This window comes from Bacillus sp. AM 13(2015), assembly GCF_001518755.1.
GTDB classification, from domain to species: domain Bacteria; phylum Bacillota; class Bacilli; order Bacillales; family Bacillaceae; genus Bacillus; species Bacillus safensis.
This window is the reverse complement of the sequence record NZ_LKCP01000032.1, coordinates 57,672-108,937: the sequence shown is the minus strand read 5'-3', so window position 1 is coordinate 108,937 and position 51,266 is coordinate 57,672. Positions and strand designations below refer to the sequence as shown.

Genomic DNA, 51,266 nt, shown 5'->3' with positions numbered 1-51,266 from the left:
AACCCCTTCTTCTTAGAAGAAGGGGTTTAATCGCTTCCTCTTATCTTCCAAGCAAAAAAGCTGCTTGCTGGATTTAGCACCTTGGTACATCACATGAAGTGATGCATACCGGTTGCTGAGGTTTCAAAGGGCCAGTCCCTCCACCTCTCACGATAAGAATGTGTTGTCTGTCTGTTCTAATTCTTAATACTGTAACCCATTAAATCTCATTTTTCAAGGGGAAATGTCATGATTAATTAAAATTTTCTGTATTTTATAACAGAATCGATGTTATACGGTTTGATTGCATGTTAGCATATAGGAACAACGCTGTTTTTCGTGTTACAATGAATGGAAACGTTTCACTTTATGATGAATTTGGTTAGCTGGAGGAATGGATTATGGTGAAGAAAACAGGAATCATTCAAGAAGAAACCTTACAGTCAAAAGAACTTGGGGCGGACATGACTATTTTGATCTATTTGCCAGTCAATTACTCCCCCCTTTATACATATCATGTCATCATTGCCCAGGATGGTCATGATTATTTCCGCCTAGGCAAAATAGGCAGACAGGCAGAAGAATTGATGCAGAACAAAGAAATGGAACGCTCGATTATCATTGGTGTCCCTTATGAAAATGTTACGGAGAGACGGAACACGTATCATCCAGACGGCACAAAGTTTGAAGCGTATAAACGCTTTTTAGCTAATGAACTGGTTCCTTATATTGATGAACACTATCCAACCTATCAAATTGGATCAGGACGTACGTTAATTGGTGATTCACTGGGTGCGACGATTTCCCTCATGACAGCCATTGATTATCCTTCTTTATTTGGCGGGCTGATTTTGCAGTCCCCTTATGTTGACGAGTCGGTTCTAGAAGCCGTCAAACAGTCGACAGCCCTTTCTCATTATGCGATTATCCATCAAATTGGGCTGGAGGAAACCGCTGTGAAAACAACAGATGGCCAGGTGCTTGATTTTGTTCAGCCGAATGATGATTTAAAGGCCCTTCTTGAACAATCTGGAGCGGATTATTTATTTGAGACATTCGAAGGGGATCATAAATGGACGTATTGGCAGCCGCTCATTGCGCCTTCGTTAAAAAGAATGCTCCCATATTCGTTAATCAACTGAATTTTGTTATAATAAATAATAATAAATACTTTCTTATTCAGGAGGGAACATGATGAAATACGGAGTTGTTATATTTCCATCAAAAAAATTGCAAGATATTGCGAACTCTTACCGGAAGCGTTATGATCCGAACTATGCACTCATACCGCCTCATTTAACATTAAGAACACCTTTTGAATTAACGGATCTAGAAGCGGCTGAGGTCGTCTCAACGTTAAGAGATTATGCAAAAAATGCTTCTCCTATTACGTTACGTATTAAAAAATTCAGTTCATTCGCTCCTGTAAACAACGTCATTTATATGAAAGTAGAACCGAACGAGGACATCATGGCGCTCAATGAAAGATTGTACGCAGAGCCACTGGCTGGTACACCTGAATATGCCTTTGTTCCGCATGTGACAGTGGCTCAAAAACTATCAGATGATGAGCATTCAGACGTACTTGGTACATTAAAGCTGAGAAAGATTGACCATGAAGAAACAGTGGATCGCTTCCACCTTTTATATCAATTAGAAAACGGATCTTGGACCGTCTATGAAACATTTATTTTAGGAGAAGAGGGTTAAAGACATTTGAAAACAGTCATCGCAACAGAACAAACACAACGAGAAGATGCATATTACGTTCGAAAAGAAGTATTCGTCAAAGAACAAGAAGTTCCAGTAGAGATCGAAATAGATGAACTAGAGGACAAAGCCACCCATTTTGTCATTTACAATGATGACAAAAAGCCTCAGGCGGCCGCTAGACTGCGGATCATTGAGGGATCAAAGGCAAAGCTAGAAAGAATTTGTGTGTTAAAAGAGGCGCGCTCCTTCGGCCTTGGCCTCAAGCTATTAGAGGCGCTAGAAACAGAAGCAATTGCTAATGGAGCAAAAGAAGCGGTGATGCATGCCCAAGTCCATGCGCTTCCTTTCTACGAAAAGAAAGGCTACAAAGCGGTTTCTGAACCGTTTGAAGAAGCTGGAATCACCCATGTCAAAATGACAAAAACACTGTCTGTTTGACCAAAAGAAAAGCCAGAGCATTCAAGATGCCCTGGCTTTTTTCTTTTTCATTATCGTTCGCCAATGGAAGAAAGCGCAATCATTTATATATACGTATTGATATGAACGCCTTTTCCTTCCTCCATAAACATATCTCGTACAAAGCGTTCCCGCTTTTTTTGCTGTACTTTCGTTTCCGCTTCTGTCACTAAGTCCTCTTTTTTCTCCAGCTCTCTGTAAATCTTGTCATGAAAGGTGCGAGTAACCTTTGTTACTTTCGCGTAGTCTTCTTTATCCTGAGGAGCTGGACGATTGATATATTGAAAATACAGATCCGGCTGAATCGGGGCTATATATCCCATCAAGAACGCCTCCTTTGCTTCTCTCTTACTCTACTATTCCCTAATTATGACTGTTTGAAACACGCCTCATTTGATATGATTAGATGTGTTTCATTTTAAGATTGATTGACTATTGGAGGACTAGCTTTGAAATGCGCACGACGACATGATCGAACGATCTCATTACATACGTATTCGAGAGAACATTATCAATTCCTCCATGACGAGGGAAAAAAAGGACAATTATTCTGCCCATATTGCGGACAACCGGCCTTTTTTAGATTAAATATACATGATGAACCTGCCTTTATTCATAAGCACATGTCTCAGCAAGAGATTTGTGAACAAGCTGAAGAACAAGCAGATCATAATCAAACGGCTGAACAGGAGGAAAAGGCTTCCTATAAAGAACTTGGCGGCTTCCGTTTTCCAACCGGCAAACAGATCATCTCGCAAACTAGCGAATCATATGACTGGCAGGAACCAAAGTCGATTCAATTTAGCGACGCCTTACATTTAGAAGAAAATGAACAAGTTCATACGATCGACCTCTTCCCGCATATCACCTTTAGCACACCGCAGCTTCAAGCTGTCACACATTTAGATGGTCCGATGCTTGTGCTGGCTGGTGCCGGCAGCGGGAAAACAAGAGTCCTGACGGCTAGAGCGGCTTATCTCATGTCCCATCATCATATTCCTGCTCACCATATTTTACTCGTAACTTTTACTACAAAAGCGAGCAGTGAGATGAAAGAAAGACTGCGCAAGCAATACCAGCTTCATCCTTCACAAGCCAGCCAAGTGGTGACAGGCACCTTCCACAGTCTTTTTTATAAAATGCTGCTTCACGATGACGCAAATAAATGGAACGGCCAGCATCTGATAAAGTTTGACTGGCAAAAGGAGCAATACATTCGAAAAGCCATAATGAATGAAGGACTTGATGAGAAAGACTACCCTACTGATCAAGTGCTGCAATCCATCGGCTATTGGAAAAATGCCTTTTTACCAGGTGAACTTCCTGATTTGAAGGATGAAAAGGAAAAACACATGTGGACGATCTATCAATCATATGAACAACAAAAACGAGATCATCAGCAATTTGACTTTGATGATATGGCGATTGCCTGCTTACATATGCTGACAGAACAGCCTGAACTGTTAAAACGGTATCAAGAACGATTCCAGTATATTTTAGTTGATGAATTTCAGGATATTAATCCAGTGCAATATCGCTTGATTCAACTTTTAGCCGGAGAATCAGAGCAGTTATTTTGTGTAGGCGACGATGATCAAGCCATTTACGCATTTAGGGGTAGCAATCCTGCTTTCATCCTTGAGTTCAAACAGGATTATCCTTCGGCTCAGATCGTCCATTTACATGCGAATTACCGCTCTCATCATACAATTGTCGCAAGTGCAGATGCGATTATTAAGAAAAATCAGCATCGTTATGAGAAGACGTTAAAAGCCGTTCGGGCGGAGAAAATTCCGCCGACGCTCTTTTATCCATATGATGAAGAAGAGGAAGCGACGATGATTGTCGCAGATATTCAGGAGAAAATTAAAAACGGCGCAAAGCCGAATGACTTCTGCGTGCTGTTTCGTACGAATACAGGCGGCCGTGCGATTTATGAACGGCTGCATCAATCGGCCATTCCGTATGAAACGGATGCTGGCGTCAAAGCCTTCTACAGCAGACGAATTGTTCGGGTACTCCTCGCCTTTCTTTCCTTAAGTCAGGATGCAGATGATGTGACCGCCATGAAACAGCTGCTGCCGGTTTTCTTTTTAAAGCAGCAAACGCTGAATACACTAAAGGCACTGACCATCACAGAGGATTGTTCAATGGTAGATGCGCTCGGTAAGCTGACAGATATACAGCCGTTTCAACGGAAAAAGCTGCAATCAATCGTTCCTTTGTTCCGAACGTTACGAACATTAAAGCCATCGGACGCGGTGACATTTATTGAACAAAAGATGGGACTCGGTGATTACTTAAAAAAACGGGTGAACGATACGAATGTACTTGAAAAAGGGACAGATGATGTACGTGATGTGAAAACAGCTGCCAAACGCTTTGAAACGATTGAAGCCTTTCTCGCACATGCCGAACATATGAAATCTGCCGAAAAGGAAAAAACAGATGAACCCGGTGTTCAGCTCATGACGATCCACCGTGCAAAGGGACTTGAATTCCAGACAGTATACATCACTTGTGTGGTCGACGGAGCACTGCCTCATGATTTCTCACTGGATGAACTCAGAAACGGTGATGAAGAAGCGCTGGAAGAAGAGCGCCGTTTATTATACGTGGCCATGACAAGAGCTGAACAATCTCTTTATCTGTCTGTTCCTTCATTTAGACGAGGCAAAACGGCTCATCGTTCTCGCTTTTTGTATCCTCTTCTAAAGAAAAACCGTGAATTATTTACGCAAAAACAACAGGCCCCCCTTTAAACGGAGAGCCTGTTGTTTATTTTTTGTTATTCATCATTTTAGCGATTGTATTGAAATCAAGCTTTTCTTTTCCACTTGTAATCGATTGAACGATTTTGTCTTCCATTTCTTTAGGTACACGTTTGTTCGCAAGCTGCGCTACTTTTTTAATGACACCTCGAACGGTATTCTCATCTTTAAAGTTGGCATTTTGCAAAGAACCTGCAAGTTTAAACACATCATTCATATTCACACCGGTTTTGTTTTCTACGCTTTTAAAGAATTTATTATCCATTCATTTGCCTCCTCTTTGTGGAGTAATCACCTTACTATATGAAAATAGGCGGGATATGTGCCTATCCTAAAACCTTGTTTGACCAAAGAGAAAGGAAAGCAAAAGGCTTCCCCCTTGCTTCCCTCACCTTCTTACTTTTTAGTAGTTAAAGAAAGAAGCACCAACGATGATTAGAAGGATGAAAAGCACGACAACAAGAACAAATGTTGATCCATATCCGCCGCCGTAGCCACCACCGTAGCCGCCGCAAGAACCGCCACCGTAACCGTAACTCATATTTAAGCACCTCCTCTTCTCCCTTACAAAGTATGAAAAATGCAAGAAATGGTTTGGACGATCACATAAAAAAGTGCGGAATTTTTATTTCTGCTGTTTAAAGACGTAATCTGCCTCTGTATGACGCATCATGAATGTTTCTGTTTCTTTTGCAAAAGCCTCCATCTTCACGCCAAATGCTTTTAAGTGCTCCTCAAGATCATGCGCTTTATCCGCTAGATCCATTTCAGCCTTTTCGTGCGCTTGTTCTTTCCCATCATGGGGTTTAGTGAACAAGGAACCGATTAATTGTTCGAATGCATCCATTCTGGTCACCCCTTCTCTCTTACATATGCACCACTCAAAAAAAGGGCAACAAAAAAACCGGATAAATCCGGCTTTTGTTTTTCTCTTCTATTATTGAGGTTTCTTTTTGTTTCCACAGCCGCAGCCTGTTTTCTTGATTTTTTTCGTATATACAGATTGTTGATTTGACTGCGCTGGATAACCTTGAAGCATATGTGACGGCGTTTCAGTTGGTTTCATCGCAACCCTTCCTTTCCTATTCCTTGATAGTATATGCATTTATTGAAAGCGTGTCTGATCAGAATGCCTGTTTATTTCACAAGCTTCGAGACGACCGCTTCAATGATGCCTGCTGCTGCGGCAATCGCTAATAGTAAATTAAGCCACATGCTGATGACAGGAAAAAGTATGTATATCAGAAGTAAGGCAGCAGTGCACCACATGCCAGTACACCAATAACAGCTTAACAGTTCTCCAACCCAGGACCGCAGCCCTTCACCTTTAATGATGATATATGTTTCGACTTCACCTTGTTCATTTACCTCTTCCTGTTCTTCATGAAATAGACGGCGGAAAGGGGCAGTAATGGTATCAAACACAATCAGTCTCGTCAGTCTAAAGGATGCGAGGGCAAACACGACAAATGACAAAGCACCGCTCAGAAGCCTCCACCTCCTTCTTTCTTCTTTTTCCGTCCTTTCTTTATATATGCAAGAAAAAAGACTGTCATGATGAATCGAGTGGAAATAAAATTGGGTTGTACTTTTTCACACTTTCCGATTCCAACTTGAGTCGTTGCTGCATTAAATAATGTATAGATAAGAAAGGAGTGAAAGTATTGTCTATTGAAGAAAGTGCTGAAATATTATATACACAACTGTTAAACGAATTAATCAGCAATTATGATGATTTCATTGAGATCAAAGATTCGGAAAATGTCACAATTCATAAAACAGATGTAACAGCTGCACTCTCCCTTCAAGCGACCGTAACGACAATCATTACTCTTTTAATCCAAATTCTTGTACCAGACGATGAAGTGGCTGCTGACATCACAGATCAGCTTTTAGCTGTGCAACAAGTGGAAGTCCAAAAGAAAACTGTGATTCAAATCATCAACTGCTATAACATTACAATTACATTATCAGATGCATCCATTATGAACTCCGTCCAAATTCTCACTCAAACATTGAATGTGCTCTTAGTTGAAGCCGGCATTCTTTGACCCTTTCTTTTTCTAACATGACGTATGAAAGAGGTGAAATCATCGTGGCTGAAGAGAACGAAAAAAAGGAATTTCAAATCAATACGGATATTGATCCATTAACAAGTCTTCTTGTCAGTGATGTGTTAAACAAAAACAATATCACTGATGATCAGAAAGCAAAAATTTCAGATGATCAAAGAAGAATGATTTTGAAATTAGTCGAGGACTTACAAAAGAAAGCAAATGATTTCGTAGAACAGCAGCAGGAGAAAAAAAGGCAGGCTGAGGCAGCAAAACAGCCAGAAGAAGTAGTGCCTGAACCAAAAGTACGTCCAAATCGAAATTCACTTCGAAATCGTATTCAGCAGCGTCGTAATGCTCAGCGTAATAACGATTAAATAAAAATGGGTTGCCTGCTAGGGTAAATGCCCGAGACAAAACAACGCATTCCAGCATTTAATAAAGTAAACGGAAGGAGGAATAGAAATGGATTCTAAACCATATTCTTGGGTCGCTCTAGATCGTAACTGTTCACACCACGGACACCACAGATACCACGAACACCACGACGATTGCAACTATGAAAGAAAAGCACTTTGTGACGATTATTATGATGACGAAGATGTCTTACAAGATTTGGATCAAGTAAGCTTCACAAAGCAGACATCTGAAGAGGTCATTATCGTTAGGGACTCTTGTGACATTAACGTATCTTCTGTCGATGCACAGGTTGCAGCATCTATCCAAGTAGCGATTCAAACAGCGATCATCACCATTACAAACATCTCAATCGCAGACGGTGATTTGGCAGACCGCGTCACGCAGGATCTCTTACAAGCTGCTACTCACAAACAAACAAACCGCCAAAAACTTGTCATCGAAAATTCAAGAAACGTTACAGTATCTACAATCGATGCGGACATCTCTATCGCAATCCAAACACTTACACAAACTCTTGTTGCGACAATCGTTGCAATCGGCATCCTCTAATGTCCAAAAGCAGAGCGAAAAGCTCTGCTTTTCCTTTTATAAAAATACAACAAATATAAATGGTCATTTACCCACACCAACTAGAGGGCGCATACATATGTTGTTAAGGACTAAAGTCAAATACCTTGTTAAAGGAGCTGAAATCCATGAGCTGCGGAAAACACCATGGCCGACATGATGAAAACTGTGTATGCGATGCGGTTGATAAGATTTTAGCAGAGCAGGAAGCTGTAGAAGATAAATGTCCTACGAGCTGCTACAGTAATTTATTAAGCCCAACAGTTTCTGGAAAAGATACGATTCCGTTTTTACTTTTTGATAAAAAGGGCGGGTTGTTCTCTACTTTCGGAAATATTGGAGGATTCGTTGACGATTGCCAATGCTTCGAATCTATTTTCTTCCGGGTTGAAAAATTACACGACTGCTGTGCTACGTTATCTGTATTAAGACCTGTTGATGTACACGGACATACGCTAAGCGTGTGTCACCCTTGTGACCCTGACTTCTTTGGTCTAGAAAAAACGGACTTTTGTATTGAGGTTGATTTAAACTGCTTCTGCGCAATCCAATGCTTAAACCCAGAGCTTGTCGACAGAGTCATGCCATCGAAAGATAAAAAGCATCATCACCACGGCTAAATCAACAGGCCGATCATCTAACTTGTCATGAGTCAAAGCATCCCCTTCCTTACGAATGACAGCCAATTATGCGGAGCAGTCGGCATAAGTAGCGGCCGCTTCCGCATTGGTTAAAAGTAGATGCACGAACCGGCAAAAATAGCTTGTAGATGATAACAGTGCTCAAACACTCAAACAAATTTCCTAGTATAGGAGGGTTGAATATGAGCCGCAAACATTCATGGAACTGTGTAGCAGAGGCTGTTGAAAACATTCACGACTTACAAAATGCCGTCGAAGAAGATTGCCCGACCAGCTGTTACAGCAATCTCCTTTCTCCATCACATTCTTTAGGTGACACTGTCCCATTTGTTCTCTTTACATCCAAATCAAAACCATTCGTCGCATTCGGAAATGTCGGAGAAGTAGATCCAGGCCCTTGCTTCAGCACTGCATTTTTCAGAGTCGAACACATCTCTGATCACTGCGCAACTCTCAGCTTGCTTATCGCATTTGACAAAGACCGTCATATTTTAGATTTTACAGATAAAGATTCCTTATGTGATGTGTTCCGATTAGAAAAATCAAAATATTGCATTGAAGTAGACCTTGACTGCTTCTGCGCAATCGAATGCCTAAATCCAAGACTCATCAACCGTAACTGCTAACAAAAAAAGTCCCTATATGGGACTTTTTTTCTTTGTTAAAAACCAAGCGGGTGGATGGAAGAAATCTCAGCAATCGCTAATTCGACTGGATTTCCCCCGCCTGCTGTACGAATGATCACAGTATCATCTTTTCGATCCATGATGATTCCTCTATATGTTTTACCATCAGCTTCAATCAGACAAAGAGCCCTTGGCATATTATGAGGCAGTCTTGTGAGAAAATCGACTTTTTCATCAATACTCATCTGACTTAAAGGCTTTTTCACTCGTTTTCTTCTTGGTTCTTCTTTTGTTTCATGAAAGACACCTTCTGGCTGGTTTCCTTCTTCTTGCTGAGGCTCTTGCTTTTGTATGAGCTCTGGTTCTTGTATGTTCTCTTGTTCCTGTGCAAGCTCAGCCTCTTGTGCGATATCTTGTTCTTTTGTAAATTCGGCTTCTTGTTTTATATCTCGATCTTGCTGGTGTGCAGGTGGCTCGGCTTCTTTTTTCTGCTCTATTTCTTGAATCGCAGGCTCCTGCTGCGTGCTTTCTTCGATCTCGCCTTTTGCATTATGATCACTTTCTGGCTGTTTTTCTGATTTTTTTCGCTTTCTCACAATATTTTGCATGGCCGGCTTTGATTCTTGATAGCTCGGCTGAACAATATACATCAGCGGCTTTTGATTCTCATCACCTTTATTTGACATACTAATCCCTCCCGAATGATTCATTCCTTATATATATGAACGGAGGCCTCAAATCAGAAGAAAAATAAAAAAACAGCATACCTTTCATCGGTATGCTGCAAGTCATGTATTCGTTTAGCGGGCAATGATATGGAAGCCAGAATCAACATGCAGATTCTCACCTGTCATGCCGCGAGATAGATCACTGAATAAGAATAGAGCTGTATCGCCAACTTCTTCAGGAGTTGTTGTACGGCGAAGTGGTGCACGCTCTTCAATATCCTTCAGAATGGTATTAAAGCCGCTGATGCCTTTTGCAGATAACGTACGAATTGGACCAGCAGAAATACTGTTCACGCGGATGCCTTCTGCGCCTAAATCAGCTGCTAAATATTTCACACTTGCTTCAAGTGATGCTTTCGCTACACCCATTACGTTGTAGTTAGATACAACACGTTCTCCGCCTAGGTATGTAAGCGTCACAATGCTTCCACCCTCTGTCATTAATGGACGTGCTGCTTTTGCTACAGCAGTTAATGAGTATGAACTAATGTTGTGCGCCAAAAGGAAACCTTCACGATTCGTGTTCAAGTATTCGCCAACAAGCTCTTCCTTATTTGCAAATGCAATGGCATGCGCAACGCCATGAATGACTTGTACTTTTTCTTTAATTTCAGCAAAACATTTCTCGATTTCTTCATCACTTGTCACATCACACGGAAGAATAATTGAATCATCACGCTCAAGTGTGCTTGCAAGCTCTTTTACCGATTCAGCAAGACGATCTCCAACATAAGTAAAAATCAAACGAGCTCCAGCTTCATGAAGTGAACGGGCAATTCCCCAAGCGATGCTTCGTTTATTGGCAACACCCATCACCACGATATTACGGCCTTCTAAAGAAAAGTTCATATGTAATAAAGCCTCCTATTTTTTCAAGACATAGTATTAGTACCTGATCATAATATTATCACAGATCATAAGAGAATGACAATTTCCTCTGAAAGAAAGTTTCATTTTCGCAAAAAAACCGCCCTCACAAGGAAGGCGGTTCGATTCCCTTAACGTTTGATTCTGTTTTGCTGATAAGCAAAATGGTTCGTAGGCCCGTGTCCAGATCCAATTCGTAAAGGGAATTTGATCGCTTCATGGACAAAGGTTTCTGCTGTTTCAAAGGCTTCCTTTATCGAATAACCTTTCGCAATTTCAGCTGTTAATGCTGCTGCAAACGTGCAGCCTGTGCCATGTGTATGTGGTGTATCAATATGTTCATTTGTGATTTCAATAAAGCCTTTTCCATCATACAGCAGGTCTGTAATCATCCCATCAGATGGACCATGGCCGCCTTTGATCACGACATGTTTCGTACCGAGCTCATAAAGGCGCTCTGCTGCCAGATAGCGATCCTCTTTCGTCTGAATACGTAAACCTGACAGTACTTCTGCCTCAGGAAGATTCGGCGTTACAGCATAGCTCACAGGCAGCAAGTGTGTTTTCATCGCAGCGACCGCATCTTCATTTAATAAAGAGGCTCCCCCTTTTGCGATCATGACTGGATCTACAATCAGCTTCATATCATATTGAACCGTTTTTTCAGCTACGATCTTGATCATGTCTGCACTCCACAGCATCCCTGTTTTGACGGCATCTGGCAGTAAATCTTCTGCCACTGCATCTATTTGACGCTCTAACGCCTCAATTGAAAGCGGATATATCCCATGAACACCTAGTGTGTTTTGCGCAGTAATCGCTGTGATTGCAGACATTCCATACACACCGAGCTCCTGAAAAGTTTTCAAATCTGCCTGAATGCCTGCTCCGCCGCCAGAATCAGAACCCGCGATTGTGAATGCTTTTTTGATCGTCATTTCTTCACACCTCTCATTAGCCAATCCATTGATGATAAATAGTTCTTGCTTTGGCAATATCATTGGTTCCATGAACAAGCGCTCTGCCATCTTTAAATAAGACAAGCTTAAATTCATCCTTTTGACATGAAAGCAAATATGGATTTTCAAGCACATCCATCCCTGCTTTCTTTAACCGAAGAGCTACTTCATGTAAAGGTGGCGGTGTTTCTGCTGCACTGCGGATTTGTACCGTATTACGGCCGCATAGTACATCTGCCTTCGCACTCTTCTCATATGAAAGAAATGGATACGTCTTAAGTCCACAGCTTGGACATTGCTGCTTCTTTAAAGACGCGACCGACCGAATGTCAGACCGTTCATTTTTCCATAAATCGAAGGATTTTAATATTGGCGTCACTTGATGTCCTGTTAAATATTTAAGTGCATCTGCCACTTGATATGCGGCCACCTGCTGCACAACTGGACTAATGATACCTGCTGTATCACATGTCATGCCTTGTGCAGGTAAATGTTCAAGCAGACAGTGTAAACACGGCGTCTCACCAGGAATCACAGTAAATTGAATACCATAACTGGCTACACAGGCCCCATAAAGGAACGGAATTTGATGTTTGACAGCAGCATCATTTGCAATCATTCTTACCTCAAAATTATCCGCTGCATCGACAATGATCGAAGCCCCGCTGACCAGTTCGTCAATATTGTGAGCAGTCACATCAATCACGATGCCTTTGACGTAAACGTCACTGTTTACTTGCTTGAGTCTTTTTTCAGCCGCCACAGCCTTTGGCAGCCGATCCTTCACGTCTTGCTCCGTGTAAAGCTGCTGGCGCTGAAGGTTGCTCCATTCAATATAATCTCGGTCCAAAATGGTGACAGATCCAACGCCGGCACGAACGAGCATTTCTGCACTAGCCGTTCCAAGTGCCCCCGCTCCAATAATGACCGCCTTTGAGTCATTTAGCCGCTTTTGTCCCTCTGTTCCAATTGGCTGAAAAAGCTCTTGGCGTGAATAACGAGTGCTCAAAATGACGGCATTCCTTCCTGTGGACTGCTCGCTGTCCCATAGTTTTTCAGGGGAATACGTCCTGCCTCATAGCCTAGTCTTCCTGATTCAATCGCCAGTTTCATTGCTTTTGCCATTTTCACAGGATCCTTTGCACCAGAGACAGCGGTATTTAGTAATACTGCGTCAGCTCCAAGCTCCATCGCATAAGCTGCATCCTTCGGAGAACCTACGCCAGCATCAATAATGACCGGCACCTTCGCCTGCTCGATAATAAATGAGAGATTCAGAGGATTTAGTAAGCCTTGGCCTGAACCAATCGGAGAAGCACCTGGCATGATGGCGTGGACACCGAGTTCTTCTAATTTTCTTGCGAGCACCACATCATCAGATGTATATGGCAGCACGATAAATCCTTCTTCGAGCAGCATTTCAGATGCTTTTAATGTTTCAACTGGATCTGGCAAAAGAGACCTTGAACAGCCAATGACTTCTACCTTGATCATGTCACACAGCCCAGAAGCCCTTGCTAAACGGGCAATACGCACTGCCTCTTCTGCTGTACTTGCACCAGCTGTATTCGGAAGCAGCGTATATCTTGATAAATCAAGCTGCTCTAGAAAATTAGGCTGAGATGCTTCGAATATGTTCATCCTTCTGACAGCAAAGGTTAAAATTTCGGCTTCCGATACGTTCACCGCTTCTTTTTGAACCTCAAATGATGGGTACTTCCCTGTTCCGAGTAATAGTCTTGATGTGAATGTTTTTCCGCCAATGTGCAGCATTGGATCATCCTCCTCCTACAAAATGAACGATTTCAATCGTGTCATTTGGTTGAATCACTACTTGTTGAAACGCTTCTTTATCAATGATTTCTTGGTTCTTTTCAAAGATCACCACACGGTTTTCAAGCTGATAGGCTGATAGCAGATCATAGATCGTTCCATTCTCTTGATCGAAGTCAACGATTCTGCCATTCAATTGAATCTTCATACGAATAGTGCCTCCTTTCGTCCAATACGAAATGCGTGAAGCCATTCCTCTTTGACCGGTTTGTCTAATATGAGGTCACGAATGATTTCTCCAGTAATCGGCGCAAGTAAAATGCCATTCCTGTAATGCCCTGCAGCAAAAAGAATACGCTTGTCTTCTGGATGTCTTCCGATATAGGGATGCCGGTCGTTTGTCGCCGGACGAAGGCCTGCCCAGCACTCTTCAATCGGCATCTCTTTAATAGAAGGCATAAGCTGAGACGCCTTTTGAATCACAGCTTCCATGCCGCCAAGCGTTGGAACAGCCTGCCACTCGTTTGGCTTCATCGTTGCACCGATAACAAGCTTTCCACTATCTCGCTGAACGATATAACAATGATCATGATAAATGGTGTGTGCGAGCGCTGGACCGTTATTCCATACAGACACACATTCTCCTTTTACTGGATAAAGAGAATGAGATAATCCGAGCTCTTCAAAAAAACGGCCAGACCATACACCACTTGCAACTGTCAGGTCATCACATGTGAATGTGCCCTTCGTTGTTCTGACAGTTAACACTTCTTTGTCCCGCTTCACTTCGATCACAGGTGTACACTCTTTCACATCTGCTCCGTACCGGACCGCCGCCTGCCACAAAGCCCTGCATACAGCATAAGGCTCCACATGCACATCCTCTTCAATCAAACCTGCTCCCAGCATGTGATCTGTGACTTGAGGCATGCATTTTTTTACGCTGCTTGCATCAAGCCACTTAAACGTAGACAAATGCTGCATCCGGCAAAGGGCCTGCTTCTCTTCTTCAGTAAAGGCGACCTTCATGATGCCGCCTGCTGAAGTCCGAATATCAATGCCTGATTCATGCAAAAGATCGACCTTTAATTTTTCGTATAATGCCTGGCTTGCTCTGCCTGCCTGAAAGAAAATATCCTCATGCCCCTCTCCTTCAGCATGTGCACCGAGCATCCCGGCAGCCGCACTTGTCGTTTGCTTTCCTATCTCATTCGCTTCAAATAAGATCACCTGTTTTCCTGCTTTTGCAAGGTGATAGGCGATTGACATCCCTATGATTCCACCACCAATGATTGCAACGTCATAATGCTTTTTCATAAGGATTCTCCTTTACCTTTTCAGAAAATGCTTGTGCCATCATAAGCGGCTGATGATGAGTAAAAATCCCAGACATGACAGCGATTCCTTTCACATGAGCGTGTTTCAATTCTGGAACTCGTTCTGGGGTCATCCCGCCGATGGCCACCACTGGAATTGTTAGTGCAGAAGTCAGTTCTTTCACAAGCTGTACACCTCTTGCCTGGAGTCCTGGTTTACAAGAGGTGTCATATACGTGCCCAAACATGACATACTCTGCTCCATTTTTCTCTGCTGCTTTCGCTTCTTCTATCGAATGGACGGACACCCCTGCATGAAGGTGAGGGAATTTTCTTCGCAGCTCCTTCGGCGAAAAGCTATGGCCCGGAAGATGCACCCTGTGAATATTGGTTAGCAGCGCCACGTCTACTCGGTCATTGATCACGAGCTTTTCTTTCGGCACACCTTCTAAAAGGAGATTCTTCACGAGATCAACAAGCTCACCTGCTGTTTTAGAACGTTCCCGAATATGAATAAAATCCACTTCAGACGCAATGGCTTTTATTTGTTTGATCAGTTCACCCGCAGGAAGCGAATCATTTGTCACTGCGTGGAGTTCCATTTGCACCAACCCCATCTAAGCATGCTGTTTGCCACAATTCTTTTTGATACGCCATCTCCCAAAAATGATATTCGTAATAGCTTGAAATCACAAAATTTTCTTTCATATTGGCGCGTACATGTTCTGGTGCTTTTTCTGCTAGTTCATCAAAGCGGTTCACCTGTTCGAAAACGAGTTCCTTAAACCAATCGCCTCCATATGTCAAAATCCATTCTTGGTAAATTGGATGGTCAGGTGTTGTTTGTTTTAGCTTTTCACCTACCTCATAATAGAGCCAGTAACACGGTAATAACGCGGCTAAAATCTCTTCAAACCGTCCGCTTTTTACAGATCGATACATATGAGAGGTATACGCATAAGCAGTCGGGGAAGGCTTAAAGTTCTCAATGGCTTCATCAGAAATTTGCAGAAGCTCTGTAAATTTCCTATGCAGCGACAGCTCTGCTTCATACGTGCCCTGGGCATGATACGCCATTCTGCCCGTCGTATGTAAGTCCTCACTAATCGCCGCTCCATATGCCTGCACCTTTGCAAAATGAGTTAAATAATACGAATCCTGCATCACGTAATAGGTGAAACGATCGAGTGAAAGTGTGCCATCCCCAATCCCTTTGACAAAAGGATGCGTAAAGCTTCCATTCCACCATGTTGCTGCAGCCTCTTTACATTCTGTTGAAAACGTCATGTTCCTCTCCTCCTGTTTTTCCATATAAAAAAGCCACTTTCCGCGTGGAAAGTGGCTTGGAATTTGTAAAAAGCATAGTCAAAAACCGCACCACTTCCCTACGCAGGTATGAACCTGTTCAGGTAATGAGGGTCTAAAAGTCGACACTTTTATCTCAGCCCTTTTAAAGGACTCCCCTAGTGGATCAAATATATGATGTTGTACCTCTATCTTAATCAGGAATTGTTCATTGGTCAAGGGTTCATTGTCATTCTAATTGGGCTCTTAGTCCTGCTACATACTCCCGGGAGCCCGATACAAGCACACGGTCGCCGCTTCTAAGTGTCGTATCTCCATGCGGTACTAAGCTGTCTACCCCTCTGAAAATCCGGACAAATACCAAATCACCGGTGAAAGGAAATTCTCTCAGCATGACATTATGATAACGATGATTGTTCATTTGAATTTGATACAAAGAAGAATCCTCATTTGTTAGCAATCGAATCGCATCAGGTGCTTCAATCAAAGCTCTTAGCACTGTTTTAGATGAAAGGAAAGTAGAAAACGTATCAATGCCCGCTTCCTTCAATGTCAGCTCTGCCTCAGCTTTGTTGACACTTGCAATGACTTGTTTTGAACCTTCTTCTTTTGCAAATAAAGCAATTTCCTTATTTTTTGTCTCACTGCCTGTTGCGACGACAAGGACATCCTCTTGGCCGACGCCTGCCTTTCTCAGCGTCTCATCGTCGTATTGTTCAATTGATTCGACTTCAAAGATAGAGTCTGCCAGCAGTACTTCCTTATTTTCTTGAAACACATGCAAAATCCGAATGTCATATTCATCCTGATGCAAATCAAGTGTGACAGGTAAGGTCAGCTGATTTGCACCAATAAAGGTCACACGCTTCTTATGGCTCGCCGCTTGTTCTTTTTTAAAGAGCGCTTTAAACCAAACAGGTGTTAAAATACTCGTTAGCACAGCAACTAAAATCAGCGCTCCAGACATTTTACGATCAATGACACCGAGCCGCTCACCAATCGTCGCAGCTGCAATGACGAGAGATAATGTTGAAGTTAATAAAAAGCCTGAGCCGATGACCTTATTCATGTCATACCATTTTTTCAAATAAAGAATTGGGATGAGTTTACTTATAAGCAACGCAATAAACAGCAGCGGAATCATGATCATGATGGTTGGATCCTTAAACAGTGCCCATATATTCAGATCCACTCCGACCATCACAAAAAAGATCGGGATTAAAAATCCGTAGCCAAATGAGTCCAGCTGCTGAACGAGCTCTTTATTTGGCGAAAGAAGGGACACAAGTACGCCAGCTAAAAACGCCCCAAGAATATTTTCAGCCCCGAGTGATTCAGATAAGGCAACTAAGACTATAATGAGAGTAAAGATTGCCCTTGTCCCAATTTGCACGGTTCCTTTTGACATCGACTGAAAAATTGACTTTGTCTTAAATACGCGGCCAAATAAATAAAGAAGAATGCCTGCAGCAAATAATAAGAGCAGAAGCCACATGTTCCCTGTTCCATCTCCATAAATGGAGGAAAACACAGCAAGTAAAATCATCGTGACCAAATCAGCAATGACAGCTACAAGCAGAATGATTTGACCGATATTCGTCTGCATCAACTTTTCCTCTTTTAAGGTTGGCACCACTACGCCTAATGAGATGGTAGAGATAATGAGCGTCATTAAAAAGGCATTTTGGATAAACCCTGCGAGTACAAACGCATAGGACAGGATAAAAGAAATACAAAATACCCCAAGAAAAATAATGGTGGCTGCTTTAAATGTATTTGGTTCTTTTAAACCATTTGGAAGTTCTCGTGCTTTCTTCTTTGACTCAAAAGAAGAAAAATCTATTTCAAGTCCACTTAAAAACATCAGAAAAATAAAACCGAGCATGGATAATGTATCTAACCACGCATCATGTTCGACAACCAGTTGAAGACCGCTTTTCCCAATGATGAGCCCCATAATGATTTCAGCTACAACGACCGGAATGGTCAGCTTAAATCGGTGCAATAAAATAGGGGTGAAAAAGGCGACAATAATAACGACAACGAGTGATGAAACAGATGTATGCTCCATTGGCTAAAGCCTCCTAACATTCATGTTTAATTTTAAAAGTCTTACGTTAAAGCATTGATTCTAACAATTGCCTAAATGAAATGAAAGCCATTCGTTATATTTTCTAAAATTCAAACTTCTTTATATCCGACGAATGGATGAAAAAAATCAGGAGGAAACCTTATGAAATTCGATATCATTGGCGATATCCACGGCTGCTACGAAGAGCTGCTTACCCTCATACACAAACTAGGATACGAACTCAAACATGGATTACCCGTCCATCCTGATAAGAGAACGCTGGCCCTTGTTGGTGATTTAACAGATCGAGGGCCTCAGTCAGTAGACGTCATGCGATTTGTCATTCATGCCTATTCACACGGTGCAATCCGATATGTACCTGGCAACCATTGCTTTAAGCTTTATCGTTATTTAAAAGGAAATCCCGTCAAATTGCTTCATGGCATCGAAACGACAGTGAACGAAATAAAAAAACTGCCAACTCATGAACAAAACAAATTGTCACATGAATTTAAGCAGTTATTCGAGAAGGCTCCGCTTTATGATGTACTCATTCCTGATGAGCTGATCATTGCACACGCAGCGATGAAGGAAAAGGATATTGGAAAAAAGCCGAATAAACAGATGCGGTCCTATTTATTATTTGGTGCCGTCACAGGAGAAACATGGCCAGATGGACGGCCTGTTCGCAAGGACTGGGCAAAGGAATATCACGGAAAACCGTGGATTGTGTACGGCCATACACCTGTGAAAGAACCTCGATTCGTTGGCAGAACCGTCAATATTGATACAGGCTGCGTATTTGGCAACAAACTGTCTGCCCTCACATACCCTGAGCTTAAAACGGTCTCCGTTCCCTCATCTATGCCTTATGACGATTCAAGATTTCAGCATTTCACATTATAAAAAAACCCGGCCCTGCGATGCAGGTGACCGGGTTTCTCTAATTAAAAAGCAAGGATTTCATATCATCAGGAAGCGGAGCTGAAAATGTCATTTGCTCACCTGTCATCGGATGAGGAAACACAAGGGTTTCACTATGCAGTGCCTGCCTGTCTATCCGCTCGGCCCTTCCGCCATACAGCGTATCTCCGATGAGCGGATGCCCAAGAAATTGCATATGCACACGAATTTGATGTGTTCTCCCGGTTTCAAGCGTGAGAGACACATCCGACATATTCAACTCAGCGATTACCGCTCGCACGGTATAATGCGTCACTGCCTCCTGCCCAGTATCATCAACCATCCGCTCGATGATACTATCCCCTTTTCGGGCAATTTTTGCAGCGATGGTTCCATGTTTTTCTGTGATCATGCCATGTGTAAACGCTCTGTATGTTCGCTTAACCGCTCCACTCTTTTGCGCCTTAGATAAAAGGCTATGGGCAAAGCGATGCTTCGCCACAAGCATAACACCAGATGTATCACGATCAAGACGGTTCACTAAATGAACCGTATGCCGAACAGACTGCTTTGCATAATGGTGCAGTAATCCATTCGCAATACTGTGCTCGGGGTGCTCCCGAGAAGGGATCGAAGGAATATACGGCCTTTTATTCAGCACAAGGACATGCTCGTCCTCAAATATAATATCAAGCGGAATCGGTGCAGGCTTCAGCCCTTCACTCACTTTTTCCTCGGGAAATAAAATAGTGAGCCTGTCCCCTTCATGCAGCTCATATCTCACGGTAACATGCTCTCCATTAATGAGGAGGTCACCGCCATCAAACTTAATATCCGTCAGCATTCTTTTCGAAATACCAAGATCAATTAAATATTCCTTTAAAAACAGCCCTTCTTCTTTGGCTGTCATGGTTTTGTTTAACGTAAAGTATTCCAGCGAGAACAACCTCTTTCTTATTCTCCTTTTCCGATAAAGGAATCTTGCACCCTTTTCCAAAACGGAAACGGTCTAAATCTAGCAAAACGGACATTCTCATCTGCCACCCGGCATTGAATGGATTTGACGTCTTTATGAAGCAGCGTCAAATGATCAATCGTCACCTGAAAATCGACATCATTCCTCGGCTTAATCACACAAGTATGGTGGTCAGGCAAAATAAGCGGTGAACCGACCGTCCGGAACACTCTGTTGTTGATTGAAGCCATTTCTGCCAGCTGAATGGCTCTAATGGAAGGATGAATAATGGCGCCTCCAAGTGCCTTATTATAGGCCGTACTGCCTGATGGAGTAGACAAACAAAGGCCGTCACCTCTGAATGTTTCAAACAGCTGTCCTCTGATTTCAACATCTGCCACAAGTGTCCCTTCCATGCTTTTAATCGTACATTCATTCATTGCTAAATATTTCTCTTCTCTGCCGCCGTCGTTGTATCTGACAATGACCTCTAAGATTGGATATTCCACAATATGATAAGGCGTTTTCGCAATGGCTAAGACGAGCTTTTCAATTTCACTCGGCACCCAGTCAGCATAGAAGCCAAGATGACCTGTATGAACACCGACAAAGGCTGTTTCATTCAGACGGTTGCTGTAGCGGTGAAAGGCATAAAGAAGGGTGCCGTCTCCACCAACCGTAATGACAAGATCCGGTTCCTCTTCATTTAGTTCCATGCCAAAATCCAATAAGTAGGTCTGAATTTTACTTTTGAGCGTGTCAGATACAGAATTCCCTTTTGAAGAAACTGCAAATTTCATGAATTCTTCTCCTTTTTCACCTTGCTGCTATGAGAGGGCAGCATCATATTTGATCAAACTGGCTCAGCTGTCGTTTTTCTTTTTCCTGGAAAATGCCACTTGTGCTTCTTGAATTTCCCCTCTAATTTCGGACATTTCTTCATCGAGACGAGATGCTGCCTCAGATGCTCTTTGAAGGCGCAGCTTGACCTTCTCCGGGATATTCCCGCTATATTTATAATTCAGAGAATGCTCAATGGTCGCCCAAAAGTTCATCGCAAGCGTACGAATTTGGATTTCGACAAGGAGCTGCTTCTCTCCGTTGATCGTTTGCAGCGGATATAACACAACAAGATGGTAAGAGCGGTATCCGCTTTCTTTATGTTCTGCAATATAGTCGCGTTTATCTACAACCACAAAATCTTTACGTGACTGGAGCATTTTTTTCACGACTTGTATATCTTCTACAAACTGGCACATAATGCGAAGCCCAGCAATATCCTGCATCGTTTCAATCTCATGCATCGGGATGTTTTTACGCTTTGCCTTTTCTAATATGCTGGCAACGGGTTTTACTCGGCCTGTGACAAATTCTACTGGTGAATGGTCATCCTCGAATTCATACAGCTTTCGAATGCCTTTTAGTTTCACTTTTAATTCTTCGACTGCTTGTTTATACGGTGCGAGGAATTGATCCCATTGTTTTTTGTCCATGAAACTTCCCCCAATTCCATATACCTAATTATTTCAGAGGAATGTGCTTTTCACTTTCTCTTCCATATCTCCGTAATTGGCATTGTCTTTAATATTGTCGATTAAATAATGTAATTCCTGTTGAAGCTGAATGAGTTCCAGCGAATATTCATCCGATGCCAAATAGACAGGGATGTCACGATTCATTGCTTCTTTTAATGGAGCCCATGTATGTTCCCCTAAAATAAGATACGAAAAGGACTCCTCGGTTTCAAGTATGTAAACGAACGCAAAGTGATCAGAATCAACAAGCATTTGTCCTGATGCTTTTGCTTTTTGGATTTGCTCTTCTGACTGGATTGTCAAAATCAGCCTGTCTTCTTTTAAAGTTGCTTCTGTGATTTCAATTCTGTTTTGCATCATGATCTCCTTTACAACAAAGTACAGCTTTATTTTATCATATCAAGTTCAATATTGATAAACCGAACTATTGGAGAAAATCCTGTTTTTCTCTTTTAAATGATCCTTTCCCACGATTCTTCATTCAATTTGGTCCACGCCTAAAGAAAATAAAGAGAAAAAAACAGTCTTTTACATGGTGAACACACTTCATGTACAATAATCATATTTCCTCTAAATGAAAGGTTGATGTCAAAATGGCACAGGAAATTGAAATAGAACTAAAACAATTATTAATGAAAGAAGAATTTGAACAGCTGAAACAGCATTTTCAATTGAAGGATGCGGATTTCCACACACAAACCAACTATTATTTTGATACACCTCAATTTGATATAAAATCTCAATTGGCTGCATTAAGAATGAGAGAAAAAAACGGTCAATGGGTGCTCACATTAAAGGAACCGCACGAGATAGGCTTGCTTGAAACCCACCAAACGATCGCTCCCCCATCACAACTTAACGATTTTGAGCTGCCAGAAGGTGAAGTTGCGGACAGATTAGCCCACCTGAACATTCAAACTGATCAAATTGTGTACTTTGGTTCACTTGAAACGTCAAGAGCAGAAAAAATGATCCAAGAAGGCTTAATTGTTTTGGATCACAGCCGATATTTAACAGTAGAGGACTATGAACTTGAATTTGAAGTGAGCGACCTGGAAATCGGACAAGCCGCTTTCTCCACATTGCTCCGCAAATTTCATATCCCAGTACGAAACACGAAAAACAAAGTCGTTCGTTTTTATGAAGAAAAAATGAAAACACAGAATAGATGAATTCCTTGAAGGAGGAACATGATGAACGTTAATCAACTTCAATCCTTTATGCAGCTTCAAGCGCTTAAAACGTTACAAACAGATCCAGCACAAACGCAAATGTCTGCGGGTCAAGAATCGAATGCCCAAGCTTCATTTCAGTCGCTGCTGCAAGATTTTTTAGGCGGATCAGAATTATCACGTCTCCCGCTTTCCATCTCTGCTTTTATGGGCACGGACCCATCAACGGCTCCGAACACGCAATATGCGCGTACAAACCCATATTTATCTGCGATTGCCGGCAGTGATCAGCTTGAGGCTCAATCTTTGTATGCAAATGACAATCAATTAAATACAGCGAATGGCATTGGAAATGTCTTAAACAACAGCTACACACCGCCGCTTCAAAAGGCTGTCTCCAGTGGCTCATCATCAAAAGAGATTAATCAAATCGTGTCACAAATGGCTCAAAAGCATGGCGTTCCTGAAAAGCTCATTCACGCAGTCATCAAGCAGGAATCCGGCTATCGCACGAATGCTGTCAGCCATGCAGGTGCGCTTGGTCTCATGCAGCTCATGCCATCTACGGCTAAGTCACTTGGCGTCAACAATGCCTTTGATGCTGCCCAAAACATTGAAGGCGGTACGAAGTATATAAAACAAATGCTTCAGAAATATAACGGAAATATCTCACTCGCCTTAGCTGCCTATAATGCAGGTTCAGGAAATGTAGATAAATACGGGGGCATCCCTCCATTTAAAGAAACACAAAATTATGTAAAGAAAATCACAGCTCAATATTTCGCTTAAACCGAAGAGAATAACCTCTTCGGTTTTTTGTATGTCGCTTTTCCCCCTTTTTTGACTGAATGTGTTATGATATGGTCAATTGATCACGGAACCCGCCACAATCTTTATTTCGAGCAGACCAAAGCTGTTTGTTTGTGGAATTGAGATGAGGTTGTTAAAATAAGTACAAGAATAGAAACAATAAAATAGAACAAACTGAATATCACTTTTGAAATAAATGAAATGCGCAATAGGGTGAGTCATCCTATTAACTACGAGTAAAAGGAGTAGTCAACATGGTACAATCGTTTAACGCACCTTACGAAGCGGTTGGAGAGGAACTTCTATCGCAACTTGTTGATACTTTTTATGAAAATGTAAAGTGTCATCCTTTGCTTCATCCTATTTTCCCGGATGACTTAAAAGAAACAGCAAGAAAACAAAAACAGTTTTTAACGCAATATTTAGGCGGACCACCGCTTTATACAGAGGAGCATGGCCACCCAATGCTGCGGGCGAGACATCTCCCTTTTCCGATTACTGAGGAGCGGGCGGACGCATGGCTTGAATGCATGGAGGATGCAATGGATCAAGTAGGACTAACCGGCGATATTCGTGACTTTTTATTTGAACGGCTTTCTCTGACGGCTCGTCATATGGTCAACCAAACACCTGAAAAGGATGGACGATCTTGAGCTGCAATTCGCACGATCAATATTTCTCACACTGTCACGGACATCCTCAAAAGCCGATTGAAATCTATGTATTCATTGATCCGCTAAGCCCAGACTGCTGGTTATTAGAGCCATCCATTAAAAAATTGAAAATGAAATATGGCCGTTTTTTCACTTTACGAACAGTAACAAGTTCTAGTATTAATGCATTGAATCGGAAAAGAAAGAAACATTTACTGACTGAAGCATGGGGGAAATTTGCCACTAAAACGCAGACCAAAAAAGAACAAATGCTGTCTGAACAAATTGTGACATCACCCTACCTCGCCTCACTCGCATTAAAAGCAGCGGAGCTTCAAGGAAGAAAATGCGGAATGAAATTTTTGCGTCTCATTCAAGAATCGCTTTTTTGCCATCAGCAAGATGTCACAAGTGAGCAGGTGCTGATAGAAAATGCAAAAAGTGCTGGTCTGGACATCGAGGAATTCCAGCGCGACATTCATTCTCAAAGTGCGGTGAAAGCACTGCAATGTGATATGAAAATTGCAGCTGAAATGGACGTATCTGAGCTTCCGACCTTCGCCTTTTTTAATACCGTAAATGGAGATGAAGGATTAAAAATTTCAGGTGCCTACTCTTATGATATATACGAGGAAATTCTTTTTGAAATGATTGGTGAAAAACCAACACCATCTGAACGGCCTCCAATTGAATGGTTTATTGCATACTTTCAATTTGCATCCGCAAAAGAGATAGCCGTTGTTTATGACCTGACGCTTGAAGAAGTTGAACGAGAAATGAAGAAGCTAGCTTTCGCTCAAAAGGTAGAACGTGTACAAGTGCAGCAAGAAATGTTTTGGCGCTATAAAGAGAATGACAACCATACAGATCTTGATGTATATCGCTGTGAAAATGAACATGGGTGCTGACCCATGTTTTTTCTTCACTCCAAAAAGGAACATTTGTTCTATTTATAGACACGAAGAAACCGCGCCGGGATAAGCGCGGTTTCACTATATCTTAACGACAACAAAGGGGATGGGAGAAATTTTTCACGGTCAAACAAAGGGGTAATGTTTGTATGTGATTAATTTCACATCTGTAGTATATCAAATTTTGTCGACTTATGACAACAGATATACTATATGTTCATATTTTTGTCACAAAACATAAGAGGGTTGTCACTTTCATATAGTAAAAGTAACAAAAAAATGGGGGGATCTGCATGCGCAGCACAACTATTGGACTTGTTGCCATTGGCTTATGTTTCTTTTTAAATATATTAGGCTTAATGAAAATGCTTCCTCTTTATTTGACGTCTCCACTCTTATTTGCTGCGATTCTTTTTACGCTTTATCGAATGAATCACCGTAAGACCTTTAGAGGTTTTAAAGGTTGATCATTAAAAAGGATTGGCCTCTACATCTGAAGAGGTCTTTTTTATGAGAAAAAAACTCCTGTCAAAAGATGAGCTGGCACTCACACGTCTGACAGAAGTCTTTTCATTACTCACCTGTTTTGGAGATGAGCTCTTCCATTTCTTTTAGTTTTTCTTCAAACAATTGGCATGCTGCTTCAATTGGTTCTTTAGAAGCCATATCAACACCAGCTTTTTTCAGCACATTGATTGGATAATCAGAGCTTCCTGCTTTAAGGAAATCTGTATAGCGCTCTACCGCTGGTTTTCCTTCTTGTAAGATTTGCTTGCTTAATGCCTGCGCCGCACTATAGCCTGTCGCGTATTGATACACATAATAGTTGTAATAGAAATGAGGAATTCTCGTCCACTCTAATCCAATTTCCTTATCAACCACCATGCCGTCACCAAAATACTTATTGTTCAGGTCATAATAAAGGTTCGTCATAAATTCTGGCGTTAAAGCCTCTCCTTCTTGTGCTTTCACATGAATAAGATGCTCAAACTCAGCAAACATCGTTTGTCTGAATACTGTTCCTCTAAATCCTTCTAACAAGTGGTTTAATACATACAAGCGCTGTTTTTTATCGTCTAAATGATTAAGCAGGTATTCGCCTAGTAACGCTTCATTTGTAGTGGAAGCCACTTCAGCTACAAAGATACTATAGTTTCCATACGGATATGGCTGGTGTTTTCTCGTGTAGTAGCTGTGTACAGAGTGCCCAAATTCATGAGCCAGCGTAAACAAATTATCAATGTTATTCTGCCAGTTCATGAGGATATATGGATTTGTACCATAGCTTCCTGATGAATAAGCACCGCTTCGTTTCCCTTTATTCTCATAAACGTCTACCCAGCGATTTTCGAGTCCTTCTTTTAACACGGACACATATTCTTCTCCTAATGGCGCTAACCCTTTCAGCATATAATCCTTTGCTTCATCGTAGGTGAGCTTCATGCCAGCATCTTTCACAAGTGGTGTATACAAGTCGTAATTGTGCACTTCATCAAGCTTTAATACCTTTTTGCGTAATTCAATATAGCGGTGTAACAACGGTAAATATTGATGAACTGTATCAATTAGATTGTCATACACTTCTTCTGGGATGCTGTTTCGTGATAGTGCTGCTTCTCTTGCCGATTTGTAATTTCGTACTTTTGCATAAAAATTATCCTTTTTAATTGAACCGCTTAGTGTAGAAGCAAGTGTGTTCTTATACTGATCATACGTTTTATACACAGCTTTAAAGGCATTCTTTCTCACTTCACGATCATCACTATTCAAAAATGTGATAAAGTTGCCGTGGGTAATTTTCTTTTCCTCCCCATTCTCATCCTTTACAGAAGGGAACGAAATATCGGCGTTGTTAAACATACTAAAAGTAGTAGATGCAGATGAAAGTGGTTCAGAGGCCTCAGCTAATAAAGCTTCTTGTTCCTCACTTAAAATATGTGGACGCTCTTTATTAATTTCTTCGAGAGCATGAGAATACAGTTTTAATTCTTCTTTTTCCAGAATAAATTGCTGCAATTTATCTTCTTGAATTGATAAAATCTCTGGAACAATATAAGCAGATGTACTAGACAGCTGTGTAAATAGATTCGAGGCTTTATCATTTAACGCCTGAAAGGATGAGTTCGTTGTATCTTCATCGTATTTCATGTGCGCATATGTATAAAGCTTGCCAAGCTTTTCAGAAAGTTGATCCTGAAAGGTTAGGGCTTCATACAGGACATCAGCAGAATGGGCCAGCTTGCCTTTAAATTGTGCCAGCTTCGGAATTTCTTTTTTGACCGCTTCGAATTCCTTGTTCCATGCATCGACGCTTTCAAAAATATCTTCAAGGCGCCATTTGTTTTCTTCTTTTACTTCGCTTCTGTCTGGTAGATGATTGTTTTTGTTTTGTGAAGTCATATGAATCCCCCTTGCATGAGTTGTGTTGAACCAACCTTTCGGAAAGTGAAAGAAATTGGTGTTGTATTTATCTTCTTTGTTTTGAACTATATTTGTCAAATCATATGCAGAAATAAATACCAAACAGACTAAAAAAATGAGAAAAAAGCGTTTCTTTCGATTCAATAGCAGCACCACCTTTTTCTTATCATGATCAAAGTGGTCATGAAACATGCTAATGAAATAAGAAAGCATCTCGTTTTAGCACTTCATCAAGTGTTTGTATTGGCATTTGATTCGACGATACTTCATAATTACCCTCTTTCGTCATATGTAAAAACCCTTGTCTTACAAGCGCCTTTACATATGCAGTGACCACCCCTTTTATTTCTTCTCTTGACACATCACTATATCGGAGTTTCACTTCTTTCATCTGCACACACCGGTTGATTTCTTTCATGAGCTGTTGAATCGTTACTCGCCTGCTTCCCTTTTTCCTCATCATCCAATCATAGAGGCAACCTTGCCAAACATATACGGGACTTGTAAAGATATACGCTTCTTGCACCGGGATAAATAATGCAGTCGGCAAAAAAGGGAATGCCGTTTGATGATGCTCATAAAAAACATCTCTCAAACGTTTGCTTTCATTTGATAAAATGCGAGGAGGACGCTGCCTAAATTGCTGTATACATTTAAGCCATTGTTGGTTTACTTGACACTTGCTTGAGGGCGGAGATAGGAGTGCAGGAATTTTGCTGTATGCGGAAGGTGGTCTGACAGTCATTGCCGCACATATTTTCGTTGGTTGAAACACGAGAAATTGATCAAGATGGATGAACTTATTTTGAAGCGGGCAGAAAAAAATCAACCGCCTTTTCTCTGATTCCCTTAAAATTCCCCAATGAATGGAGGAGAAAGAAAAAAGCTGGGCAGATTTTCGTTTCAAACGATTTGCCCCTATCATCCATATTGGAAAGAGACCTGCTTCACGGAGACCTGCTGTTCTTCTGCGCAGCTCCTGCCGGGAAATATTAGCACATTGAAATTCGATTGCATAGGTTTCATTTCCTATAGAGACGGTCACATCAGGACGCTGATGAACCTTTGACAAATACTTTTCCAGCGCAGGTTTATGTCCAAGCCGCTTCAGCCAATTCATAATGGCTTCCTTTCCCGCCTGATGATAAGCCGTTTCGCCTGAGGCTAACGAACATGCTGTCAGCTGTTTATGCGCAAAATGATAGACACGATGCTCCCCTAGCTTTAATTGCACCTCCTCCCTACATTCAGGACAATAAAATTTGCACGTCGTTCTTACATGCTCCAGCCGGCTTTTCGATAGATGATGTGTAATTCGGATAAGCTTACCGTTATCCATTATTGCTGCATTCATTCAGTTCGCCCCTCGCTCTTTGATGCCCGTATTATAGCTTGTTCGTCTATAAGAAAGCGAAAAGGGAAAATGAATTTTTACCGTGTCAAAAAATGATTTTACCGATCATAACTTCCGTAAAATAAAAAATCCCCCTTATAGAAAAGAGGGAAAATACAATCTTTATAAAAGTGGTGATAATAATCTTGCAGTTGATTCAAACAGTCTGACCCTCAAAGGTCTCTTTGCGAACTCTTCTGACACAATTTCATGTGACTGCTCTAAATCACCTAAGAAATCGTTGACAAGCTTCTCTGTGCTTTTCGTTTTATAGAGGAAGGCATTCACTTCAAAGTTCAAATGAAAGCTTCTCATATCCATGTTTGCCGTTCCAATTGAAGCCAGTTCATTATCCACAATAATAAATTTACTATGCATAAAGCCTTGATCATACTCGTACACCTTCGCCCCTGCATCAAGAAGCTCTGGGAAGTATGAACGAGACGCATGGAACACAATCCGTTTATCTGGATTCTTTGGAGCAATAATCCGGACATCTACTCCGCTCAATGCGGCAATTTTCAATGCGGACAAAATATCATCATCCGGGACAAAATACGGTGAAGCGATCCAGATGGACTTTTTAGCGGAGATGATCATAGAGAAAAAGAGATTTTTAATGACCTCCCACTGCTTGTCAGGCCCGCCAGCAATCATTTGTACGCCTTCTGTTGTACTCTCAAGGTGACTGAAATCTTTGAAATAGTCCACACCTGAGCATCTTTCATTCGTCATATAATACCAATCCTGCATGAAAATCTGCTGGAGGTCACGAACAGCTTCGCCCTTAATCATCAGATGTGTATCACGCCAGAATCCATATTGTCTACTTCTGCCCATGTATTCGTCTCCGATATTAAGCCCGCCGACAAACCCCACTTCTCCATCAATAACAACAATTTTTCTATGATTTCGGAAGTTAATTTTATTATTTAAAAGAGGGAGCCTTACTGGTAAAAATGGAACGATCTGAACGCCAGCCTTTTCTAGGTCAGCAATATATTGACGAGAAAGCTTTAAGCTCCCTACATCGTCATATAAAAAGCGGACAATTACGCCATTTTTCGCTTTTTCAATTAGAATGTCCTTTAATTCTTGGCCAAGGTCATCGTGGCGGAGAATGTAATATTCTAAATGAATGTGATGTGTTGCTTTTTTGATCTCTTCAAAAATATGAGAGAATGTCTCTTCACCATTGGTTAAGACTTTAGAGGACGTGCGATATGTAATAGGAGTATGTCCAAGTCTGTGGGCCAGCTTAAATAAGAGCTGCTGATGATCACCCATATGCGTCATTTTTTCAATTGCTTCTCTATGAATACGTTCATCTTCCTGGATTAACTGCTCATCCAATACCGCTTTCTTTTCAAACAGCCGGCGCTTTTTGATATTGCGTCCAAAGAAAATGTAGAACAAAAAGCCGAATAACGGAAAGCTGCCCAGCAGGACAAGCCATGTAATCGTGTGAGACGGATTCCGGTTCTCCAAGAAAATAACAAATCCGATGAAAATAATCGATAAAGTAAATAGAACACTGACTGAACTTAATACACTTACCGCTAAATCACCGGCAATCAATTGGACGATTAAATAAGCACCTAACGTAATGATTAGAAAAAATAGAACTTTGACTAAATTTCTCATTTCATTTTCTCCTTGCCGATCTCTTTATTTACCTATTCATTCAGATAAAAAAGCCGATTCCTCTATAGAAATCGACTTTTTGTTAGTTACGAGAAGTGCTGTTGAATCGTTTCAAGGGCATTCCCTTCGATAATCAGCTGACCGTATTCTTTCAGTCTGTAGATGCTGACAACTGATTCATGAGCATATTCAAGCAAAATGCTGAGCTTATTCTCCACTTGCTCATCTGACAAATCCTCGTGGAAGTCAACATATAGATAATAACGGTTTTCAAACGAATATAAACTTGTGGTAAAATCCTGCATATTTAATTGAGAAAGTGCAATCAAATCTTCAAAATCATCCATTTTCAACACGAATTGAAGTTGAAGTTTTTTGTCCTTCTCATTATGGTCTTCTTGATCTTGCTCTTCTTTATGAAAATCATCAAGCAGTGCGTCTAAGCTTTCTTCATCTGTTTGATCTTTTTTATCTTCTGGAATCGGCAATTCGAGCTTTTGTCCATCTTTAGAAAGTTGGGCTTTTGTCACGACAATTTCAAGACCTTTGTCAAGTGCCTGTACTTGAATCCAAAGCGGTCCCTCTACTGCAAATTCTTCTTCTTCGTGCACTTCGTCCATTACTTCCCAAAACAGCTCTTCACTGCGCTCACGATTATACCAAATCTCTTCACGGTCAAATCCGCGATCTTCAATATCACCGTAGGAAATATAAAATTTGACTGTATGTTCATTTATTCTTTCGATTTCCATTTTGCCAACCTTCCCTTCTATATAAGATGTTGAAGGGACATACAAGCTCCCAATTAATAGTACTTTACTACACTTTACCCGTTCCGTCTACATGTTAACCGTTTAAAGAATTGAGGTATTGCTTCGTACTGTCTATTTTATGATAAAACATGAATAAAAGAAATAAAAACGCATTTTTTGCAGAGAAAACTTGCAGAAACATATATTTGAATTGTCTTCATATATTGGTTGTACGAGCTCTATTTGGGACATGAGGTGAATTGGATGGAAACAGAGTGGATCGTATCCTTACTGATGATTATTGGCATAGACCTGATTTTAGGCGGAGATAATGCGCTCATCATTGCAATGGCCAGTCGAAATTTATCACATGATAAACGCAATAAAGCCATTTGGATCGGCACACTTTTAGCCGTGCTGATGAGAATTACAATGACTGGTGCCGCCGTTTATTTATTGACTATCCCTTATTTGCAGTTTGTTGGCGGTCTTTTTCTCCTTTATATAGGATACAATCTGTTAATTGAACAAAAGAAGGAATCGATTCGGATTAAGAGCAGCGGCTCCCTTTGGCGTGCGGTGCAAACCATTGTGATTGCCGACCTCTTTATGTCACTTGATAATGTCATCGCAGTTGCAGGTGCGGCAAAAGGCAACATGCTTCTGACCGCTTTTGGCCTCATGATTTCTGTACCGATTATTATTTGGGGAAGCAAGCTGATTCATGCAGCTTTGACCAAATTTCCGTTTCTTTTATACGGAGGAAGTGCGCTATTGGCCTTTACTGGCGGAGAAATGATTGTGCGTGATGTAAAATTGACTGAATTTATGTCACAGCATGCCACGCTTGAATTGTTGCTTCCGTTCTTAACCGTCATAGTGGTCATATTAGCCAGCCTCTTTTACGAACAAACGGCTGAAACCAAATAAAAAAAGCTGCCAAATGATCGGCAGCTTTTCGTGTTTATATTAGTTAGCAAGTCGCTGAGCTTCTCTAAGTTGGAATGTACGAACCGTTCTTGGCAAGAAACGTCTAATTTCATCTTCATTGTACCCAACTTGTAATCTTTTTTCATCCAAGATAATTGGACGACGTAAAAGACCTGGATGCTCATTGATTAGTTTATACAATTGTTGAAGCGGCATTGTCTCAACATTGACATTTAGTTTTTGGAATACTTTTGAACGTGTTGAGATAATTTCGTCTGTACCGTCTTCTGTCATTCGAAGAATTTCTTTGATTTCATCGATTGAAAGAGGCTCAGAAAAAATGTTTCTCTCTTGATATGGGATATTGTGCTCTTCTAACCACGCTCTTGCTTTTCTACATGATGTACAGCTTGGTGATGTGTATAATGTTACCATAAATCTTCACTCCTCAATTTGTAGAATGAATATTGATCTGTATTCTTAAATTAAAATTGTTCTAAATAAGTAATCTTTATAGTGATTATACTATAAAAAAGTAAGTGTGAACAGATTTTCTTGCAATTTTTGTGACAAAAACTAGACAATTTCATTCATTTTGTGGTGCTGCTTGATGTCAGAACATTCTCATTTAGTCGAGATGATCGAAAATATTTTTTTGCTTTCTATTTTCAATGATCTTCAATACATCATCAACATCCTCATACGATTGTCCATACCATTCTTCATCTTTATACGTATGAATTCGTTCATAGGTCTTCCTCATGGCTTCCATGATCTCTTCCTCATGATTTGTAAGAGGCGACCAATAAAGAATTTCCATGCGGTTCACTTCATTTGTTGCAAGTGACCTGCGTTTATAACCGATTGATTCTGCATGCTTGAAGTGCTCTCTTTGGTAAAACTTTAGGCGTTTTGCAGTATCTGCATCATCTTCATCTACAGGCTCGACTTCAAGCAAGATCGGTTTCTTTTTTTCCTTCAGCTTATGGATCAGCTTTGATCCGAGGCCTTCACCTCTTGCATCTTTGGAAACAAATAAATAATCAATAAAGATGAAAGAATCAAATTCGGCGTACATCATCACATGATGAGGTCCTTCCTCCTTATGATAAATATCACTTCTTTCCTTTAATAAAGCTTCCATATGCTCTTTTGACTTCATTTCTTCTATCGGGAAGTATTCACTGAGCTTTTCATACCAATTCATGGATCTGCTCCTTATGCTATAGTTAAGAACCACTTCCTTAGATATTCCCGATTTCCTGCTATTTAAACGCCTGTACTAGTAAGACGCAGCAAAGTCTTCAGTAGTTTCACTTTTTTTCAATTAACGTAAAAAAAGTTTTATAACGAACGATTCATGACGAGTTGAATACAGTCAAACAAGATCAGTGTCATCGTGATTTGCAACATGATGAAATAAAGATATTTTACACGCCGTGCTTCTTGCTTCTGCCCCCTTGTCTTTCGGTTAAGCATATATTCCACTGAAAAAGACACAATCCCAATGAGCACCATAAACAAGAGCATCCACTTTCCTCCGTTTGGTTTCCTGAAAAAAGACGTTGAAAATAGTATGAATACAATGAGAACATGAAGCAATGAATAACGATAGGTTTTCCAATTGGACATTTGATTTCCTCCGGTATCTGCTTGTACTTAACTAAAAATTACCATCATCTTGTTTTTTTGTAAAATAAAAAAAGCACTGCATTAGCAGTGCTTCTCTCTTCTTATGATTGTTTCGCCTGAAGCTCTTTGAATTCTTCCTCTGTGCAGCTCACAAAGTGACCTGGCTTCACTTCACGGAACTCGGTGTTAGTTCCTTTGTGAACAGATGGATCATACTTGATTCGTTTACGGTTACGCTCATAATCAGGATCTGGAAGCGGAATCGCAGACAATAATGATTTTGTGTATGGGTGAAGCGGGTTTTCGTATAATTCATTCGCTGGTGCCAGCTCAACCAATTTTCCGAAATACATCACGCCGATACGATCGCTGATGTATTTTACCATGGACAGGTCATGCGCAATGAATAAATACGTTAAGCCTTTTTCCTCTTGAAGCTCTTTCAATAAGTTGACGACCTGCGCTTGGATCGACACGTCTAATGCAGAGATTGGTTCATCGGCGATGATGAAATCTGGCTCTACTGCTAATGCACGTGCAATTCCGATACGCTGCCTTTGACCACCTGAGAATTCATGCGGATATCTGTTCGCATGCTCTTTGTTCAAGCCAACCGTTTCAAGTAATTGGATCACACGCTCTTTACGCGCCTTTTTTGTTTTCGCAAGACCATGAATATCGATGCCCTCTGCAATGATATCAAGCACTGTCATTCTAGGGTTGAGTGAAGCATATGGATCTTGGAAGATCATCTGCATTTGACGGTTGAATTCAAGCATTTTTTGTCTTGATTTCTTCCCGTGTACATTTTCCCCTTTATAAAGAACTTCACCATCTGTCGCATCATAAAGTCTAATAATCGAACGGCCCGTAGTGGATTTACCACAACCAGACTCACCTACAAGACCAAGCGTTTCACCTTTGTAAATATCAAATGAAACCCCATCTACTGCTTTCACAGTTCCTCTTGCTGTATGGAAATGCTGCTTCAAATTTTTGATTTCTAACAGTTTTTCTGCCATGCTATTCACCCTCTTTTACTAATACAGGTTTTTCGTAGCTACCTTCTAGTTCACGCATTCTCGCCTTTACAGAAGCAGGCGGTTCAACTTTAGGTGCATTCGGATGAAGTAGCCATGATTTCACATAATGCGTATCTGATACTTTGAACATTGGTGGTTCTTGTTCGAAGTCAATTTTCATTGCATAATCGCTGCGGAGTGCAAATGCATCTCCTTTCGGCGGGTTTGTCAGATCTGGCGGTGTTCCTGGAATAGCAGTCAGCTTTCCTTCATCTCCGCCATCAGTGTCAAGGCTCGGCATTGATGCTAAAAGTCCCCATGTATACGGATGCTTTGGATTGTAGAAAATTTCATCAACAGTCCCTGTCTCCACAATCTGTCCTGCATACATAACAGCTACACGATCAGCAACGTTGGCAACAACACCTAGATCATGCGTAATAAAGATAATCGAAGTGTCAACCTTTTTCTGAATTTCTTTCATTAATTCTAAAATTTGTGCTTGAATTGTTACATCAAGTGCAGTCGTCGGCTCATCGGCAATCAACAGCTTTGGATCTGCTGCAAGCGCCATGGCGATGACAACCCTTTGTCTCATCCCGCCACTAAATTCGTGCGGATATTGTTTAATTCTTTTTTCAGGCATTGGAATTCCTACAAGCTCCAATAGTTCAATGGCTCTTTTTTCAGCCGCTTCTTTTGAAATTTGTTCATGCTTGAACAGCACTTCTGTAATTTGCTTCCCGACTTTCATCGTTGGATTCAAAGACGTCATCGGATCTTGGAAGATCATTGAGATATCTTTTCCTCGAATGGTTTGCATTTGTTTCTCGGTTTTCTTGACAATATCTTGGCCATCAAACAGGATCTGTCCGCGCTTGAAATAACCCGGCGGCATCGGAATTAGTCTCATGATCGCTTGTGATGTCACACTTTTACCAGAGCCAGATTCACCTACAATAGCCAGTGTCTCGCCTTTATTTAAGTGGAAGTTCACACCACGAATGGCTTGAACTTCTCCACCATATGTTTTAAATGAGATTGCAAGGTCTTTCACCTCTAGAATACGTTCACGTTCCATCCTAATCACTCCTTATTTACGCAACTTCGGATCTAAAGCGTCTCTTAGTCCGTCTCCAACCACGTTAAAACCAAACATTGTAATACAGATAAATGCGGCTGGGAACCATAATCTCCAAGGGTAGTACGTCATGGCTGGAATGCCGTCAGACGCCATTGTTCCCCAGCTTGCTAATGGCTGAGGTACACCAAGCCCTAAATAGCTTAGGAATGCCTCTGTGAAGATAGCAGAAGGAATCGTTAATGTCATCGTCACAAGAATTGGTCCCATTGAGTTTGGAATTAAGTGTTTAAATAAAAGTCTAGATGTTTTCGCACCTAATGTTTGTGCTGCAAGAACGTATTCTTGACTCTTTAATTGTAAAACCTGTCCCCGAACAATCCGTGCCATGTTAATCCAGCCTACGACTGTCATGGCGAGGATAATTGTTAATAATCCTTTTGGCAGAACAACCATCATTAAGATAACCATTAATAGTGTTGGAATTGCCCATAAAACGTCTGCAATACGCATCATCACTTCATCTGTACGGCCGCCTTTGAACGCAGCAATACTTCCCCAGATAATACCGATGATTACGTCAAGGAGCGCTGCAGCAAGACCGATGAAGATCGAAATTCTTGCCCCGACCCATGTACGGACAAACATGTCACGTCCTAAATCATCTGTACCGAACCAGTGCTCTTTTGAAGGCGGCTGGTCAGCATTCAATAAATCGGTCGTAGAGTAATCATATTTAGAAAAAATCGGAACAAAGATGGCCAGCATCACAATAATAAAAATGATTGTGAGTCCAACCATTGCAAGTTTATTGGCACGGAAGCGAAGCATAGCATCCTTCCATAAAGATAGACTAGGTTTAGAAATTTTTTCAGATTCTGCTGCGTCAGCTGTCGCAGGCACAAATAAATCTTTTCTCATCTCTTCCATGTGTTAGACCCCTTTCTTCGCCTTCGTCAGTTTAATTCTAGGATCGATAATACCGTAGAGAACGTCAACGACTAGAATACTGACTAATAGAATAATACTGTAGAAGACTGTTACACCCATGATGACAGTGTAATCACGGTTTGTAATGCTTGTGACAAAGTGAGAGCCTAAGCCAGGGATACCAAATATCTTCTCAACGACAAAACTACCTGTTAAAACTGAAGCAGCCATTGGTCCCATGTATGTGATAACAGGCAACAATGCGTTTCGGATGGCGTGTTTGATCGTCACAGCTGATTTTGTTAATCCTTTCGCTCTAGCCGTTCTAATGTAGTCACTATTTAGTACTTCAAGCATACTTGACCGTGCAAGTCTAGCGATAAATGCCATTGGCATGAAGGAAAGTGCAATAGAAGGTAGTACGGTGCTGGCCCAAGACTCCCATCCTGCAACTGGGAAGATCGCTATAATGCTTGCCTCAGATGCAAATACATATTGTAGTAGCGCCGCTAAAATGAAACTTGGAACTGAGATTCCAAAGATCGTTAAAATGGCAATCGTATAGTCTTGCCACTTGTTATGATAGAGCGCTGCAAGGACCCCAAACAATACACCAAATGCTAATGCGAGGAGAATTGCCTCAATTCCGAGGGTAAAGGAAACGGGGAATCCAGAACTGATTAAGTCATTTACGGTTTGTCCTTTATATTTAAATGAGGGACCAAAATCTAATTTTGCAACTGAACCTAAGTAGCTTACATATTGAACAAATAAGGGCTTGTCCAATCCGTAGTGCTCGTTTAGGTTTGCTTCAATTTCAGCAGGAAGTTTCTTCTCTCCAGAGAATGGACCACCAGGTGCTGCCTGCATGAGAAAGAAAGTTGCAGTTACAATAACAAACAGTGTGATTAAAATATATATTAATCGCTTACCGATATATTTAAGCAACGGAATTGCACCTCCATGATTTTACAACAATTTCTCTAATCAGCAAGAAAGGTATATGGAGAGACATCCTCCATATACCTTAAGATCCTTGCCGTAGATCTCTTACACTATGACTCTTACTTTTCGAAATGTGCCCATTTGTATTGAACATCACCTAGTCCAGATACAACTACACCTTTTAGTTTAGGATCTTGTACCCAAAGCTGAGTGTAGAAGTAAATTGGTGCTACAGGCATATCGTTGATGATGATTTCTTCTGCTTTTTTCAGCATTTCTTCACGCTTTGTTTTATCTGTTTCTTTAGCAGAATCATTCAACAATTGTTTGTACTCTTTGCTTTCCCATCCAGTGTCGTTGTTTCCACCGTCTTTATCTTTGTAAAGCTCAAGGAAGTTCACTGGATCGTTGAAGTCACCTAACCAGCCCATACGTCCGATTTGGTAGTCTCCACTGTGGATTTTGTCGATGTATACGTTCCACTCAGAGTTATCAAGTTCAACTTTCACACCTAAATCTTTTTTCCACATTTCTTGAATTGCTTGTGCAATCTTTTGGTGGCCTTCATCAGTGTTGTAAGAAAGTTTCAATGTTGGAAGATCAGAAACAGACTTATAACCTAATTCTTTCACACCTTTTTCAAGAAGCTCTTTAGCAGTTGCTACATCGTGATCTTTGAAGTAGCCAGTTTTGTTATCAGTGAATCCTTCCATTGTTGGAGGAACGATTGCCATTGCTGGCACTTGCTCACCTTGCGTAATTTTGTCAACGATCGCTTGACGGTTGATTGAGTATGTCAGGGCCTTACGGATATTTGCATTGTTTAAAGGTTTTACTTTTGTGTTGAATTTGTAGTTATAGATACCAGCGATCGTTTGGATTTTCAGACCGCCTTCTTTTTTCAATGTTTTTAAAGACTCAGTTGGAAGGCTTCCAGTTGGAGAACCAGCCCAGTCAAGCTCGCCTTTTTTGAACATGCTAAGCTCAGTGTTTGTATCTTTGATCATAGACATGTTGATTTTTTTCAATTTCACAGTATCTTTATCCCAGTATTCATTGTTCTTTTCAAGCGTGATAGAACCGCCATGTTTCCATTTAGAAAGAACGAATGGTCCGTTAGATACGTAGTTTTCACCAGCATTTGTGTACCAGTTTTTATTCTTTTCAGCCACTTTTTTGTTGATTGGCATATACGTATAGAATGCAGTTAGTTCAGTAAAGAACGGTGTTGGGTTCTCTAGCTCAACTACAAGCGTTTTGTCGTCTTTAGCTTTAATGCCAACATCAGCAACTTTCGCTTTCCCTTTGTTCGCTGCTTCAGCACCTTTAATATAGTAAAGCTGGTAAGCATATTGAGATTCATTTTTAGGATCTAATGCCCATTTCCAAGCATATTCGAAATCTTTAGCTGTAACAGGGTCACCATTAGACCATTTTGCATCACGAAGTGTGAATGTGTATGTTTTACCATCAGCACTTGTTTTGATATCAGAAGCCATTGCATTTTCTGGCTTTCCTTCAGCGTTAATTCTTGTTAATCCTTCAAAAGTCTGACGGATGACACTACCTGAAGTTGAATCATTTGCCAATCCCGGATGTAGAGAAAAAGGCTCAGTGGAGATATTCACATTTAATGTTGTTTTAGCCTCTCCAGAACTGCTCGTGCTGTCGCCTGATTTGTTTCCGCTGAAACCACAAGCGCTTAATACAAGTGTGAAAATAAGCATTAAAGTAACAACAGACCAACGCTTTTTCAACTGTATTCCCCCTTATAATATGTTTTTAGTTCAAAGGTCTCGATAGAAGATGAGATTCAGATTTAAGAAATAGCGTAAAAAAGTCCCTGAATAGCTTACTTTCTATTTCTTTTGTTTTTTCTGAATTTTCACTATGTAAAGAGCCTAGCACAAACGTGTGAACAAATTCATTATAATGAATAGAATAATTTATTGCAATATCAATTTCATATATTTTTTAAAAACGTAAATGGGGATAAAGAGGGATTTTTATAAACTAAAGTCTCAATCACTTCAACAAATTAAAGCGTAAATTGATTAAAATAATTTAACAAATTCAGCAGGAATAATGTTTTATACATATAATTAATCATCCTTTTTTAAAAAATTCTGACAGATATTTGTTATTTTATCTAAAATTTTAAGTGTCAATAGGCATGATGAGAAGGTCACATAATGGCTTCGTGACTTTTTCATGGACATCCTTTATAATAGATAGACATATTGTTGCGGTGAAAAAGAAGAGTACATATATTCACCATTTACAGAGAGTCTGCGGCCGGTGTGAGCAGATAATGGCATGTATGGAATGGGCTTTGGAGCAGCTAACCGAACACTTCTAAAAAAGTGAGTAGGCTTAGACGGAGCAGTCTCCGTTATCAACGTCTTGAGTGATTTCTATGTGAAATAACAAGGGTGGTACCACGGTTCATTCGTCCCTTTTCTGTTGAAAAGTGATGGGTGGGCCTTTTTTATATTGAAGAAAAGAGGTTTTAGTATGACAAAGAAGACAATTTTTTCAGGCATTCAGCCGAGCGGTTCTGTCACATTAGGGAACTATATTGGAGCAATGAAGCAATTTGTCGATTTGCAGCATGACTATAATGGCTATTTTTGTGTCGTAGATCAGCATGCGATTACAGTGAGTCAGGACCGATTAGCTCTCCGCCAAAATATTAGAAGCTTAGCAGCTCTTTATTTAGCCGTTGGACTTGATCCAGAGAAGGCAACATTGTTTATCCAATCAGAGGTACCTGCTCACGCCCAGGCAGGATGGATGCTGCAATGTGTTGCTTATATTGGAGAATTAGAAAGAATGACCCAATTCAAGGACAAATCCGCTGGTAAGGAAGCCGTTGTTTCAGGCCTATTAACGTATCCCCCATTAATGGCTGGCGATATCTTATTATATGGTACTGATTTAGTCCCTGTTGGAGAAGACCAAAAGCAGCATCTTGAATTGACTAGAACGCTTGCTGAACGCTTTAACCGAAAATACAATGACATCTTCACTGTGCCTGAAGTGAAAATTCCAAAAGAAGGCGCTCGGATAATGTCTTTAACAGATCCAACGAAAAAAATGAGCAAATCCGATCCGAACCAAAAATCCTTCATTACCTTATTAGATGAACCAAAGCAGCTTGAAAAGAAAATCAAAAGTGCTGTGACGGATTCAGAAGGCATCGTCAAGTATGACAAAGAGAACAAGCCTGGAATTGCCAACTTGCTGACGATTTATTCTGTATTAGGCAACATATCGATTGCAGAGCTGGAGCAAAAGTACGAAGGCAAAGGATATGGTGAGTTTAAAGGAGATCTTGCGAACGTTGTCGTTGATGCTTTAAAACCAATTCAAGATCGTTACCATGAACTGATTGAATCAGACGAGCTTGACCGTATTCTAGACGAAGGTGCTGAAAAAGCAAACCGCGCAGCAAACAAAATGCTGAAAAAAATGGAGAATGCGATGGGTCTTGGCAGAAAACGCAAATAAAAAAAGCTTGCAGCACTACCCGCTGCAAGCTTTTTCTAATTTACTTTTGATTCGTTTTCCATTTCCCAAAGCTTTTCGAAAAATGGCTGTCCTTTAATCATTTTTTCACAGAAGGCTAAATGATTCTCTGACCACCCATCAATCGTTTCATTGTAAAGCATGTTCCAAATCTCTTCGAATGACATTCGTTTGATTTGGTTGTACATGCGCGGGTTCCATTCCGTATACCAATACGCAATCTCCGCCCTGTTTTGGAGCCCCTTTAATTGATCGAGTGCCATAAACATCAGCTGCTTCAGCTGTCTTTCTTTTCTCGTTAATCCGCTGATATGCTGCGGCGGCAGTGATAGAATGTGGTACTCCTTCGTCGATTCAAGACTGTCCTTAGAGAATTCATATTCTTCTGCTTTCACATCTTTCACCATTTCATAGACCAATTGCTCCTGCCTTGGGATCAAGCGGCTTTTTCTCACAGGAATGGAATACCCAATCGTATCCACGGCAATGATTCGTATGCCGTCTGTGACTACAAAGCAATATTCTAATTTACGGCGCTCATGATTTTTTCGAATATATGATTTCTCAAAAACAGACTCTAGCAGCGTCTTTGGCAGCTCTGAAAGATCATTCTCTATGTAATCAAACAAAGGACTCTGCACCTTAAGTAAAGGCACTTGATCTAACAGCTCAACGCTGTCCTCCTTACGCCACTCATGAAAATGACACACATTGTAGCCATTTTCTTCCCCTTCAAACCAATTCACCCATACGTCATGAAGAAATAACATAACCAATCCCTCACTTTATAAAAACTGTTGTCCACAGTATGGGCAAGGGATAGAGAAATTATTCCAACTTTATCAAAACTTCAAGCTGGATGAATGACGGCTTCGTGTCTTTATTTCATTCAGGAAACGGAGGGCGCACGCAGAGCCCCTTTAAACCTTACTTCAGCTTTTTAGGATCAAGCGCATCTCTCAGCCCATCTCCTAAAAAATTAAAACATAAAACAGTCAGCAAAATGAGTAAGCCTGGGAAAAGCGGGTACCACCACGCTTGCACCATAATCGAGAAATTTTGTGCATCTTGCAGCATGTTGCCCCAGCTTGCCGTTGGCGGCTGAATACCAAAGCCAAGGTAGCTGAGCGTTGATTCAGCTAAAATGACAGAGCCTACTTTTAATGTAGCTGACACAATAATAGGACCGATACAGTTCGGTAAAATATGCGAAAAGATAATGACATGATTTTTCGTTCCAATGGTTCTTGCCGCAAGTACGAATTCTCTTGTTCGAAGTGATAAGAATTCACTGCGAATGAGCCTGGCGGTTGTTGTCCAGCCAGTCAGAGCAAAGATTAAAATCAATTTATCAATGCCCGGTTTGAAAATGGTGACGAGCGTGATCAATAGAAAAATATCTGGAATCGACAACACGACATCCACAAACCTCATTAACAAGGAATCAACAAACCCTTTGAAATACCCCGCGACCGCGCCAACGACAGTTCCAATAGTGATTGCACCAACCACCGAGACGAAACCGACCAATAAAGAAACGCGCGCGCCATATAGCACCCTTGAGAAAATATCGCGGCCAAACTTGTCTGTCCCCATAAAATGCTCAGCACTTGGCGGCTGGAGCCGCTTCAATAAATCTTGATGCTCTGGTGCATATGGAGCGATCACTGGAGCAAAAATGGCAGAAAAAATAATGACCAATAAGATCACGGAGCCGGCAACTGCCAATTTATTTTTGAAAAATTTCTCGCAAAATAAACGCAGCATTGTCTCTGGCTTTGGCGGAAGGCCCTCCTTTAATTTGATATCAACAGGAGGTGTTCCCATATTAGGCTGTGCCAATTGTCCTTCAGCTCCCTTCTAATATTCAATACGCGGGTCAACGATCGCATATAAAATATCCGCTATTAAATTTCCCACCACCACGAGCACTGCGGAAATAACGGTCATCGCCATAATGACCGGATAATCTCTCGAAAAGGCAGAATCAATGAACAGCTTTCCAAGTCCAGGCCAGGTGAAGATTTGTTCCACCACAACCGCGCCGCCAATAAAGGATGGTATCATCAATCCGAAAATCGTTATGACAGGCATAAGACCGTTTCGTAAACCATGTTTAAAAATAACTTTGTTTTCTCTAAAGCCTTTCGCTCTTGCGGTGCGAATGTAATCCTGCCTCATGACATCAAGCATACTCGACCTTGTGTACCGGGTCAGCCCTGCCATATCAGCCGTTGCTAAAACAAAGGCAGGTAAAATAATGTGATGGAGCCGATCAAACACATTAAAATCAGCATTCAAGGTAGAGACTCCGCCAGTCGGGAACCACCCTAGGTTCACGGATAAAACCATAATGAGGATGAGACCAAACCAAAAGTTTGGAATAGCCAGTCCGATAAAAGATGTAACCGTAATCCCATAGTCAAGCTTTGTATACGGACGTTTTGCTGAAAGAACACCAAATGGGATGGCGATCAGCAGGGCAACTAATGTAGAAAAAATCATGAGGATGAGGGTATTTGGCAGCCGGGCAAAAATCAAATCAGCCACGGGCGTTCCCTTTTTGACAATGGATGTGCCAAAGTCACCTTGAAGCATATTGCCAAGCCATTTCATATATTGCACATATTCCGGATCATTCAAGCCGTACTTATCAATAAATGCTTCCCGGTCTGCCGCACTAATGGTAGGGTCCATCATGAGTGACATCGGATCGCCTGGTGCTGCTTTCATAATGGCAAAGGACAAAATGGTAATCCCTAATAAAATAGGAATAGAGAGCAATGTCCTTCTAATGATATATGTAACCATATGCACAACTCCTTTTTCATCGGATCGCCATTCTGTGAAAAAAAGGCTAAAATGAAGTTATTTTAGCCCTTTGTCTTCTTTTCAGCGTGATATAACCCCCCTTGAATTCTCGTGCTGATGCAGAGCGCGATTAGCACCACGCAAAGACCGGACACCAAATGCAAGGAATTGTTCTCACGGTGAATGGGGAGAATCCTCCCCCTCTTCACTATCAGCCTACTGTTCAAGCCACCATTTTTCGATTTTGTAATACTCATCTTTCGGGTGGTAAGAATAGCCTTGAAGATTAGATGGCATAGCGCGATGTGAGTTAGCATAGTAAAGGAACGTATATGGCTGATCCTCTGCGATCAGTTTATAAATTTTTTCATATGCCTTTGAATAATCTTTTCGATCGCTTAATTTTTTAGCATCGACTAACAGCTTATCGACCTCTTTATTTTTATACCAGATGTTATTTAAGCCTTTTTCTGACTGGCTTGAGTGGAAGATGCTGAATTGATCAGGGAATGTCGCAAGGCTCCAGCCGAGCAGCAGTGCATCATAATCCCATTTAGGCGGTGTCGTCTGCTCAATGAGTGCACTGAATTCCACAATTTGCGGCTTCGCTTCCACACCAATTTCTTTGAGCTGCTGCTGGACAACGACAGCGATATCTTCACGAACTTTATTTCCTTGGTTGGTCTTTATGACAAAGGAGAATTTCTTGCCATCCTTATCAAGATAGCCGTCTCCATCTGTATCCTCCCATCCCTCTTCTTTCAGCATCTTTTTGGCTTTTTCTTGATCAAATTCAAATACTGGAACACTTTCATCCTTTGGATAGTTCCAGGACAGCGGACTTTCTGGAATGTTAGCTACTTTGCCGTCTCCATCTAACACTTGGTCAACAATCGTTTGACGATCAATGGCATGTGTCAGCGCTTGGCGGACCTTTTTACTCTTAAAAAGTTCATTTTTCTGGTTCCAGCCAATGTATGAATAATTCAGGCCTAGGTCAGATTCAATTTTAATGTTGCTGACTTTTTCAGCTGTTTGCAGCTCCGCTCCTGGTACAGCAAAGAAATCAATATCGCCTGCTGAAAGCTGAGCAATGGCTGCATTTTGGTCAGGAATCGTTTTAATCGTGACGGTATCAAGGTATGGACGTCCATCCCAATAATCGTCAAAGGCTTCTAGTTTGACGTAGTCTCCTTCTTTCCACTCTGCAAATTTAAATGGACCAGAACCGATTGGTTTTTTTCGGTTAAATTCGTTTTCACCGAGATCCTTTATAGGCACATCACCTAAAATATGCTTAGGTAAAATGCCGTAGCTTCCTAATGTAACATTATAAAAATAGGGATCTTTTTTATTAAGCTTAAATTCGATCGAGTAGTCCCCTGTCTTTTTAACAGACTCTAATACTTCAAAGCCTGATCCGCGTTCCCCATTGTAGTCCTTATTGATTGGAATGCTGTATGTAAACACAACATCATCAGCAGTCAGTTCTTCACCATCATGAAACTTCACACCTTTTTTAATGGTGACATCAAACTGCTTGCCATCATCTGATTCTTTAATATCCTCTGCCAGCGATAGCTGAGGGTTCAGCTTTCCGTCTGTTTGAAGCAAGAAGCTGTAGATTCTTTCTTCAATATCAGAGCTTGCCACATCTGTAGAATACAGAGAGTTAAATAATGTTGGCTCTGCAATTGAACCGATGACAAGATCTCCGCCTTGTACCGGTTTACCAGTGGATTTCTTTTCACTGTCTCCAGATGTTTTATTTCCACCAGAACAAGCAGCTAGGATTAATGTAAAAATCAGCAGTAAACTGACCAAAATGGACTTTCTATTTCTAACTTTCATAGACAATTCCCCCTATTCTTTTTTAAAAATCATGACAGAATCCTGTTTCATCCCCCCTCTCAAAGATGAGATCATACAAGCTTGATCAAGCGTTGTAGAGGTGGCAGGCAACAAAGTGATTCGTTTTTAACTCCTGAAATGCTGGTACTTTTTCTTTACAGATTTCTTTCGCATGCGGGCATCTTGTGTGAAATACGCAGCCTTTTGGCGGATTTGCAGGACTCGGCAGGTCGCCTTGCAGCATAATGCGTTCTCTTTTCACCTGCCCTTTTTTACGGGTGACAGGAACGGAAGAAAGCAAGGCCTGTGTATATGGATGGAGCGGTTCATCGTACAGACTATGTTTATCGGCAAGCTCCATCATTTTGCCTAGATACATGACGCCGACTCTATCGCTAATATGCCTGACCACACTTAAATCGTGAGAGATAAATAGATAGGTAAGGTCAAATTCCTCCTGAAGCTCCTTCATTAGATTAATGACCTGGGCCTGAATGGATACATCAAGTGCCGATACAGGCTCATCTGCGATGATCATGTCGGGATTCATGGCAAGCGCACGAGCGATGCCGATTCGCTGCCTCTGCCCGCCTGAAAATTCATGGGGATAGCGGTTCGCAAAGCTTGGATGAAGGCCTACCTTTGATAAAAGCTGTTCTACTTTTTCATTTCTTTCTTTTAAGGAATATAAGTGATGTGTTTTGTAGGGTTCTTTGATGATGCTTCGAAGTGTTTTTCTAGGGTTGAGTGATGCAAAGGGATCTTGAAAAACCATTTGGATGTTTTTTCGTGTAGATTGTCTTAGCTTTGATTCTGATACGCGCGTGATGTCTTGCCCTTTAAAAAAGATTTGACCGTCAGTTGGTTCATATAGACGAATCATGGTCCGTCCTAATGTGGATTTACCGCATCCTGACTCCCCGACAATACCTAACGTTTCACCTTTATAAATCTTCAAGTCTATGCCGTCAACAGCTTTTACTGCACCGACTTTTTTCTGAAAGACACCCGCTTTAATCGGAAAATGTTTTCGAATCTGTTTCAGTTCAAGAATCGTTTCTTTCTCTGGTAATTCCGTTATTTGTGTTTGATTTTGAGGAAGGGTCATGTTTGATCTGCCTCCTCATATAAGAAACATCTGACGCTTCTGCCATCTTCAAATGTTCTCAGCTTAGGCAGTTCACCCAGGCAGCGTTCCTTCACTTGCGGACATCTAGGAGCAAAGCGGCAGCCGGCTGGAAGCTGATCTGGCGCAGGAACATTTCCTTTGATGGCTGTTAACGGCTGGATGTCTCCGTCAATGACAGGAATTGATTCAAGCAGCCCTTCTGTGTAAGGATGAAGCGGCTGTTCAAACAACTCTTCCACGGTTCCATTTTCAACAACCTGTCCGCAGTACATGACAATCACTCGATCTGCTACTTCAGACACGACACCTAAATCATGTGTGATAAGAAGAATAGAAGTACCAAAGGTAGAGCATAAATCTTTCATTAATGTGAGGACCTGTGCTTGAATGGTCACATCCAGGGCTGTTGTCGGTTCATCTGCAATGAGAAGCTTCGGATCACAGCTGAGCGCTATGGCAATCATTACTCTTTGCCGCATGCCGCCTGATAATCGATGCGGATAATCTTTCATGATTTGCTCCGGACGGGAAAAACCAACAAGCTTCAGCAGATCAACCGCTTTTTTGACCGCTTCTTTTTTTGAAAATTTTTTGTGATAGATGAGGATTTCTGTTATTTGTTCTCCGATGGTTAAGACGGGATTAAGTGAGGTCATGGGTTCCTGAAAGATCATAGATACTTCATTACCACGGATGCTGCATAATTCCTTTTCACTATATGTAACAAGGTCCTTTCCATCAAGTTTGATAGAACCGTCCATAATTTTCCCACCAGTTCCATGAATCAGACCCATAATGGATAAGGACGTAATGCTTTTGCCAGATCCAGACTCACCGACTAATGCGACAGTTTCTCCTCTGTTGATGCTGAAATCAACGCCATCAACAGCAGGTATCGGTTCCTTTTTTCGAAAAAAATATGTTTTTAAGTTTTGCACTTCAAGCAGCGTGCTCATTCATTCGCCCCTTTCTCCATAGATCAATAGAATTGAACCTGAATATTCCGTCTTTTTAAAATAAAAAGAATTATTTGTATATTATTACATCGCTATGACGAAATCAAGAAGTATTTAGTAAATTTGTAATATGTCTCTTTTTATGTTAATTACTCACTTTTTGATTCTATCGCCTTTAAAAAAGTTTCTGACGGCTCTGCAATCATAGACTCCTCGCTGATTCGGTGCTCATTAAAATATTTTTTCACGATATAAAACCCGGTGGCGTAACCAAGCATTTTAGGGTAGTTCCCTTTTCCATAAAGAAGATTCTGTATCAGCCTTTCGTCGTCCTGGACTTTTTGATCAAGATGACTGGATACCCATTTCTTGTACATGCGCTGAAGCTGGGATTCGCTATAGAAGGTGGTCCATTTCGCTGTATAGCTTTCACCATATCTATGATACACAGCATATTCAGCGAGCCCCTCCATCATGATTGTATCGAGGAATGTAAAGTCTTTTTCTTCTTTTGAGAGAAAATGCAGCCTGCATACATGGTGATACTCGTGAGTCAGCAATGTACCGATTCGCTCCTTCGGGGTATTTGGAGACAAAAAAAGAAAGACCTTGTCATCAAATGCCATGCCGGATTGATAATAAAATTGCTCTCTGATTTCTCTGCTGCTCTCGTTGACAGGTAAAATAAACACAGGGATGTCAGGACCTTCCCACTCTTTTTGAAGCGTTTGGTATTCTTTCATGACAAGCTTGAAGTACCCTTTTTCTTTGAGCTTGTCGATCATGTTTTTACACGAGCTCCAAGACCGAACCATCCCGTGATGCTGCAGGTGAGCGAGGATAGACGACCATTCTTTTTCCTCTGCCCCTTTAAAATAAGGAATAAAGCGCGCCGCAAGCTCCTGAAATGATGATGATTGATGAATGAGATATTGTGTATTGATCAGACCCATACCGCTGAACACCTCCATTTTCATCATATGCAAAAAAGCGGCGATCTGTTTATCGACCGCCGCTTTCTCAGGAAGTATTACGCTTCGTATTTTTTGAAAATTATTGTCGCATTATGCCCGCCAAAACCAAGTGAGTTACTTAAAGCAACTTGTACTTCTTTTGAACGTGCTTCATTTGCTACATAATCAAGATCACATTCTTCATCCGGTGTTTCAAGATTAATGGTCGGAGGAATGACGCTGTCTTTAATCGCAAGAACAGAGAAAATAGCTTCTACTCCGCCCGCTGCGCCAAGTAAGTGACCTGTCATTGATTTTGTTGAACTGATTGCAAGCTGGTTCGCATGCTCTCCGAACACTTCTTTAATCGCCATTGTTTCAAATTTATCATTGTAAGGTGTGCTTGTTCCGTGGGCATTGATATAATCAATGTCTTCCACAGACAAACCTGCATCTCGAATCGCTTCTTGCATTGCACGGACGCCGCCTTCACCGTTTGGAGCTGGCGCCGTAATATGGTAGGCATCTCCAGTTGAACCATAACCAACGATTTCAGCATAAATGGTCGCACCACGTTTTAACGCATGCTCAAGTTCTTCAAGAACAATAATCCCTGCACCTTCACCCATGACAAATCCGTCACGGTTTTTGTCGAACGGACGGCTTGCTGTCTTTGGATCAGGATTTGTCGAAAGGGCTTTGTTCGCACAGAAACCCGCAAACGACATTTTTGTTAACGGCGCTTCTGTTCCGCCTGTTATCATTGCATCTGCATCTCCGCGCTGAATGACTTTAAATGCATCACCAATTGAGTTTGTACCTGTTGCACATGCTGTCACTGTACAAGAGTTAACTCCTTTTGCACCAAGTGCAATAGAGATTTGACCTGTCGCCATATCAGGAATCATCATTGGGACGAAGAATGGACTTACGCGTCTTGCCCCTTTATTTGAATACACTTCGAACTGCTCTTCAAATGTTTCAAGTCCGCCAATACCAGACCCAACCCATACACCAACACGCGGTGCGATTTCATCTGTGATTTCAAGACGTGAATCTTCGAGCGCCTTTTGAGCAGCAACGACTGCATATTGCGTAAAGCGTGCCATTTTTCGCGCTTCTTTTTTCTCCATGTAATCTTCAATGTTAAAATCTTTTAGTTCTGCTGCTACTTTTGCGGTATATTCACTTGAATCGACACGTGTAATCGGTCCAACCCCTGATACACCCGCTAAAGCATTTTTCCATGTTGACTCTACATCGTTGCCAAGTGGTGTCAAAGCACCTAATCCTGTAACAACTACTCGTTTCTTATCCATTAATTTGTGCACCCCACTCTTTTATCGGCCCCATCGCATAGCGATTGCGCCCCAAGTTAATCCGCCGCCAAAACCAACCATTACAATCACATCGCCGTCATGAATTTTTCCGGCTTCGATTTCTTCACATAGTGAAATTGGAATGGATGCTGCTGACGTGTTTCCATATTTATGGACTGTTTTCGACATTTTTTCAACTGGCAGCTCTAAGCGTTCGCGTGCTGCTTCCATAATGCGAATGTTTGCTTGATGCGGAATCAAGAAGTCAACGTCTTCTTTAGATAGCCCAGCTTTTTCAATGACGTTTACACTTGACTCGCCCATTTGTCTTACAGCAAATTTAAATACTTCTCGTCCATTCATGATTGTATGATCTTTTTCATCTAAGTACAAGTGCTTCCCGCCGCTTCCATCTGCTCCGAGTTCAAATGATAGAATTCCTTTGCCTTCGCTGACTTCTCCCAGCACAGCAGCTCCAGCTCCATCTCCAAACAAAACAGCTGTATTGCGGTCATCCCAGTCGGTAATGCGAGAAAGTTTTTCAACACCGACGACAAGCACGTGTTTGTATGTTCCCGATTCGATAAATTGTTTTCCAGTAACAAGCCCATACATAAAGCCAGCACACGCAGCGCTAATATCCATTGCACATGCTTTATGTGCACCGAGCTGCTCTTGAATCATACAAGCGACTGTCGGAAATGCTTGATCTGGCGTGACTGTTGCCACAAGAATCATATCGATATCTTCTGCAGCCACATCTGCGTCAGCTAATGCTTTTTTT

58 protein-coding genes, 2 riboswitches and 1 other annotated feature (1 of these 61 only partly in view) are annotated in these 51,266 nt (G+C 41.2%); of the genes, 17 read left to right on the top strand and 41 right to left on the bottom strand.

The features are described from left to right. Positions 1 to 37 precede the first annotated feature (37 nt). Positions 38 to 159, bottom strand: a riboswitch (SAM riboswitch). Positions 160 to 380: 221 nt separating this feature from the next. From AOQ70_RS04295 to AOQ70_RS04285, 3 genes are read left to right on the top strand one after another with little or no spacing between them, the layout of a single operon-like run. After that, positions 381 to 1,121, top strand: coding sequence for an esterase family protein (locus tag AOQ70_RS04295; protein ID WP_059374962.1), 741 nt, complete (start codon positions 381 to 383; stop codon positions 1,119 to 1,121). A 52-nt stretch (positions 1,122 to 1,173) separates the two neighbouring features. Then, entirely contained in the window at positions 1,174 to 1,689 is a 516-nt protein-coding gene (locus AOQ70_RS04290) for a YjcG family protein (protein WP_039177859.1), read from the top strand. Positions 1,690 to 1,695: 6 nt separating this feature from the next. Then, complete coding sequence (locus AOQ70_RS04285; protein WP_039177857.1) at positions 1,696 to 2,130, top strand: GNAT family N-acetyltransferase; 435 nt, start codon at positions 1,696 to 1,698, stop codon at positions 2,128 to 2,130. Positions 2,131 to 2,213: 83 nt separating this feature from the next. Here the strand turns inward: AOQ70_RS04285 and AOQ70_RS04280 are convergent, their stop codons facing one another. Continuing rightward, positions 2,214 to 2,471 (bottom strand): hypothetical protein, encoded by a 258-nt coding sequence (locus AOQ70_RS04280; RefSeq protein ID WP_003210759.1) that lies wholly within the window; start codon positions 2,469 to 2,471, stop codon positions 2,214 to 2,216. A 126-nt stretch (positions 2,472 to 2,597) separates the two neighbouring features. Here AOQ70_RS04280 and AOQ70_RS04275 point away from each other — a divergent pair, with 126 nt between their 5' ends. Continuing rightward, a complete protein-coding gene (locus AOQ70_RS04275; protein WP_059374961.1) occupies positions 2,598 to 4,910 on the top strand; it encodes an ATP-dependent helicase in 2,313 nt (770 codons plus the stop codon). A 16-nt stretch (positions 4,911 to 4,926) separates the two neighbouring features. Here the strand turns inward: AOQ70_RS04275 and AOQ70_RS04270 are convergent, their stop codons facing one another. The 5 genes from AOQ70_RS04270 to AOQ70_RS04260 all read right to left on the bottom strand — a co-directional run bounded on the left by AOQ70_RS04270 (position 4,927) and on the right by AOQ70_RS04260 (position 6,407). Then, positions 4,927 to 5,184 (bottom strand): stage VI sporulation protein F, encoded by a 258-nt coding sequence (locus AOQ70_RS04270; RefSeq protein WP_008348417.1) that lies wholly within the window; start codon positions 5,182 to 5,184, stop codon positions 4,927 to 4,929. A 138-nt stretch (positions 5,185 to 5,322) separates the two neighbouring features. Further along, complete coding sequence (locus AOQ70_RS19105; RefSeq protein ID WP_024426457.1) at positions 5,323 to 5,460, bottom strand: YjcZ family sporulation protein; 138 nt, start codon at positions 5,458 to 5,460, stop codon at positions 5,323 to 5,325. 84 nt (positions 5,461 to 5,544) lie between these two features. Continuing rightward, positions 5,545 to 5,766, bottom strand: a complete 222-nt coding sequence (locus AOQ70_RS04265) for a hypothetical protein (protein WP_059374960.1) — start codon at positions 5,764 to 5,766, stop codon at positions 5,545 to 5,547. A gap of 90 nt (positions 5,767 to 5,856) precedes the next feature. Then, complete coding sequence (locus AOQ70_RS20055; RefSeq protein WP_254967544.1) at positions 5,857 to 5,985, bottom strand: hypothetical protein; 129 nt, start codon at positions 5,983 to 5,985, stop codon at positions 5,857 to 5,859. A 71-nt stretch (positions 5,986 to 6,056) separates the two neighbouring features. Beyond that, positions 6,057 to 6,407, bottom strand: coding sequence for a DUF1360 domain-containing protein (locus tag AOQ70_RS04260; protein WP_039177852.1), 351 nt, complete (start codon positions 6,405 to 6,407; stop codon positions 6,057 to 6,059). Positions 6,408 to 6,574: 167 nt separating this feature from the next. Here AOQ70_RS04260 and AOQ70_RS04255 point away from each other — a divergent pair, with 167 nt between their 5' ends. From AOQ70_RS04255 to AOQ70_RS04235, 5 genes are all read left to right on the top strand, one after another. Beyond that, positions 6,575 to 6,970 (top strand): spore coat protein, encoded by a 396-nt coding sequence (locus AOQ70_RS04255; protein ID WP_228279989.1) that lies wholly within the window; start codon positions 6,575 to 6,577, stop codon positions 6,968 to 6,970. 44 nt (positions 6,971 to 7,014) lie between these two features. Beyond that, positions 7,015 to 7,350, top strand: a complete 336-nt coding sequence (locus AOQ70_RS04250; RefSeq protein ID WP_024425013.1) for a hypothetical protein — start codon at positions 7,015 to 7,017, stop codon at positions 7,348 to 7,350. Between the two features lie 88 nt (positions 7,351 to 7,438). Continuing rightward, positions 7,439 to 7,942: a spore coat protein gene (locus AOQ70_RS04245; RefSeq protein WP_039177849.1), complete on the top strand. Its 504-nt coding sequence runs from the start codon at positions 7,439 to 7,441 to the stop codon at positions 7,940 to 7,942. A 146-nt stretch (positions 7,943 to 8,088) separates the two neighbouring features. Next, positions 8,089 to 8,580, top strand: a complete 492-nt coding sequence (locus tag AOQ70_RS04240; protein WP_003211658.1) for a CotY/CotZ family spore coat protein — start codon at positions 8,089 to 8,091, stop codon at positions 8,578 to 8,580. Positions 8,581 to 8,783: 203 nt separating this feature from the next. Next, positions 8,784 to 9,227 (top strand): CotY/CotZ family spore coat protein, encoded by a 444-nt coding sequence (locus AOQ70_RS04235; RefSeq protein WP_039177847.1) that lies wholly within the window; start codon positions 8,784 to 8,786, stop codon positions 9,225 to 9,227. A 35-nt stretch (positions 9,228 to 9,262) separates the two neighbouring features. Here AOQ70_RS04235 and AOQ70_RS04230 read toward each other — a convergent pair whose 3' ends face one another. The 10 genes from AOQ70_RS04230 to AOQ70_RS04185 all read right to left on the bottom strand — a co-directional run bounded on the left by AOQ70_RS04230 (position 9,263) and on the right by AOQ70_RS04185 (position 18,246). Beyond that, positions 9,263 to 9,913 (bottom strand): CotO family spore coat protein, encoded by a 651-nt coding sequence (locus AOQ70_RS04230; RefSeq protein WP_059374959.1) that lies wholly within the window; start codon positions 9,911 to 9,913, stop codon positions 9,263 to 9,265. Between the two features lie 114 nt (positions 9,914 to 10,027). Then, positions 10,028 to 10,804 (bottom strand): enoyl-ACP reductase FabI, encoded by a 777-nt coding sequence (gene fabI / locus AOQ70_RS04225; protein ID WP_059374958.1) that lies wholly within the window; start codon positions 10,802 to 10,804, stop codon positions 10,028 to 10,030. Positions 10,805 to 10,953: 149 nt separating this feature from the next. Further along, complete coding sequence (gene thiD / locus AOQ70_RS04220; RefSeq protein WP_058838857.1) at positions 10,954 to 11,760, bottom strand: bifunctional hydroxymethylpyrimidine kinase/phosphomethylpyrimidine kinase; 807 nt, start codon at positions 11,758 to 11,760, stop codon at positions 10,954 to 10,956. A gap of 16 nt (positions 11,761 to 11,776) precedes the next feature. Next, positions 11,777 to 12,790, bottom strand: coding sequence for a thiazole biosynthesis adenylyltransferase ThiF (locus tag AOQ70_RS04215; RefSeq protein WP_059374956.1), 1,014 nt, complete (start codon positions 12,788 to 12,790; stop codon positions 11,777 to 11,779). After that, positions 12,787 to 13,554: a thiazole synthase gene (locus tag AOQ70_RS04210; RefSeq protein ID WP_039177841.1), complete on the bottom strand. Its 768-nt coding sequence runs from the start codon at positions 13,552 to 13,554 to the stop codon at positions 12,787 to 12,789. The genes AOQ70_RS04215 and AOQ70_RS04210 overlap by 4 nt, the downstream gene beginning before the upstream one ends. A 4-nt stretch (positions 13,555 to 13,558) precedes the next feature. After that, positions 13,559 to 13,762 (bottom strand): sulfur carrier protein ThiS, encoded by a 204-nt coding sequence (gene thiS, locus AOQ70_RS04205; RefSeq protein ID WP_059374955.1) that lies wholly within the window; start codon positions 13,760 to 13,762, stop codon positions 13,559 to 13,561. Continuing rightward, positions 13,759 to 14,871 carry a glycine oxidase ThiO gene (thiO, locus tag AOQ70_RS04200; RefSeq protein ID WP_058838854.1) on the bottom strand — a complete coding sequence of 371 codons (1,113 nt, stop codon included), beginning with the start codon at positions 14,869 to 14,871 and terminating at the stop codon, positions 13,759 to 13,761. The genes thiS and thiO overlap by 4 nt, the downstream gene beginning before the upstream one ends. Beyond that, on the bottom strand, positions 14,855 to 15,472 hold the full coding sequence (tenI, locus tag AOQ70_RS04195) for a thiazole tautomerase TenI (protein ID WP_058838887.1): 618 nt from the start codon (positions 15,470 to 15,472) through the stop codon (positions 14,855 to 14,857). Before tenI ends, thiO begins: the two co-directional genes overlap by 17 nt. Then, entirely contained in the window at positions 15,447 to 16,157 is a 711-nt protein-coding gene (gene tenA / locus AOQ70_RS04190) for a thiaminase II (protein WP_039177838.1), read from the bottom strand. The genes tenI and tenA overlap by 26 nt, the downstream gene beginning before the upstream one ends. Positions 16,158 to 16,235: 78 nt before the next feature. Further along, a riboswitch (TPP riboswitch) is annotated at positions 16,236 to 16,345 on the bottom strand. Positions 16,346 to 16,404: 59 nt separating this feature from the next. Then, positions 16,405 to 18,246 (bottom strand): monovalent cation:proton antiporter family protein, encoded by a 1,842-nt coding sequence (locus tag AOQ70_RS04185; protein ID WP_059374954.1) that lies wholly within the window; start codon positions 18,244 to 18,246, stop codon positions 16,405 to 16,407. 162 nt (positions 18,247 to 18,408) lie between these two features. Between AOQ70_RS04185 and prpE the strand changes: the two genes are divergently transcribed. Beyond that, entirely contained in the window at positions 18,409 to 19,152 is a 744-nt protein-coding gene (prpE, locus tag AOQ70_RS04180; RefSeq protein WP_058838852.1) for a bis(5'-nucleosyl)-tetraphosphatase PrpE, read from the top strand. 37 nt (positions 19,153 to 19,189) lie between these two features. Here prpE and AOQ70_RS04175 read toward each other — a convergent pair whose 3' ends face one another. From AOQ70_RS04175 to AOQ70_RS04160, 4 genes are all read right to left on the bottom strand, one after another. Then, a complete protein-coding gene (locus tag AOQ70_RS04175; RefSeq protein ID WP_197412170.1) occupies positions 19,190 to 20,086 on the bottom strand; it encodes an RluA family pseudouridine synthase in 897 nt (298 codons plus the stop codon). Between the two features lie 17 nt (positions 20,087 to 20,103). Beyond that, positions 20,104 to 20,904, bottom strand: coding sequence for an NAD kinase (locus AOQ70_RS04170; protein ID WP_039177835.1), 801 nt, complete (start codon positions 20,902 to 20,904; stop codon positions 20,104 to 20,106). Positions 20,905 to 20,967: 63 nt separating this feature from the next. Then, positions 20,968 to 21,597, bottom strand: a complete 630-nt coding sequence (locus AOQ70_RS04165; RefSeq protein ID WP_039177834.1) for a GTP pyrophosphokinase — start codon at positions 21,595 to 21,597, stop codon at positions 20,968 to 20,970. Positions 21,598 to 21,630: 33 nt separating this feature from the next. Continuing rightward, positions 21,631 to 21,996, bottom strand: a complete 366-nt coding sequence (locus AOQ70_RS04160) for a hypothetical protein (RefSeq protein ID WP_024425029.1) — start codon at positions 21,994 to 21,996, stop codon at positions 21,631 to 21,633. Positions 21,997 to 22,232: 236 nt separating this feature from the next. Here AOQ70_RS04160 and AOQ70_RS04155 point away from each other — a divergent pair, with 236 nt between their 5' ends. The 5 genes from AOQ70_RS04155 (at position 22,233) to AOQ70_RS19665 (ending at position 25,652) form a co-directional block, all read left to right on the top strand. Beyond that, complete coding sequence (locus tag AOQ70_RS04155) at positions 22,233 to 22,811, top strand: CYTH domain-containing protein (protein WP_059374953.1); 579 nt, start codon at positions 22,233 to 22,235, stop codon at positions 22,809 to 22,811. Positions 22,812 to 22,832: 21 nt separating this feature from the next. Further along, positions 22,833 to 23,600: a lytic transglycosylase domain-containing protein gene (locus tag AOQ70_RS04150; RefSeq protein WP_039177832.1), complete on the top strand. Its 768-nt coding sequence runs from the start codon at positions 22,833 to 22,835 to the stop codon at positions 23,598 to 23,600. Between the two features lie 275 nt (positions 23,601 to 23,875). Next, entirely contained in the window at positions 23,876 to 24,274 is a 399-nt protein-coding gene (locus AOQ70_RS04145) for a globin domain-containing protein (RefSeq protein ID WP_008355333.1), read from the top strand. After that, positions 24,271 to 25,182 carry a ClpXP adapter SpxH family protein gene (locus AOQ70_RS04140; RefSeq protein ID WP_039177830.1) on the top strand — a complete coding sequence of 304 codons (912 nt, stop codon included), beginning with the start codon at positions 24,271 to 24,273 and terminating at the stop codon, positions 25,180 to 25,182. Before AOQ70_RS04145 ends, AOQ70_RS04140 begins: the two co-directional genes overlap by 4 nt. 296 nt (positions 25,183 to 25,478) lie before the next feature. Continuing rightward, positions 25,479 to 25,652, top strand: coding sequence for a hypothetical protein (locus AOQ70_RS19665; RefSeq protein WP_039177829.1), 174 nt, complete (start codon positions 25,479 to 25,481; stop codon positions 25,650 to 25,652). Between the two features lie 106 nt (positions 25,653 to 25,758). On the opposite strand, the gene pepF is transcribed toward AOQ70_RS19665, so the two are convergent. The 4 genes from pepF to mecA all read right to left on the bottom strand — a co-directional run bounded on the left by pepF (position 25,759) and on the right by mecA (position 31,395). Next, positions 25,759 to 27,585 carry an oligoendopeptidase F gene (gene pepF / locus AOQ70_RS04135; RefSeq protein ID WP_331457666.1) on the bottom strand — a complete coding sequence of 609 codons (1,827 nt, stop codon included), beginning with the start codon at positions 27,583 to 27,585 and terminating at the stop codon, positions 25,759 to 25,761. 214 nt (positions 27,586 to 27,799) lie between these two features. Next, positions 27,800 to 28,960, bottom strand: coding sequence for a competence protein CoiA family protein (locus AOQ70_RS04130; RefSeq protein WP_059374950.1), 1,161 nt, complete (start codon positions 28,958 to 28,960; stop codon positions 27,800 to 27,802). A 162-nt stretch (positions 28,961 to 29,122) separates the two neighbouring features. Next, the gene (gene cls, locus AOQ70_RS04125) at positions 29,123 to 30,643 is read right to left on the bottom strand and encodes a cardiolipin synthase (protein WP_059374949.1); all 1,521 of its coding nucleotides are present in this window, start codon (positions 30,641 to 30,643) and stop codon (positions 29,123 to 29,125) included. Positions 30,644 to 30,729: 86 nt separating this feature from the next. Then, a complete protein-coding gene (gene mecA / locus AOQ70_RS04120) occupies positions 30,730 to 31,395 on the bottom strand; it encodes an adaptor protein MecA (protein ID WP_024425038.1) in 666 nt (221 codons plus the stop codon). 264 nt (positions 31,396 to 31,659) lie between these two features. Here mecA and AOQ70_RS04115 point away from each other — a divergent pair, with 264 nt between their 5' ends. After that, the gene (locus AOQ70_RS04115; RefSeq protein WP_059374948.1) at positions 31,660 to 32,325 is read left to right on the top strand and encodes a TerC family protein; all 666 of its coding nucleotides are present in this window, start codon (positions 31,660 to 31,662) and stop codon (positions 32,323 to 32,325) included. A gap of 39 nt (positions 32,326 to 32,364) precedes the next feature. Here AOQ70_RS04115 and spxA read toward each other — a convergent pair whose 3' ends face one another. From spxA to AOQ70_RS04075, 8 genes are all read right to left on the bottom strand, one after another. Then, the gene (gene spxA / locus AOQ70_RS04110; RefSeq protein ID WP_003211421.1) at positions 32,365 to 32,760 is read right to left on the bottom strand and encodes a transcriptional regulator SpxA; all 396 of its coding nucleotides are present in this window, start codon (positions 32,758 to 32,760) and stop codon (positions 32,365 to 32,367) included. A 193-nt stretch (positions 32,761 to 32,953) separates the two neighbouring features. After that, on the bottom strand, positions 32,954 to 33,532 hold the full coding sequence (locus AOQ70_RS04105; RefSeq protein WP_024425040.1) for a GNAT family N-acetyltransferase: 579 nt from the start codon (positions 33,530 to 33,532) through the stop codon (positions 32,954 to 32,956). A gap of 137 nt (positions 33,533 to 33,669) precedes the next feature. After that, entirely contained in the window at positions 33,670 to 33,957 is a 288-nt protein-coding gene (locus tag AOQ70_RS04100; protein ID WP_059374947.1) for a hypothetical protein, read from the bottom strand. Between the two features lie 101 nt (positions 33,958 to 34,058). After that, positions 34,059 to 34,979: an ABC transporter ATP-binding protein gene (locus AOQ70_RS04095; protein WP_059374939.1), complete on the bottom strand. Its 921-nt coding sequence runs from the start codon at positions 34,977 to 34,979 to the stop codon at positions 34,059 to 34,061. Position 34,980: 1 nt separating this feature from the next. Next, positions 34,981 to 36,060: an ABC transporter ATP-binding protein gene (locus AOQ70_RS04090; protein WP_024426479.1), complete on the bottom strand. Its 1,080-nt coding sequence runs from the start codon at positions 36,058 to 36,060 to the stop codon at positions 34,981 to 34,983. Between the two features lie 12 nt (positions 36,061 to 36,072). After that, the gene (locus AOQ70_RS04085) at positions 36,073 to 36,990 is read right to left on the bottom strand and encodes an ABC transporter permease (protein ID WP_047201796.1); all 918 of its coding nucleotides are present in this window, start codon (positions 36,988 to 36,990) and stop codon (positions 36,073 to 36,075) included. A 3-nt stretch (positions 36,991 to 36,993) separates the two neighbouring features. Then, entirely contained in the window at positions 36,994 to 37,938 is a 945-nt protein-coding gene (locus AOQ70_RS04080) for an ABC transporter permease (protein ID WP_047201795.1), read from the bottom strand. Between the two features lie 116 nt (positions 37,939 to 38,054). Beyond that, positions 38,055 to 39,692, bottom strand: coding sequence for a peptide ABC transporter substrate-binding protein (locus tag AOQ70_RS04075; RefSeq protein WP_059374935.1), 1,638 nt, complete (start codon positions 39,690 to 39,692; stop codon positions 38,055 to 38,057). Positions 39,693 to 40,174: 482 nt separating this feature from the next. Further along, positions 40,175 to 40,395 (top strand) — a binding site (T-box leader). 54 nt (positions 40,396 to 40,449) lie between these two features. On the opposite strand from AOQ70_RS04075, the gene trpS reads away from it, so the two are divergent. Then, positions 40,450 to 41,445 (top strand): tryptophan--tRNA ligase, encoded by a 996-nt coding sequence (trpS, locus tag AOQ70_RS04070; protein WP_059374933.1) that lies wholly within the window; start codon positions 40,450 to 40,452, stop codon positions 41,443 to 41,445. A gap of 35 nt (positions 41,446 to 41,480) precedes the next feature. Here the strand turns inward: trpS and AOQ70_RS04065 are convergent, their stop codons facing one another. The 9 genes from AOQ70_RS04065 to AOQ70_RS04025 form a co-directional block, all read right to left on the bottom strand. Beyond that, complete coding sequence (locus tag AOQ70_RS04065) at positions 41,481 to 42,233, bottom strand: YjbA family protein (protein WP_039177811.1); 753 nt, start codon at positions 42,231 to 42,233, stop codon at positions 41,481 to 41,483. A 157-nt stretch (positions 42,234 to 42,390) separates the two neighbouring features. Further along, entirely contained in the window at positions 42,391 to 43,290 is a 900-nt protein-coding gene (opp4C, locus tag AOQ70_RS04060; RefSeq protein ID WP_080772319.1) for an oligopeptide ABC transporter permease, read from the bottom strand. Positions 43,291 to 43,323: 33 nt separating this feature from the next. Then, entirely contained in the window at positions 43,324 to 44,274 is a 951-nt protein-coding gene (locus AOQ70_RS04055; protein WP_034621771.1) for an ABC transporter permease, read from the bottom strand. Positions 44,275 to 44,490: 216 nt separating this feature from the next. Next, positions 44,491 to 46,125, bottom strand: coding sequence for a peptide-binding protein (locus AOQ70_RS04050; protein WP_039177804.1), 1,635 nt, complete (start codon positions 46,123 to 46,125; stop codon positions 44,491 to 44,493). An 85-nt stretch (positions 46,126 to 46,210) separates the two neighbouring features. Then, positions 46,211 to 47,233 carry an ABC transporter ATP-binding protein gene (locus AOQ70_RS04045; protein WP_059374932.1) on the bottom strand — a complete coding sequence of 341 codons (1,023 nt, stop codon included), beginning with the start codon at positions 47,231 to 47,233 and terminating at the stop codon, positions 46,211 to 46,213. Then, positions 47,230 to 48,210: an ABC transporter ATP-binding protein gene (locus AOQ70_RS04040; RefSeq protein WP_039177799.1), complete on the bottom strand. Its 981-nt coding sequence runs from the start codon at positions 48,208 to 48,210 to the stop codon at positions 47,230 to 47,232. Before AOQ70_RS04040 ends, AOQ70_RS04045 begins: the two co-directional genes overlap by 4 nt. 149 nt (positions 48,211 to 48,359) lie before the next feature. Beyond that, positions 48,360 to 49,163: a DUF2268 domain-containing protein gene (locus AOQ70_RS04035; protein ID WP_039177797.1), complete on the bottom strand. Its 804-nt coding sequence runs from the start codon at positions 49,161 to 49,163 to the stop codon at positions 48,360 to 48,362. A gap of 77 nt (positions 49,164 to 49,240) precedes the next feature. Further along, a complete protein-coding gene (gene fabF, locus AOQ70_RS04030; protein ID WP_039177794.1) occupies positions 49,241 to 50,482 on the bottom strand; it encodes a beta-ketoacyl-ACP synthase II in 1,242 nt (413 codons plus the stop codon). Positions 50,483 to 50,503: 21 nt separating this feature from the next. Continuing rightward, positions 50,504 to 51,266, bottom strand: the 3' portion of a protein-coding gene (locus AOQ70_RS04025) for a beta-ketoacyl-ACP synthase III (RefSeq protein WP_024425052.1). 176 nt of this gene lie beyond the right edge of the window; only the last 763 of its 939 coding nucleotides appear in the window; its start codon lies off the right edge, out of view; it ends in the stop codon at positions 50,504 to 50,506.

What these genes read in the sequence shown, in the direction of transcription:
- AOQ70_RS04295 (WP_059374962.1), top strand. Translation starts at nt 381, where the DNA reads ATGGTGAAGAAAACAGGAATCATTCAAGAAGAAACCTTACAGTCAAAA.
- AOQ70_RS04290 (WP_039177859.1), top strand. Translation starts at nt 1,174, where the DNA reads ATGAAATACGGAGTTGTTATATTTCCATCAAAAAAATTGCAAGATATT.
- AOQ70_RS04280 (WP_003210759.1), bottom strand. Translation starts at nt 2,471, where the DNA reads ATGGGATATATAGCCCCGATTCAGCCGGATCTGTATTTTCAATATATC.
- AOQ70_RS04270 (WP_008348417.1), bottom strand. Translation starts at nt 5,184, where the DNA reads ATGGATAATAAATTCTTTAAAAGCGTAGAAAACAAAACCGGTGTGAAT.
- AOQ70_RS19105 (WP_024426457.1), bottom strand. Translation starts at nt 5,460, where the DNA reads ATGAGTTACGGTTACGGTGGCGGTTCTTGCGGCGGCTACGGTGGTGGC.
- AOQ70_RS04265 (WP_059374960.1), bottom strand. Translation starts at nt 5,766, where the DNA reads ATGGATGCATTCGAACAATTAATCGGTTCCTTGTTCACTAAACCCCAT.
- AOQ70_RS20055 (WP_254967544.1), bottom strand. Translation starts at nt 5,985, where the DNA reads ATGAAACCAACTGAAACGCCGTCACATATGCTTCAAGGTTATCCAGCG.
- AOQ70_RS04245 (WP_039177849.1), top strand. Translation starts at nt 7,439, where the DNA reads ATGGATTCTAAACCATATTCTTGGGTCGCTCTAGATCGTAACTGTTCA.
- AOQ70_RS04240 (WP_003211658.1), top strand. Translation starts at nt 8,089, where the DNA reads ATGAGCTGCGGAAAACACCATGGCCGACATGATGAAAACTGTGTATGC.
- AOQ70_RS04235 (WP_039177847.1), top strand. Translation starts at nt 8,784, where the DNA reads ATGAGCCGCAAACATTCATGGAACTGTGTAGCAGAGGCTGTTGAAAAC.
- AOQ70_RS04230 (WP_059374959.1), bottom strand. Translation starts at nt 9,913, where the DNA reads ATGTCAAATAAAGGTGATGAGAATCAAAAGCCGCTGATGTATATTGTT.
- fabI (WP_059374958.1), bottom strand. Translation starts at nt 10,804, where the DNA reads ATGAACTTTTCTTTAGAAGGCCGTAATATCGTGGTGATGGGTGTTGCC.
- thiD (WP_058838857.1), bottom strand. Translation starts at nt 11,760, where the DNA reads ATGACGATCAAAAAAGCATTCACAATCGCGGGTTCTGATTCTGGCGGC.
- AOQ70_RS04210 (WP_039177841.1), bottom strand. Translation starts at nt 13,554, where the DNA reads ATGCTGCACATTGGCGGAAAAACATTCACATCAAGACTATTACTCGGA.
- thiS (WP_059374955.1), bottom strand. Translation starts at nt 13,762, where the DNA reads ATGAAGATTCAATTGAATGGCAGAATCGTTGACTTCGATCAAGAGAAT.
- thiO (WP_058838854.1), bottom strand. Translation starts at nt 14,871, where the DNA reads ATGAAAAAGCATTATGACGTTGCAATCATTGGTGGTGGAATCATAGGG.
- tenI (WP_058838887.1), bottom strand. Translation starts at nt 15,472, where the DNA reads ATGGAACTCCACGCAGTGACAAATGATTCGCTTCCTGCGGGTGAACTG.
- tenA (WP_039177838.1), bottom strand. Translation starts at nt 16,157, where the DNA reads ATGACGTTTTCAACAGAATGTAAAGAGGCTGCAGCAACATGGTGGAAT.
- AOQ70_RS04185 (WP_059374954.1), bottom strand. Translation starts at nt 18,246, where the DNA reads ATGGAGCATACATCTGTTTCATCACTCGTTGTCGTTATTATTGTCGCC.
- prpE (WP_058838852.1), top strand. Translation starts at nt 18,409, where the DNA reads ATGAAATTCGATATCATTGGCGATATCCACGGCTGCTACGAAGAGCTG.
- AOQ70_RS04170 (WP_039177835.1), bottom strand. Translation starts at nt 20,904, where the DNA reads ATGAAATTTGCAGTTTCTTCAAAAGGGAATTCTGTATCTGACACGCTC.
- AOQ70_RS04165 (WP_039177834.1), bottom strand. Translation starts at nt 21,597, where the DNA reads ATGGACAAAAAACAATGGGATCAATTCCTCGCACCGTATAAACAAGCA.
- AOQ70_RS04160 (WP_024425029.1), bottom strand. Translation starts at nt 21,996, where the DNA reads ATGCAAAACAGAATTGAAATCACAGAAGCAACTTTAAAAGAAGACAGG.
- AOQ70_RS04155 (WP_059374953.1), top strand. Translation starts at nt 22,233, where the DNA reads ATGGCACAGGAAATTGAAATAGAACTAAAACAATTATTAATGAAAGAA.
- AOQ70_RS04150 (WP_039177832.1), top strand. Translation starts at nt 22,833, where the DNA reads ATGAACGTTAATCAACTTCAATCCTTTATGCAGCTTCAAGCGCTTAAA.
- AOQ70_RS04145 (WP_008355333.1), top strand. Translation starts at nt 23,876, where the DNA reads ATGGTACAATCGTTTAACGCACCTTACGAAGCGGTTGGAGAGGAACTT.
- AOQ70_RS19665 (WP_039177829.1), top strand. Translation starts at nt 25,479, where the DNA reads ATGCGCAGCACAACTATTGGACTTGTTGCCATTGGCTTATGTTTCTTT.
- pepF (WP_331457666.1), bottom strand. Translation starts at nt 27,585, where the DNA reads ATGACTTCACAAAACAAAAACAATCATCTACCAGACAGAAGCGAAGTA.
- AOQ70_RS04130 (WP_059374950.1), bottom strand. Translation starts at nt 28,960, where the DNA reads ATGAATGCAGCAATAATGGATAACGGTAAGCTTATCCGAATTACACAT.
- cls (WP_059374949.1), bottom strand. Translation starts at nt 30,643, where the DNA reads ATGAGAAATTTAGTCAAAGTTCTATTTTTTCTAATCATTACGTTAGGT.
- mecA (WP_024425038.1), bottom strand. Translation starts at nt 31,395, where the DNA reads ATGGAAATCGAAAGAATAAATGAACATACAGTCAAATTTTATATTTCC.
- AOQ70_RS04115 (WP_059374948.1), top strand. Translation starts at nt 31,660, where the DNA reads ATGGAAACAGAGTGGATCGTATCCTTACTGATGATTATTGGCATAGAC.
- spxA (WP_003211421.1), bottom strand. Translation starts at nt 32,760, where the DNA reads ATGGTAACATTATACACATCACCAAGCTGTACATCATGTAGAAAAGCA.
- AOQ70_RS04105 (WP_024425040.1), bottom strand. Translation starts at nt 33,532, where the DNA reads ATGAATTGGTATGAAAAGCTCAGTGAATACTTCCCGATAGAAGAAATG.
- AOQ70_RS04100 (WP_059374947.1), bottom strand. Translation starts at nt 33,957, where the DNA reads ATGTCCAATTGGAAAACCTATCGTTATTCATTGCTTCATGTTCTCATT.
- AOQ70_RS04095 (WP_059374939.1), bottom strand. Translation starts at nt 34,979, where the DNA reads ATGGCAGAAAAACTGTTAGAAATCAAAAATTTGAAGCAGCATTTCCAT.
- AOQ70_RS04090 (WP_024426479.1), bottom strand. Translation starts at nt 36,060, where the DNA reads ATGGAACGTGAACGTATTCTAGAGGTGAAAGACCTTGCAATCTCATTT.
- AOQ70_RS04085 (WP_047201796.1), bottom strand. Translation starts at nt 36,990, where the DNA reads ATGGAAGAGATGAGAAAAGATTTATTTGTGCCTGCGACAGCTGACGCA.
- trpS (WP_059374933.1), top strand. Translation starts at nt 40,450, where the DNA reads ATGACAAAGAAGACAATTTTTTCAGGCATTCAGCCGAGCGGTTCTGTC.
- AOQ70_RS04065 (WP_039177811.1), bottom strand. Translation starts at nt 42,233, where the DNA reads ATGTTATTTCTTCATGACGTATGGGTGAATTGGTTTGAAGGGGAAGAA.
- opp4C (WP_080772319.1), bottom strand. Translation starts at nt 43,290, where the DNA reads ATGGGAACACCTCCTGTTGATATCAAATTAAAGGAGGGCCTTCCGCCA.
- AOQ70_RS04055 (WP_034621771.1), bottom strand. Translation starts at nt 44,274, where the DNA reads ATGGTTACATATATCATTAGAAGGACATTGCTCTCTATTCCTATTTTA.
- AOQ70_RS04050 (WP_039177804.1), bottom strand. Translation starts at nt 46,125, where the DNA reads ATGAAAGTTAGAAATAGAAAGTCCATTTTGGTCAGTTTACTGCTGATT.
- AOQ70_RS04045 (WP_059374932.1), bottom strand. Translation starts at nt 47,233, where the DNA reads ATGACCCTTCCTCAAAATCAAACACAAATAACGGAATTACCAGAGAAA.
- AOQ70_RS04040 (WP_039177799.1), bottom strand. Translation starts at nt 48,210, where the DNA reads ATGAGCACGCTGCTTGAAGTGCAAAACTTAAAAACATATTTTTTTCGA.
- AOQ70_RS04035 (WP_039177797.1), bottom strand. Translation starts at nt 49,163, where the DNA reads ATGGGTCTGATCAATACACAATATCTCATTCATCAATCATCATCATTT.
- fabF (WP_039177794.1), bottom strand. Translation starts at nt 50,482, where the DNA reads ATGGATAAGAAACGAGTAGTTGTTACAGGATTAGGTGCTTTGACACCA.